54 protein-coding genes and 1 tRNA gene (2 of these 55 cut by a window edge) are annotated in these 56,719 nt (G+C 73.4%); 13 read left to right on the plus strand and 42 right to left on the minus strand.

All coding sequences use genetic code 11. From position 1 onward, the window contains the following. On the plus strand, positions 1–499 hold the 3' portion of the coding sequence (gene pta / locus AUV08_RS01065) for a phosphate acetyltransferase (RefSeq protein WP_061873053.1). 1,577 nt of this gene lie to the left of the window's left edge; 499 of the gene's 2,076 nt are visible here — the last part of the coding sequence; its start codon lies off the left edge, out of view; its stop codon occupies positions 497–499. 20 nt (positions 500–519) lie between these two features. Then, positions 520–1,668 carry an acetate/propionate family kinase gene (locus AUV08_RS01070; RefSeq protein WP_061867612.1) on the plus strand — a complete coding sequence of 383 codons (1,149 nt, stop codon included), beginning with the start codon at positions 520–522 and terminating at the stop codon, positions 1,666–1,668. A gap of 128 nt (positions 1,669–1,796) precedes the next feature. On the opposite strand, the gene AUV08_RS01075 is transcribed toward AUV08_RS01070, so the two are convergent. The 5 genes from AUV08_RS01075 to AUV08_RS01095 all read right to left on the minus strand — a co-directional run bounded on the left by AUV08_RS01075 (position 1,797) and on the right by AUV08_RS01095 (position 8,444). Beyond that, complete coding sequence (locus AUV08_RS01075; RefSeq protein WP_061873054.1) at positions 1,797–3,551, minus strand: ABC transporter ATP-binding protein; 1,755 nt, start codon at positions 3,549–3,551, stop codon at positions 1,797–1,799. Positions 3,552–3,553: 2 nt separating this feature from the next. Further along, on the minus strand, positions 3,554–4,546 hold the full coding sequence (locus tag AUV08_RS01080) for an ABC transporter permease (RefSeq protein ID WP_036341535.1): 993 nt from the start codon (positions 4,544–4,546) through the stop codon (positions 3,554–3,556). Beyond that, entirely contained in the window at positions 4,543–5,547 is a 1,005-nt protein-coding gene (locus AUV08_RS01085; RefSeq protein ID WP_002856116.1) for an ABC transporter permease, read from the minus strand. Before AUV08_RS01085 ends, AUV08_RS01080 begins: the two co-directional genes overlap by 4 nt. Positions 5,548–5,683: 136 nt before the next feature. Further along, on the minus strand, positions 5,684–7,366 hold the full coding sequence (locus AUV08_RS01090) for an ABC transporter substrate-binding protein (RefSeq protein WP_061873055.1): 1,683 nt from the start codon (positions 7,364–7,366) through the stop codon (positions 5,684–5,686). Between the two features lie 154 nt (positions 7,367–7,520). Beyond that, positions 7,521–8,444: a glycerophosphodiester phosphodiesterase gene (locus tag AUV08_RS01095; protein WP_061867609.1), complete on the minus strand. Its 924-nt coding sequence runs from the start codon at positions 8,442–8,444 to the stop codon at positions 7,521–7,523. Between the two features lie 100 nt (positions 8,445–8,544). On the opposite strand from AUV08_RS01095, the gene AUV08_RS01100 reads away from it, so the two are divergent. Then, positions 8,545–9,822 (plus strand): DUF445 domain-containing protein, encoded by a 1,278-nt coding sequence (locus tag AUV08_RS01100; RefSeq protein ID WP_061867608.1) that lies wholly within the window; start codon positions 8,545–8,547, stop codon positions 9,820–9,822. A 128-nt stretch (positions 9,823–9,950) separates the two neighbouring features. Here the strand turns inward: AUV08_RS01100 and AUV08_RS01105 are convergent, their stop codons facing one another. The 3 genes from AUV08_RS01105 to AUV08_RS01115 form a co-directional block, all read right to left on the minus strand. Beyond that, positions 9,951–10,838 carry a hypothetical protein gene (locus AUV08_RS01105; RefSeq protein ID WP_061867607.1) on the minus strand — a complete coding sequence of 296 codons (888 nt, stop codon included), beginning with the start codon at positions 10,836–10,838 and terminating at the stop codon, positions 9,951–9,953. Positions 10,839–10,871: 33 nt separating this feature from the next. Then, complete coding sequence (locus AUV08_RS01110; RefSeq protein ID WP_036383543.1) at positions 10,872–11,597, minus strand: alpha/beta hydrolase; 726 nt, start codon at positions 11,595–11,597, stop codon at positions 10,872–10,874. Between the two features lie 62 nt (positions 11,598–11,659). Then, positions 11,660–11,732: transfer RNA gene (locus AUV08_RS01115), tRNA-Lys, on the minus strand. A 158-nt stretch (positions 11,733–11,890) separates the two neighbouring features. Here AUV08_RS01115 and AUV08_RS01120 point away from each other — a divergent pair. From AUV08_RS01120 to AUV08_RS01130, 3 genes are all read left to right on the plus strand, one after another. After that, the gene (locus AUV08_RS01120) at positions 11,891–12,565 is read left to right on the plus strand and encodes a hypothetical protein (RefSeq protein WP_002856103.1); all 675 of its coding nucleotides are present in this window, start codon (positions 11,891–11,893) and stop codon (positions 12,563–12,565) included. Between the two features lie 139 nt (positions 12,566–12,704). Next, positions 12,705–13,331, plus strand: coding sequence for a hypothetical protein (locus AUV08_RS01125; protein ID WP_036314859.1), 627 nt, complete (start codon positions 12,705–12,707; stop codon positions 13,329–13,331). A gap of 15 nt (positions 13,332–13,346) precedes the next feature. Further along, positions 13,347–14,372, plus strand: coding sequence for an inorganic phosphate transporter (locus AUV08_RS01130; RefSeq protein ID WP_061867605.1), 1,026 nt, complete (start codon positions 13,347–13,349; stop codon positions 14,370–14,372). Between the two features lie 92 nt (positions 14,373–14,464). Here AUV08_RS01130 and pstB read toward each other — a convergent pair whose 3' ends face one another. From pstB to pstS, 4 genes are all read right to left on the minus strand, one after another. Further along, positions 14,465–15,244 carry a phosphate ABC transporter ATP-binding protein PstB gene (gene pstB / locus AUV08_RS01135; RefSeq protein WP_061867604.1) on the minus strand — a complete coding sequence of 260 codons (780 nt, stop codon included), beginning with the start codon at positions 15,242–15,244 and terminating at the stop codon, positions 14,465–14,467. Between the two features lie 86 nt (positions 15,245–15,330). Next, positions 15,331–16,512: a phosphate ABC transporter permease PstA gene (gene pstA, locus AUV08_RS01140; RefSeq protein WP_061867603.1), complete on the minus strand. Its 1,182-nt coding sequence runs from the start codon at positions 16,510–16,512 to the stop codon at positions 15,331–15,333. Between the two features lies 1 nt (position 16,513). After that, complete coding sequence (gene pstC / locus AUV08_RS01145; protein ID WP_061873056.1) at positions 16,514–17,470, minus strand: phosphate ABC transporter permease subunit PstC; 957 nt, start codon at positions 17,468–17,470, stop codon at positions 16,514–16,516. 134 nt (positions 17,471–17,604) lie between these two features. Further along, the gene (pstS, locus tag AUV08_RS01150) at positions 17,605–18,717 is read right to left on the minus strand and encodes a phosphate ABC transporter substrate-binding protein PstS (protein WP_061873057.1); all 1,113 of its coding nucleotides are present in this window, start codon (positions 18,715–18,717) and stop codon (positions 17,605–17,607) included. Positions 18,718–18,943: 226 nt separating this feature from the next. Here pstS and AUV08_RS01155 point away from each other — a divergent pair, with 226 nt between their 5' ends. Next, on the plus strand, positions 18,944–20,113 hold the full coding sequence (locus AUV08_RS01155) for an aromatic acid exporter family protein (RefSeq protein WP_061873058.1): 1,170 nt from the start codon (positions 18,944–18,946) through the stop codon (positions 20,111–20,113). Between the two features lie 89 nt (positions 20,114–20,202). Next, on the plus strand, positions 20,203–21,639 hold the full coding sequence (radA, locus tag AUV08_RS01160; RefSeq protein WP_061873059.1) for a DNA repair protein RadA: 1,437 nt from the start codon (positions 20,203–20,205) through the stop codon (positions 21,637–21,639). Between the two features lie 13 nt (positions 21,640–21,652). Here the strand turns inward: radA and AUV08_RS01165 are convergent, their stop codons facing one another. Beyond that, entirely contained in the window at positions 21,653–22,501 is an 849-nt protein-coding gene (locus tag AUV08_RS01165) for a hypothetical protein (protein WP_061867599.1), read from the minus strand. A 41-nt stretch (positions 22,502–22,542) separates the two neighbouring features. Between AUV08_RS01165 and AUV08_RS01170 the strand changes: the two genes are divergently transcribed. Beyond that, entirely contained in the window at positions 22,543–23,475 is a 933-nt protein-coding gene (locus AUV08_RS01170) for an A/G-specific adenine glycosylase (protein WP_197459312.1), read from the plus strand. Positions 23,476–23,512: 37 nt separating this feature from the next. On the opposite strand, the gene AUV08_RS01175 is transcribed toward AUV08_RS01170, so the two are convergent. From AUV08_RS01175 to AUV08_RS01205, 7 genes are all read right to left on the minus strand, one after another. Beyond that, complete coding sequence (locus tag AUV08_RS01175) at positions 23,513–24,028, minus strand: amino-acid N-acetyltransferase (protein ID WP_061867597.1); 516 nt, start codon at positions 24,026–24,028, stop codon at positions 23,513–23,515. A gap of 96 nt (positions 24,029–24,124) precedes the next feature. Next, positions 24,125–24,307: an Rv0909 family putative TA system antitoxin gene (locus AUV08_RS01180; RefSeq protein WP_061867596.1), complete on the minus strand. Its 183-nt coding sequence runs from the start codon at positions 24,305–24,307 to the stop codon at positions 24,125–24,127. A 326-nt stretch (positions 24,308–24,633) separates the two neighbouring features. Continuing rightward, positions 24,634–27,189, minus strand: coding sequence for an ATP-dependent Clp protease ATP-binding subunit (locus tag AUV08_RS01185; RefSeq protein WP_061867595.1), 2,556 nt, complete (start codon positions 27,187–27,189; stop codon positions 24,634–24,636). Between the two features lie 156 nt (positions 27,190–27,345). Further along, positions 27,346–27,648, minus strand: a complete 303-nt coding sequence (locus AUV08_RS01190) for an Lsr2 family protein (protein WP_036314827.1) — start codon at positions 27,646–27,648, stop codon at positions 27,346–27,348. Positions 27,649–27,812: 164 nt separating this feature from the next. Continuing rightward, complete coding sequence (locus tag AUV08_RS01195; RefSeq protein ID WP_002856071.1) at positions 27,813–28,052, minus strand: hypothetical protein; 240 nt, start codon at positions 28,050–28,052, stop codon at positions 27,813–27,815. Position 28,053: 1 nt separating this feature from the next. Next, positions 28,054–29,568 (minus strand): lysine--tRNA ligase, encoded by a 1,515-nt coding sequence (gene lysS, locus AUV08_RS01200; protein WP_061867594.1) that lies wholly within the window; start codon positions 29,566–29,568, stop codon positions 28,054–28,056. Between the two features lie 32 nt (positions 29,569–29,600). After that, positions 29,601–30,590, minus strand: a complete 990-nt coding sequence (locus AUV08_RS01205) for a D-glycerate dehydrogenase (RefSeq protein ID WP_061873060.1) — start codon at positions 30,588–30,590, stop codon at positions 29,601–29,603. Positions 30,591–30,758: 168 nt separating this feature from the next. Here AUV08_RS01205 and AUV08_RS01210 point away from each other — a divergent pair, with 168 nt between their 5' ends. Both AUV08_RS01210 and AUV08_RS01215 read left to right on the plus strand, forming a co-directional pair. Continuing rightward, positions 30,759–32,633, plus strand: a complete 1,875-nt coding sequence (locus AUV08_RS01210; protein ID WP_061866869.1) for an MDR family MFS transporter — start codon at positions 30,759–30,761, stop codon at positions 32,631–32,633. Next, the gene (locus AUV08_RS01215; RefSeq protein WP_036314817.1) at positions 32,626–33,135 is read left to right on the plus strand and encodes a MarR family winged helix-turn-helix transcriptional regulator; all 510 of its coding nucleotides are present in this window, start codon (positions 32,626–32,628) and stop codon (positions 33,133–33,135) included. The genes AUV08_RS01210 and AUV08_RS01215 overlap by 8 nt, the downstream gene beginning before the upstream one ends. Positions 33,136–33,175: 40 nt before the next feature. Here the strand turns inward: AUV08_RS01215 and AUV08_RS01220 are convergent, their stop codons facing one another. The 10 genes from AUV08_RS01220 to AUV08_RS01265 form a co-directional block, all read right to left on the minus strand. Further along, on the minus strand, positions 33,176–35,239 hold the full coding sequence (locus tag AUV08_RS01220; RefSeq protein WP_061866852.1) for a M13 family metallopeptidase: 2,064 nt from the start codon (positions 35,237–35,239) through the stop codon (positions 33,176–33,178). 151 nt (positions 35,240–35,390) lie between these two features. Then, entirely contained in the window at positions 35,391–35,873 is a 483-nt protein-coding gene (locus AUV08_RS01225) for an SRPBCC family protein (protein ID WP_036314813.1), read from the minus strand. Between the two features lie 47 nt (positions 35,874–35,920). After that, on the minus strand, positions 35,921–36,619 hold the full coding sequence (locus AUV08_RS01230) for a DNA-3-methyladenine glycosylase (protein WP_061866853.1): 699 nt from the start codon (positions 36,617–36,619) through the stop codon (positions 35,921–35,923). Beyond that, a complete protein-coding gene (gene panC / locus AUV08_RS01235; protein WP_061866854.1) occupies positions 36,616–37,647 on the minus strand; it encodes a pantoate--beta-alanine ligase in 1,032 nt (343 codons plus the stop codon). Before panC ends, AUV08_RS01230 begins: the two co-directional genes overlap by 4 nt. Positions 37,648–37,800: 153 nt before the next feature. Continuing rightward, positions 37,801–38,499 carry a DUF3618 domain-containing protein gene (locus AUV08_RS01240; RefSeq protein WP_061866855.1) on the minus strand — a complete coding sequence of 233 codons (699 nt, stop codon included), beginning with the start codon at positions 38,497–38,499 and terminating at the stop codon, positions 37,801–37,803. Next, on the minus strand, positions 38,496–38,963 hold the full coding sequence (locus AUV08_RS01245) for a phage holin family protein (protein ID WP_036314802.1): 468 nt from the start codon (positions 38,961–38,963) through the stop codon (positions 38,496–38,498). Before AUV08_RS01245 ends, AUV08_RS01240 begins: the two co-directional genes overlap by 4 nt. Next, on the minus strand, positions 38,960–39,775 hold the full coding sequence (locus AUV08_RS01250) for a hypothetical protein (protein WP_061866856.1): 816 nt from the start codon (positions 39,773–39,775) through the stop codon (positions 38,960–38,962). Before AUV08_RS01250 ends, AUV08_RS01245 begins: the two co-directional genes overlap by 4 nt. Before the next feature lie 158 nt (positions 39,776–39,933). Continuing rightward, positions 39,934–41,160: a glycerophosphodiester phosphodiesterase gene (locus AUV08_RS01255; protein WP_061866857.1), complete on the minus strand. Its 1,227-nt coding sequence runs from the start codon at positions 41,158–41,160 to the stop codon at positions 39,934–39,936. A 171-nt stretch (positions 41,161–41,331) separates the two neighbouring features. Further along, a complete protein-coding gene (locus tag AUV08_RS01260) occupies positions 41,332–43,497 on the minus strand; it encodes an alpha/beta fold hydrolase (protein ID WP_061866858.1) in 2,166 nt (721 codons plus the stop codon). 95 nt (positions 43,498–43,592) lie between these two features. Next, on the minus strand, positions 43,593–44,042 hold the full coding sequence (locus AUV08_RS01265; RefSeq protein ID WP_061866859.1) for a DUF3806 domain-containing protein: 450 nt from the start codon (positions 44,040–44,042) through the stop codon (positions 43,593–43,595). Between the two features lie 229 nt (positions 44,043–44,271). Between AUV08_RS01265 and AUV08_RS01270 the strand changes: the two genes are divergently transcribed. Continuing rightward, positions 44,272–44,748: a low molecular weight protein-tyrosine-phosphatase gene (locus tag AUV08_RS01270; RefSeq protein WP_061866860.1), complete on the plus strand. Its 477-nt coding sequence runs from the start codon at positions 44,272–44,274 to the stop codon at positions 44,746–44,748. Positions 44,749–44,850: 102 nt separating this feature from the next. On the opposite strand, the gene AUV08_RS01275 is transcribed toward AUV08_RS01270, so the two are convergent. From AUV08_RS01275 to ftsH, 9 genes are read right to left on the minus strand one after another with little or no spacing between them, the layout of a single operon-like run. Continuing rightward, positions 44,851–45,801, minus strand: a complete 951-nt coding sequence (locus AUV08_RS01275) for a Rossmann-like and DUF2520 domain-containing protein (protein ID WP_061866861.1) — start codon at positions 45,799–45,801, stop codon at positions 44,851–44,853. Next, positions 45,798–47,477 carry a PH domain-containing protein gene (locus tag AUV08_RS01280; protein WP_061866862.1) on the minus strand — a complete coding sequence of 560 codons (1,680 nt, stop codon included), beginning with the start codon at positions 47,475–47,477 and terminating at the stop codon, positions 45,798–45,800. Before AUV08_RS01280 ends, AUV08_RS01275 begins: the two co-directional genes overlap by 4 nt. Beyond that, the gene (locus AUV08_RS01285; protein WP_061866863.1) at positions 47,474–47,986 is read right to left on the minus strand and encodes a PH domain-containing protein; all 513 of its coding nucleotides are present in this window, start codon (positions 47,984–47,986) and stop codon (positions 47,474–47,476) included. The genes AUV08_RS01280 and AUV08_RS01285 overlap by 4 nt, the downstream gene beginning before the upstream one ends. Then, positions 47,967–48,500 carry a DUF3180 domain-containing protein gene (locus AUV08_RS01290; RefSeq protein WP_049145361.1) on the minus strand — a complete coding sequence of 178 codons (534 nt, stop codon included), beginning with the start codon at positions 48,498–48,500 and terminating at the stop codon, positions 47,967–47,969. Before AUV08_RS01290 ends, AUV08_RS01285 begins: the two co-directional genes overlap by 20 nt. Then, complete coding sequence (gene folK / locus AUV08_RS01295; protein WP_061866864.1) at positions 48,497–49,141, minus strand: 2-amino-4-hydroxy-6-hydroxymethyldihydropteridine diphosphokinase; 645 nt, start codon at positions 49,139–49,141, stop codon at positions 48,497–48,499. Before folK ends, AUV08_RS01290 begins: the two co-directional genes overlap by 4 nt. Further along, positions 49,138–49,518, minus strand: coding sequence for a dihydroneopterin aldolase (gene folB / locus AUV08_RS01300; RefSeq protein ID WP_061866865.1), 381 nt, complete (start codon positions 49,516–49,518; stop codon positions 49,138–49,140). The genes folK and folB overlap by 4 nt, the downstream gene beginning before the upstream one ends. Then, positions 49,515–50,429: a dihydropteroate synthase gene (gene folP / locus AUV08_RS01305; RefSeq protein ID WP_061866866.1), complete on the minus strand. Its 915-nt coding sequence runs from the start codon at positions 50,427–50,429 to the stop codon at positions 49,515–49,517. The genes folB and folP overlap by 4 nt, the downstream gene beginning before the upstream one ends. Positions 50,430–50,455: 26 nt before the next feature. Further along, the gene (gene folE / locus AUV08_RS01310) at positions 50,456–51,076 is read right to left on the minus strand and encodes a GTP cyclohydrolase I FolE (protein ID WP_020625291.1); all 621 of its coding nucleotides are present in this window, start codon (positions 51,074–51,076) and stop codon (positions 50,456–50,458) included. A gap of 17 nt (positions 51,077–51,093) precedes the next feature. Beyond that, on the minus strand, positions 51,094–53,184 hold the full coding sequence (ftsH, locus tag AUV08_RS01315) for an ATP-dependent zinc metalloprotease FtsH (RefSeq protein ID WP_061866867.1): 2,091 nt from the start codon (positions 53,182–53,184) through the stop codon (positions 51,094–51,096). A 394-nt stretch (positions 53,185–53,578) separates the two neighbouring features. Between ftsH and AUV08_RS01320 the strand changes: the two genes are divergently transcribed. Then, positions 53,579–54,643: a type IV toxin-antitoxin system AbiEi family antitoxin domain-containing protein gene (locus AUV08_RS01320; protein WP_061866868.1), complete on the plus strand. Its 1,065-nt coding sequence runs from the start codon at positions 53,579–53,581 to the stop codon at positions 54,641–54,643. Between the two features lie 40 nt (positions 54,644–54,683). Here AUV08_RS01320 and hpt read toward each other — a convergent pair whose 3' ends face one another. The 3 genes in view from hpt to AUV08_RS01335 are tightly spaced (at most 49 nt apart) and all read right to left on the minus strand, a layout consistent with a single transcriptional unit that may run on beyond the window. Continuing rightward, positions 54,684–55,235, minus strand: a complete 552-nt coding sequence (hpt, locus tag AUV08_RS01325) for a hypoxanthine phosphoribosyltransferase (protein ID WP_020625288.1) — start codon at positions 55,233–55,235, stop codon at positions 54,684–54,686. Positions 55,236–55,284: 49 nt separating this feature from the next. Beyond that, positions 55,285–56,484, minus strand: a complete 1,200-nt coding sequence (tilS, locus tag AUV08_RS01330) for a tRNA lysidine(34) synthetase TilS (RefSeq protein WP_036380815.1) — start codon at positions 56,482–56,484, stop codon at positions 55,285–55,287. Then, positions 56,471–56,719, minus strand: partial view of a zinc-dependent metalloprotease gene (locus AUV08_RS01335; RefSeq protein WP_036380812.1) — the end only. The gene runs 981 nt beyond the window's last position; only the last 249 of its 1,230 coding nucleotides appear in the window; its start codon lies beyond the right edge, outside the window; the stop codon is at positions 56,471–56,473. Before AUV08_RS01335 ends, tilS begins: the two co-directional genes overlap by 14 nt.

Consider the following 56,719-nt stretch of genomic DNA (forward strand, 5'->3'; position numbering starts at 1 on the left):
CCTCGTGTACGGCGACTGCGCCGTGAACCCGGACCCGGACGCGCAGCAGCTCGCGGACATCGCCGTGGCGTCCGCGGCCACCGCCGCCCAGTTCGGGGTGGACCCGCGCGTCGCCATGCTCTCCTACTCCACGGGCGCCTCCGGCTCCGGGCAGTCCGTGGACAAGGTCCGCGCCGCCACGGAGCTCGTGAGGGAGCGCGCCCCCGAGCTGAAGGTGGAGGGCCCGCTGCAGTACGACGCCGCCGTCAACGCCTCCGTCGCGGCCTCGAAGATGCCCGGCTCCGAGGTGGCCGGCCAGGCCACCGTGTTCGTGTTCCCGGACCTGAACACCGGCAACAACACCTACAAGGCCGTCCAGCAGTCCTCCGGGGCGGTCGCCGTCGGGCCCGTGCTGCAAGGCCTGAACAAGCCCGTCAACGACCTCTCCCGCGGCACCACCGTGGAGGACATCGTCAACACCGTCGCCATCACCGCCATCCAGGCCCAGGCCCAGGGCTGACGCCCCGGAAGGAGTCCCCCGTGCTCGTCCTTGTCATCAACTCCGGCTCGTCGTCCCTGAAGTACCAGCTCCGTGAGCTGGCCGACGACGGCACGGACGCCCCGGTGCCCGTCCTCGCCCAGGGCCTGGTGGAGCGCATCGGCGTCCCCGGCTCCGGCGTGCCGGACCACGCCGCCGCCCTCGAGCAGGTGGAGGCCGAGCTGGCCGAGGCGACCGGCGGGCGCACCATCGACGCCGCCGGCCACCGCGTGGTCCACGGCGGCGAGCGGTTCACCGCCCCGGCCCGGGTGACCAACGAGGTGATCCGCGCGATCGAGCGCCTCGCCCCGCTGGCCCCGCTGCACAACCCCGCCGCCGCCCAGGGGCTGCGCGCCATGGCCGAGCGCTGGCCGGACATGCCCCAGGTGGTCGTGTTCGACACCTCGTTCCACCAGACCATGCCCCGCGAGGCCTGGCAGTACGCCCTGCCGGACGAGGTCTACACGGAGCACGGCATCCGCCGCTACGGCTTCCACGGCACGAGCCACGACCTCGTCACCGGCCTCGCCGCGGAGCATCTGGGCATCCCGCGGGGGGAGTTCCGGGCCGTGGTGCTGCACCTGGGCAACGGCGCCTCCGCCACCGCCATCCGCGACGGCGTCTCCGTGGACACCTCCATGGGCTACACCCCGCTGGCCGGCCTGGTGATGGGCACCCGCTCCGGCGACCTGGACCCCTCCGTGGTCACCCACCTCATGCGGAACCACGGCTACGACGCCGAGGAGCTGGACACCCTCATGAACAGGCGCTCCGGCCTGCTGGGCCTGGCCGGGGAGGCGGACATGCGCCAGGTGCTGGAGAACGCCGCCTCCGGGGACGGCCGCGCCCGCAACGCCCTGGACGTGGCCTCCTACCGGCTGGCCAAGTACGTGGGCGGCTACCACGTGGCCGTGGGCGGGGCGCAGGCGATCGTGTTCACCGCCGGGATCGGCGAGAACTCGGCTCCGTTCCGGGCGCGCGTGCTCGACCGGCTCGAGGCGCTCGGGGTGGCCTACGAGGCCGAGGCCAACCGCGCCCGCGTGGCCGGGCCCCACACGATCTCCGCGCCGGAGTCGGCGATCCCGGTGCTCGTGGTCCCCACGGACGAGGAGCAGGCGATCGCCCGCTTGACGTGGGAGCTCGCCCGCTGAGCACCGCGCCCGACCGTCCGACCGACGCCCAGCGACATCACCGCCGGTCCGCCCGGCGGTGATGTCGCTGCGGCTCGGTCGACACGAACGGGGCGCTTCTGCACCCGACCGTCCGGCCCGGTCAGCGCTCAGACGTGCGTCCCGTTCGCCTCGACGGCGATGCCCAGCTCGTTGCCCGGGATCGAGGCGAGCAGGCGGCGGGTGTACGGGTGCCGGGGGTTGGTGAAGACCTCCTCCGAGCTGGCCGCCTCCACCACCTCGCCGTCCTTCATCACGCACACGTAGTCCGAGATGAGGCGCACCACCGCGAGGTCGTGCGAGATGAACAGGTAGCTCAGCCCCAGCTCCTCCTGCAGGCGCCGCAGCAGCGTGAGGATCTGGTCCTGCACCAGCACGTCCAGCGCGGACACGGGCTCGTCGCACACGATCAGCTCCGGGTTCAGCGCGAGCGCGCGGGCGATCGCCACGCGCTGACGCTGGCCGCCGGAGAGCTCGGCCGGGTACCGGCGGTGGAAATGCGAGGGCAGGGCCACCTGCTCCATGAGCTCCAGCACGCGGGCCCGGCGCTCCTTCGCGGTGCCGCGCCGGTACGTCTGCAGCGGCTCCTCGATGATGCGGCCCACCGTGAACGAGGGGTTCAGGGAGGAGAACGGGTCCTGGAACACGGCCTGCACCCGCTGGCGGAAGTCCTTGAGGTCCTCGCCCTTGAGGCTGAGCACGTCCTTGTCCTCGAAGCTGATTCGCCCCGACGTCGGCTCGATCAGCTTCAACAGCATGCGCGCCGTCGTCGTCTTGCCGGAGCCGGACTCGCCGACGATCGAGACGGTCTTGCCGCGCGGGATCTTCAGGGAGACGTCCTTCACGGCGATGAAGTCCTCGTGCCCGCGTACGGGATAGACCTTGGTGAGGTCGCGGATCTCCACCAGCGGGGTGAGGTCCTGCTTCGCCAGGGCCACCGTGGTCAGGGCCGCGGTGTCGTCCTCGGCCAGGGCGACGGGCGCGGGATCGAAGGCCTCGGGCAGCAGGCGGGCCGCCGCCACCGACGGCGCGGCCGCCACGAGCGAGCGGGTGTAGGCGTGCTGCGGGTCCTCGAGGATGGCCCGCGCGTCGCCGGACTCCACCACGCGTCCGCGGTGCATCACCACGAGCTGCTGCGCCCGCTCGGCCGCGAGGCCGAGGTCATGGGTGATCAGCAGCACGGAACTGCCGAGCTCGCGGGTCATCTCGTCGATCTGGTCCAGGATCACCTGCTGCACCGTCACGTCCAGGGCGGAGGTCGGCTCGTCCGCGATCAGCAGCTGCGGCCGGCACGCCAGGCCGATGGCGATCAGCACGCGCTGGCGCAGACCGCCCGAGAGCTCGTGCGGGTACTGCTTGGCCCGCCGCGCCGGCTCGGGGATGCCGGCGCGCTCCATCACCTCGACGACGGCGGCCCCCACGTCCTTCTTCGTCGCCATGCCGTGGGTCAGCAGGGTCTCCCCGATCTGCTGACCCACCCGGGTCACGGGGTTGAGGTTGGACATCGGGTCCTGCGGCACCAGACCGATCCGGCGGCCGCGGATGCCGCGCATCCGCGACTCGGGCAGGCCCACGAGCTCCGCGCCCGCGAAGCGGACGGAGCCTGCCGTGACCCGGCCGTTGCCGGGCAGCAGGCCGATCGCGGCCATCGCGGTGGTGGACTTGCCCGAGCCGGACTCGCCCACGATCGCCAGCGTGCCCCCGGCCGGGAGCGTGAGGGACGCGCCCTCCACGGCCTGTACGGTGCCCTGCTGGGTGGTGAACTCCACGTCCAGGTCGCGGATCTCCAGCAGCGGGGCGCCGGCCGCGGGGACCGCGGGTGTCGCGCCGGGGCCGGGCGCGCCGTCGTCGTGCTTGGGGTCCATGGTCAGCGCCTCCGGGAGGTCGGGTCGAGGGCCTCGCGCAGGGACTCGCCCAGCAGGGTGAAGCCGAGCGCGGTGATGGCGATGCACAGGCCGGGCAGGAACGCGAGCCACGGGTTGATGCCCAGCTCGGCCTGCGCGTAGGTGAGCATGCGGCCCCACTCGGCGGTCTCGGGGCGGCCGCCGCCGAGGCCGAGGAAGGACAGGGCGGCCGCGTCGATCACGGCCGTGGCCAGCGTGAGCGTGGCCTGCACGATCACGGGGCCCAGCGAGTTCGGCAGCACGTGGGACATCGTGATCCGCCCGCGCGAGAGGCCGAGGGTCTGCGCCGCGAGCACGTAGTCCGACCCCTTCTGCGTGAGCATCGAGGAACGCAGCAGCCGCGCGAACACGGGCACCTGCGCCACCCCGATCGCGATCATCACCGCGAACGGGGTCTGCCCGAGGATCGCCGCGATGGACACCGCCAGCAGCAGGTTCGGCACCGAGAGCAGGATGTCCACGACGCGCATCACCACGGAGTCCACCCAGCCGCCGAACGTGCCGGCCAGCAGGCCGAGCAGCATGCCGCCGGCCAGGCCGAACGCCGTCGAGACGACGCCGATGAGCAGCGAGGCCTGCGCGCCCCAGATCAGCTTGGAGAGCACGTCCCCGCCGAAGCGGTCCAGGCCCAGCGGGTAGCCGGCCACCTCACCGGGGCCGGGCACGTGGGTGGGGCGGATCTCGCGCATGCCCGGTGTGGCCGTGCCCGCGTACGGGGCCAGCACCGGGGCGAGGACGGCCACGAGCACGAAGAGCAGCACGATCACGGCGCCGGCGATCGCCGCCGGGTTGCGGCGCAGCCGCTGGAACGCGGCGCCCCACACGGAGGTGCCGCGGGTGTCCGCGGCGGCCTCGGTGGTCGCCTGGGTGGCCCCGGCCTCGACGGGCGCCAGCGCGTGCTCGACGGCGTGCTCGGTGGGTCCGCCGCCGGGGCTGGGGGGCAGGTTCACGCTCATGAGACACGCACCCTCGGGTCGATGAGGCCGTAGGAGACGTCCACGACCAGGTTGATCAGCGAGTAGAGCAAGGCGATGAAGATGATGAAGCCCTGCAGCACCGGGAAGTCGAGCTGGAAGATCGCCTGCGCGAGGAACCGGCCGATCCCGTTGAACGCGAACACCGTCTCGGTGAGCACCGCCCCGGAGATCAGCAGGCCCAGCTGCAGGCCGAGCGTGGTGCTCACCGGCAGCAGGGCGTTGCGCATGATGAACCGGTCCCGGATCAGGCGCGGGGCCAGGCCCTTGGCGCGGGCCGTGCGCACGAAGTCCGCGTCCTGCACGTCCAGCACGGAGGCGCGGGTGATGCGCGCGATGATCGCCAGCGGGATGGTGCCCAGCGCGATGCCGGGCAGCACCAGGTGGGTCAGCGCATTCAGGGCCGCGTCCCACTCGGCGGTGATGATGCCGTCCCACACGTAAAAGTTCGTGTAGTGGGTGGCGTCGATCCGCGGGTCCTGTCGGCCGTCCGTCGGCAGCCAGCCCAGCTTCACCGCGAACACCCACTTGAGGATGAACGCCAGGAAGAACACGGGCACCACCACGCCGATCAGGGACAGCACGACGGCGACGTCGTCCTGCCACCGGCCCACATGGCGGGCGGCCCAGTAGCCGAGCGGGATGCCGATGACCACCGCGAACACGATCGCGAAGATCGAGAGCTCCAGCGTGGCCGGGAAACGGTCCGCGAACTCCTCGACCACAGACCGATTCGTCATGATCGAGGTGCCGAAGTCGCCGCGCAGCAGCCGCCCCATGTAGGTGACGTACTGCTCGAGCAGCGGCTTGTCGAAGCCGTACGCCGCGTTCACCCGGGCCACGGCCTCGGGGGTGGCGCGATCGCCGAGCAGGGCGGTGGCGGGGCCGCCGGGCAGGCTGCGGACCCACACGAACAGCAGGACGGACAGTCCGAACAGGGTGGGGATCAGCAGCAGCAGGCGCTTGCCGATGAGTCTGAGCACGAGGGGCCTCCATGCCGGCGCGGGGGCCGGGCCGGTCGGTGCGAGGGACGGGCGGTGGCGGGCGGGCCGGCGACGACGGCGCCGGGGCGCGGCGCCGTCGTCGCCGGTGGGGCGGGTCGTCCCCGGCCCGCCGGGCTCACTCGGTCAGGTCGATCTCGTTGAAGACCTCGTCGTTGACCGGGCTCGCCGGGTAGGAGGCCACGCGCTTGTCGAAGGCCAGCGACGGGGCCGGGTGGGCGAGCGGGACCGCCGGGACGATCTCGGAGATCTGCTCGTTGATCTCCTGGTACTTCGGCGTCTGCTCCTCGAGCGTCGGGATCTGGCGGGCCTCCTCGAGGGCGGAGAACAGCTCCTCGTCGGTGAAGCCGAACTCGGGCTTCTCCTGGCCGAAGAACACGCCCACGAAGTTGTCCGTGTCGTTGTAGTCACCGGTCCAGCCGAGCAGGTGGATGCCGTGGTCCGCGGAGCCCTGCACCTGGTCGAGGTAGTCCGGGCTCCACTTGGCCGGCTTCGCGTTCACCGTGATGCCCACCTCGGCCAGCTGGCTCGAGAGGTTGGAGAACGCCTGCTCGGGGGTCGGCATGTACGGGCGCGAGACGCCCGTGGGGTAGTTGAAGTCGATCGTGAAGCCGTCCGGGTAGCCGGCCTCGGCGAGCAGCGCCTTGGCCTTGGCGGGGTCGTGCTCGTACGTGGTGACGTCCTCGCTGTACCCGTTCACGGACTTCGGGATGAACTGGGTCGCGGGCTCCGTGCCCTCGGGAAGGGTCTGCGCGATCAGGGCGTCCTTGTCGATCGCGTAGGCGATCGCCTGGCGCACCCGGACGTCCTGGAGCTCCTCCTTCTCCTGGTTCAGGCCCAGGTAGAGGATGGTGAACGGGTCGCGGGCCACCACGTTGAAGCCGGCCTCGGACAGGGCCGCGGTGTCTGCAGGGGCCACGAGGTCGTAGCCGTCGATGTCCCCGGCCTCGAGCGCCTGACGGCGGGCCACCGGGTCGTCGATCACGCGGAAGGTGATGTCCGTGACGTCGCCGCCCTCGCCCCAGTAGTCCTCGTTGGCGGTGAGCTTGACGTCCTCGCCCACGCTCCAGGACTCGAACTTGTAGGGGCCGGTGCCGGTGGGGTGTGCCCGGGCGTACTCGGACATCTGGGGCGACTCGGCGGTGCCGCCGACCTCGTCCGCCTTGTACTCCTCGAGCGCCTTCGGCGACTGCATGGCGAAGGCCGGCAGGGACAGGGAGGAGATGAAGCCCGCGAACGGCTGCGCGAGCGTGATCGTGGCCTCGTGCTCGCCGGTGGCCTCGCACTCCTGGTAGACGGCGTCCTCGGGCTTGTCCGCGAAGCCGCGGAACAGCTTGCCGTAGTAGTACGAGAGGGTCTCCGACTGCTGGATGCCCGTGAAGTTGTACCAGCGGTCGAAGTTGGCGCACACGGCCTCCCCGTTGAACGGCTCGCCGTCGTGGAACGTCACGCCCTCCTTCAGCTGGAACGTGTGGGTCAGGCCGTCCTCCGAGGACTCCCAGGACTCGGCGAGCAGCGGCGCGGGGTCCGCGGTGCCCGGCTTCGTGCCCACGAGTCCCTCGAAGATCTGACGGGAGACCCGGAAGGTCTCGCCGTCGGAGGCGAAGGCCGGGTCCAGGGTCTTCGGGTCAGAGGAGGCCGCGAAGAGGAACGAGCCGTCCACTTGGGCGGCGTCGCCCCCGCCCGAGCCGCCGGAGCCGCCGCCGTCGCGCTGGCTCTGTGCGCAGCCGGTGACGAGCAGGGCTCCGGCCGCGGTGAGCGCGGCGGCGGACAGGAGTCGGTGACGCAGACGGGTGGCCATGGGGGCTCCTCCGGGAGAGGTCTCAGCCGAGACGCGGGTGCGAGGGGACCGCGCCGTCGGGTGTGACCTGGAGCACGGTCCTGGACGTGACTATAGCCACAAGCGCGGGCGGGGACGCAACGCAGGCCACGTCTGCGCGTGCGGCGCGGCGCCCTCAGGCCCCGGTGGGCATCCGCTCCCGACGCGCGGCGGCCCGCTCGCGGACCCAGCGCAGCACGTCCTCCGGACGGTTGGTGGTGAGCTCCTGCACCCCCTGGGCGAGGAGGAAATCGGCGTCCTCGCGCTCGTCGACGGTCCACACCCGCAGCCGCCGCCCCGCCGCCAGCCACGCCTTCACGTCCGCCAGGTGCTCCCGCACGTAGGCCACGGAGGGCCCCGCCATCCCGGCCCGGCCGCGCCAGACGAGCGCCTCGGACCCCGCCAGCGACTGACGCGCCGCCGCACGCACCGCCGCCCGGCTCAGCGGCCCCTGCGCGAGCCGGGTCGGCAGCTCCGTCGGCATGAGGTCCATCAGGGGGCAGAGGGGGTCCGTGCCGGCCAGCGGAGCCACGTGGCGCAGCGCGTCCGGATGGAAGCTCATGAGGGACACCTGCACCTGACCCACCCGGCCGGTCTCCGGGTCCCAGCCGGCCTGCAGCAGCTCCCGCAGCACCCGCTCCTCGAGCTCATGCCCGAACGGGGAGGGGTGCTTGAGCTCCACGGCCAGGCGCAGCGGCCGGTCCGCGGCCGTCGCGATCGCCAGGAGGTCGGTCAGGGTGAGCACCTGCTCCCCCGCGCCGTCGTACACGGCGGGCGGCGCCGTCGTCGTGGCGGGCTCGGCCCCCGGACGCCGGGCGTGCCACGAGACGACGTCGAGACCGCGCAGACGATCCAGCGTGTGGTCCGCGACGGCGCCGCGCCCGTCCGAGGTGCGGTCCACGGTGGGGTCATGCCAGCAGACGACCTCGCGGTCCCGCGTGAGCTGGACGTCGCATTCGAGACCGTCCGCGCCCACGGCGAGGGCGTGGAGCATGGCGGCGCGGGTGTGCTCGGGGAAGGCGGCGGAGGCACCGCGGTGGGCGATCACGAGAGCGGGCACGCCGCCAGGCTAGGGAGCGCGTGTGCCGGCCACGTCACCGCAGGGTGCCCGGCTGGTTAACTGGTGGGGACCATTCGGTGCACGCGATCAGGAGCCTCCCGTGTCCTTCTCCCCCGACCCCGCCCAGCAGCTGCTCAGCGCCGGCGCCCTCGAACGCGCGGCGGGCCTGCGGCGCATGAAGGCCGTCGCCCTGGGGCTGCTCATCCTGCTGGCCGTGGTGTTCGTGGTCGCGTTCCCGTTGCAGGACACCCACCCGGTGTGGGGCTACGTGCGCGCCGCCGCGGAGGGCGGCATGGTCGGCGCACTGGCGGACTGGTTCGCGGTCACGGCGCTGTTCCGCCACCCGATGGGGGTGCCCGTGCCGCACACCGCCCTGATCCCGCGGAAGAAGGACCAGCTCGGCGCCGCGCTGACCGAGTTCGTGCAGGAGAACTTCCTGGACTCGGAGGTCGCCCACGAGAAGGTCGACGGACTGAAGGTGGCCGAGGCCGCCGGCGGCTGGCTGCGACGTGAGGAGAACGCGGCCCGCACCGCCCGGGAGATCGCCACGGCGGCCCGGGGCGCCATGGCCGCGGCCGACGACGACGCCGTCCAGGAGCTGCTGCGCCAGCTGATGGAACGCCACATGGTGGCCCCGGACTGGTCCCCCACGCTCGCGGGCGTGCTGGAGGACGTGGTGGCCGGACGGCACCACGAGCGCGTGGTGGACCTCGTGGTCGCCCACACCGGGGACTGGGTGGCCGCCCACCCCGAGCTGTTCGTCGAGACGGTGCGCCGTCGCTCCCCCGAGTGGAGCCCGGACCTCGTGGACCGCCTCCTCGCCGAGCGACTGCACGCCGAGACCCTCAAGTATCTCGCCGGCATCCGCCGCGACCGGGAGCACGAGGCCCGCCGCGCCGTCGACGACTGGCTCGACCGCCTCGCCGACGAGATGCGGAACGAGCCGGCCACCCGCGCCTCGGTGGAGCGGTTCAAGCGGAACCTGTTCGCGGACGAACGGCTGCGTGCGTGGGCCGGGCGGGCCTGGGTCTCCCTGCGGGACTCGCTCCTGGACGCGCTCGAGGACCCGTCCTCCGACCTGCATCGCGCGCTCGTGGCCGCCCTGCGCGACCTCGGCGCCCGCCTGCAGGAGGACCCCGAGCTGCGCGACCGCGTGGACGGCCACGCCCGCCGCGCCGCGGCGTATGCGCTGAGCTCCTACGGCCCGGCGCTCACCGGGGTGATCGAGGAGACGGTCGCCCGCTGGGACGGCGAGCAGACCGCGCGCACCCTCGAGCTGTTCGTGGGCAAGGACCTGCAGTTCATCCGCATCAACGGCTCGGTCGTCGGCGCGCTCGCGGGCCTGGCGATCCACGGGGTGGCCACGCTGTTCCTCTGAGCCGCGGCTCCCGCCCCGCACTTTCGAACGTGGAATGGGGCGAATGGGCGCTTTCGAACGTGAGATTGGGCCTCTCTCACGTTCGAAAGCGCGGGGGCGGGGGCGACGGACGCGCGGGGGCGGGGCCGTCAGGCGGCGGGCTTGCCCTTCTTCTGCCTGTCGTCCTTCTCGTCCTTGCCGCCGGGCAGGGCGCGACGGATCGCACCGAAGACGCCGCCGTCGTCCTTGGTGCCATCGGCGCGCCCCTGTGCGGCGCCCTCGCGGATCTCGCCGGGGATCACCATCGGCAGGGGGCTGAAGAGCTCCGCGGCGTTCTCCATCACGGCCTTGCCCATGGCGCGGTTGCCCACGCCGCCGATCACGGCGCCCACGCCGAACGGCACGGCGCGGCCCACGAAGCCGGCACCCTGCCGCAGGCGCATCTTGCGCATGAACGTCCTCTTGAGGCGATCCACCACGAACGCGCTGATGCCGGTGCCCGATGCGGTGCCCGCGAGCGCGTTGAGGCTGGACTGCGGGTCGTAGGGACGGCCGGCCTTGGCGGCGGCCTCGCGGAGCAGCTCCTTGGCGTCGTCGCCGAGCATGAGGCCCATGACGAGGGCCTGGGCGCGCTGCGGGTCCTGCGTGGTGATGCCGTGCAGCTCGGCGAGGGACTGCGCGTAGAGGGCGGTGGCCTCCATGAAGCCGGCGACCGCGGCACCGGACAGGCCGAGCGCGGCCACGGTGCCGATGCCCGGGACGATCGCGGTGCCGCCCACGGCGGCACCGGCCCCCGTGACGGTGGTCAGGTACTGCTGCCCGAGCCGCTCGGCGAGACGCTCCGGGCTCTCCCCCGGGTGCTTCGCCGCCATGCGCTGGATGTTCTTCAGGACCAGGGGGCGCTGGACCGCCAACACCGTGGAGAGGGCCTTCTCGAAGCCCTCCGTGGGCTCGCCGTTCTCATCGAGTGCCGACTTCAGCCCGAAGTCCTTCACCTTCCCGGACGCGTACCGGCCGATCGTCGAGTTCTTTGCCATGCGCGCCACAGTATCGGCGCGCGACCCCCGCGGTCAGGACCCGGGCGTCGCCGCGCGCAGGGAGTGCTCGAGGAAGATGCGCACGTCACGGACCTCGTCGGGGCCGGTCCCGTGCAAGATCCCGGGGTAGGTGCGCACGGTCAGGCGGGTGTGCTCCTCGGCCCACGCGCGGGTGTGGGCGACGGCGTCCGGATGGATCACGGGATCCTCGGCGTCCCGGCCCCAGAAGAACGGGCGCGGGCCCGGTCCCTCGGCCGGGGAGTCGAGCATGGCCAGCAGCTCGTTGTCGACGGCGAAGCCGCTCAGGCCCACACCGCAGGTGAACGCCTCGGGGCGCAGACGCAGGACCGTCGTCGCCATGGCCATGCCCTGGGAGAAGCCGAGCACCGAGACCGTGCGGAAGCCGGCCGCCACGACCTCCTCGGCGGAGAGCACGTCGAACACGCGGTGGGCGGCGGCGAGCACCTGGGCGAAGTCGGACTGCAGCAGCAGGTCGAGCAGGAACCAGCCGTGCGCGCCGGGGTCGCCCGGGCCCTCGGAGGCCGTCTCGTCGATCTCGAAGCCGCCGCGCACCGCCAGGCCGGTGCACCGCTCCGGGAGCATCGGGAAGTGGCGGCGCGCCGCGCGGACCTCGTTGGAGCCGTAGCCGTGGAACACGAGCACCAGGTCCGTGCCCGCGCGCTCCGCCGGCGGGCGCGACCACACCACGCTGTGGCCGGAACTGATCGTCTCGGTGACTGGTGCGGGCGTGGGGCTCATGGCTCCATCCTAGGGAGAGGCCCCTGACCGGGCGTCATGCCTGGTCAGGGGCCGCTCTCCGGTGGGCCCTGCGGGGATCGAACCCGCGACCGGCGGATTAAAAGTCCGATGCTCTGCCAGCTGAGCTAAAGGCCCCCACCCGCGGCCGACGACGACGGCGTGCGGCCGACGACGGCGACCCTCGCGGGTGCCCTCCGATGGTAGCCCAGGCGTCCGGGGCACTACCGTGGACGGGGCCGCCGCCTCCGGCGACCACATCCCCACCCCGATGCGCCCTCGAAGGGAGCCCGCCCATGGCACGTCACCGCCTGCCCGCCGGCCGCGGCGCCAGCTCGAGCGCCTCGGGCGTGCTGCGCCCCCACCGGCCCCGCCTCTCGGAACCGCAGGAGCTCACGCACTTCGCCGGCGGCGAAGACCCGCAGGAGGTGGCCGCGGCGGCCTCGCGCCTGGCCCACGCCCTCGTGGCCGGCGGCCGCGCGGAGGAGGACCCGGCCGTCGTCGAGCGGCTGGTCGGGCTGGTCCGCGAGCTCGGCGTCGAGACGCTCGCCGAGCTGTGGGCAGACGCCCCGCCCGTCTCGCTCGCCGGCGCCCTGTGGCGCCTGTACGCGCTGCAGGAGGCGACGACCCGCGACGGCGAGCGCTGGGCCGCCTGGTACCGCGCGGGGCACGCCGCCTACGCCTCGCGCGTCGTGGCGGGCGCCGTCGAGCCGCCGGGGCCGGCCGAGCTGCGCCGCCTCACGGACACGATCCTCACGGGCGCCTACCGCTCCGAGATCGACGTCGCGTTCGAGCGCGCCGCCGCCTACGCCCGCGTCGTGGCCCTGGGCCAGGTCGAGCACGCCGAGGGCTCCGAGGCCGCCGCCCCGGACCGCGCCGCCGCCCTCACCCGCCGGGCCGCGCGCCTGGTCAGCACCGCCGACGCCCTGGAGGCGGCGGGTCGAGCGTTTCGGGACGGATCGCTAGACTGAAGGGGACGGCGCCGGGCCGCTGGTAACCCCGGGCTCCAACACATAGCCGCTGCGAGCGGCCTTCCGCCGAGAGGCGTTCCCGGCCCGGCGTCGTCGTCGACCCCTTCGCCACCCGTCGACGAGAGAGCGACCGCTGCCCATGTCCCCCCGCATGCCCTGGCTCGTCACGCGCGACACCCCGGCGCTGCGCCACATGGCGGACCTCGCCGAGGCCCTGCACCGGTCCGTGCATCTGGTGGCCCAGGTCGCGGGGACCCGCGGACCCGAGGCGGACCGTGCCGCCCGTGAGCTCGAGGAGCTCGACTCGTCCTCGAGCGCCACCCTCATGGCCTTCCTCACCGCGCTGCGCAGCGCCTACGTGACTCCGCTGCCCCGTCAGGACCTCTACCGGCTGGCCAGCGGCGTGCACGCGACCACCCGGCGCGTCGTGTCGGCGGGCGTGCTGATCCAGCGGGCCGACCTCGAGGAGCTGCCGACGCACGCCCTCGACGTCCTCGAGACCGTGGGTCGTCAGGCCGAGCTGCTCGCCCGCGGCGCCGCCGAGATGCGCGACCTCGACGCCCTGGAGGCCACGTGGATGCAGCTGCTGCGCGCCTCCCGCCGCACGGAGCGGATCATGGTCGAGTGGCTCGCCGACCTCGGCATGGACCTGCTGCAGCGCGACTACAACCGCCAGCGCGAGGTCGCCTGGGCGCTGCACGCGGCGCTCGAGGCCCTCTCCCGCGTGAACATGGACCTGGGCATGGTGCTCGTCCGTGAGTCCTGAGCCGGTGGAGGCGCCGTGACCGCGGGGCTCGCCGTCGTCCTCGTGCTGCTGTGCGCCGTCGGCGCGCTGATGGGGTTCCGCGACGCCCCCAACGCCGCGGCGCTGCCTGTCCGGTACCGGGCGCTGACACCGCGCGGGGCCCTCCTCCTGACCGGGGCGGTCAACACCGTGGGCGCGCTGCTGGGCATCGGGTTCATCACGCTGAGCGTGCACTACTTCACCTCGCCCGCGGTGCGCAGCGAGATCGGCCCCCTGGCCGTGGGCGTGTCCTGCGTGGTGACCCTCGTGTGGGGTCTGCTGCTGTGGTGGCGGCGCCTGCCCGGCTCCAGCACGCACGCGCTGATCTCCGCGCTGGCGGGCAGCCACCTCGCCGTGCGCCTGAGTCTGGACATCGACGTCGCCCTCACCATCTTCGACCTCGTCCGCGCCGAGGTGCTGCTCAGCCTGCTGCTCTCGCCCCTGATCGCGTGGGCGCTCGCCCGCCTGCTCACCGCCCCCGCCATGCGGCTCGCCACCCGGGGCACCACGGTCAACGTCCAGCACCGGGCCCGCGTCGCGTTGGGCATCTCCGCCAGCGCCATGGCCATGGGCCACGGCCTGCAGGCCGGTCAGCGCATGGGGGTGCTGTGGGCCGCCGTGCTGGTGGGGTCCGGGTCCGTCCTGGCGCCGGACGCCCTGACGGCCGAGTTCGTGGGGGGCGCGTTCCTGTTCGCCCTCGCGGTCGGGCTCGGCACGCTGGGCGGCGCCTGGCGGATCGCCTGGACCCTCACCGAGCGTCTCGTGCGCCTCGACCCCCTGCGGGCGTCCGTGGCCGCCGTCATCCCCGCGGGCCTGCTGTTCGTCGGATCCCTGGTGTTCCACCTGCCCCTGTCCTCCACCCACACGGCGACGGCGGCCATCGTGGGCGCCGGCCAGACGCAGACCTACGCGTCCGTGCGCTGGCCCACCGTGCTGCGCGTGGTCGGCTGGTGGGTGCTCACGCCGGTGGCCTGCGCCCTTCTCGGCCTCCTCGGCACGCTGGCCCTCGTCCCGCTGGCCTGAGGCCGCGCCCGACGACGACGCCCGGCCCCGCAGACGCCGCGACCCCGCCCGGCGTGCGGCCGGACGGGGTCGGGGACGGAGCGCGGGACGGCTCAGCCGAAGCGGCCGGAGACGTAGTCCTCGGTCTGCTGGCTCGAGGGGTTGTTGAAGATGACGTCGGTGTCGTCGTACTCGATCAGCTTGCCGGGCTTGCCGACGCCCTGGATGTTGAAGAACGCGGTCTTGTCCGCCACGCGCGCGGCCTGCTGCATGTTGTGCGTGACGATGATGACCGTGTACTCCTCCTTGAGCTCGTTGATCAGGTCCTCGACGGCGAGGGTGGAGATCGGGTCGAGCGCGGAGCAGGGCTCGTCCATGAGGATCACGTCGGGCTGCACCGCGATGGAGCGGGCGATGCACAGACGCTGCTGCTGACCGCCGGAGAGGCCGGAGCCGGGCTTGTCGAGGCGGTCCTTGACCTCGTTCCACAGGTTGGCGCCGCTCAGGGACTTCTCCACGAGCTCGTCCGCACGGGACTTGTTCAGGCGGGTGCCGTTGAGCTTGTAGCCGGCCAGCACGTTGTCCCGGATGGACATCGTGGGGAACGGGTTCGGGCGCTGGAAGACCATGCCGATCTGGGAACGGACGCGGACCGGGTCCACACCGGGCCCGTAGATGTCCTCGCCGTCGAGCAGGAGCTGGCCGTCCACGGTGGCGCCGGGGAGCACCTCGTGCATGCGGTTGATGCTGCGCAGGAAGGTGGTCTTGCCGCAGCCGGAGGGGCCGATGAAGGCGGTGACGGAGCGGGGGGCGATGTCGATGTTGACGCCCTCGACGGCCTTGAACTTGCCGTAGAAGACATCGACGTCGATGGCCTGGATGCGCTTGGACATGAGTGGTTCTGTTCCTTCGTGGAAGTCTCTGGGGGGGTGCGACGGGGCCGGGGCCGGCCGCCCGGGGGATTCTGGGCGGCCGGACCTCACCGGCCCTTCTTGGGGGCGAACGCCTTGGCGATGAACCGTGCCGCCAGGTTGAGCAGCATGACGATGGTCACGAGCAGCAGGGCGGCTGCCCAGGCGCGGGCGGTCGAGGGGTCCGCCGCCGTGGGCGAGGTCGGGGCGACCAGCTGGCGGTAGATGTACACCGGCAGCGCGGTCATCCAGTTGTCGAACGGGTTCCAGTTGATGCTGGTGGCGAAGCCGGCCGTCACGAGGATCGGCGCAGTCTCGCCGGCCACGCGGGCGATGGCCAGGGTGACGCCGGAGGCGATGCCGGAGATCGCGGTGGGCAGGACCACCTTGGCGATGGTCTGCCACTTGCGCACGCCGAGGGCGTAGGAGCCCTCGCGCAGCTCGTTGGGCACCACACGGAGCATCTCCTCCGTGGATCGGACGACCACGGGGATCATCAGCACGGAGAGGGCGATCGCGGCCGTGAGACCCATCTGCACGGACTGCAGTGCGGTGGACTTGCTGCCGGTGACCAGGGTCAGGACCCACGTGATCGCGGCGTAGGCGAAGAGGCCGGCCACGATCGAAGGGATGCCGGTCATGACGTCCACGAAGAACACGATGGCCCGGGAGAACCAGCCGCCGCGGCTGTACTCCACCAGGTAGATGGACGTGAGCATGCCGATCGGCACGGAGATCAGGGTCGCGATGATCGTGATCACGACGGTGCCGATCAGGGCGTGGCCGAAACCGCCCGCGAGCCCGCCGGCGGGCTTGCCGTCCTCCACCCACGCCGAGTCGTCGATGCCGGTGATGCCCTTCATGTCGTACGCCATGATCTGCGGGTTGGCGATCAGGGTCGGCAGACCGGCGGAGAGGACCGACCACAGCACGGAGACCAGCGGCACCAGGGCCACGAGGAACGCCAGCCACACGAGGTTGCGACACAGGCCGTCTGCGGCGCGGCGCCGGTTCTCCATCACGCGGGTGGCCACGTAGAGCCCCGCGATGTAGAGGATGGCGGCGATGATCATGAAACCGACCACGTTGAAGGCGCCGCTGAGCAGCACGGTCAGGCCGGCGGCGACGACGGCCGCGGCAGCTGCGACGGCCATCCAGGTCCAGCCGGGCTTCTGACCCTCGGTCAGGGAATGACGCCGCGGCGTCACGCTGTCCTCGGTGGCCCGGGGAGAAGTCGAGACAGTGCTCATGTCAGTTGGCTCCCGAGAATTCCTTGTGCTTGTTCACGATCGCGCGGGCGATCATGTTCACCGCCAGGGTGATGATGAAGAGCATGAGACCGGCAGCGATCAGCTCGTGCAGGCGCATGTTGAACGCCTCGGGGAAGTTGAGCGCGATCTCCGACGGGATCGTCTGGTTCCTGCCGGACTCCACGAGCGACCAGGAGAAGACACCGCCGGAGAGCACCATGGTGACCGCCATGGTCTCGCCGAGCGCGCGGCCGAGGCCGAGCATGATCGAGGAGATGATGCCGGCCCGGGCGAACGGGAACACGGTCATCTTGATCATCTCCCAGCGCGTGGCGCCGAGGCCGAGCGCGGCCTCCTCGTGGAGCTTCGGGGTCTGGGTGAAGATCTCACGGCAGAGCGCGGTGATGATCGGCAGGACCATCACGGCCAGCACGACGCCCGAGGTCAGCAGGGTGCGGCCCGTGGTGGTGGCCGAGCCGCCGAAGAACGGGATGAAGCCCAGGTTCTCGTTGAGCCAGCCGTAGATCGGCACCATCAGCGGAGCGAGCGTCAGCCAGCCCCACACGCCGTAGACCACGGAGGGGATCGCGGCCAGCAGATCGATCACGAAGCCCACCGACTGCGCGATGCGCGGGGGCGCATAGTGCGAGATGAACAGGGCGACACCGATCGCGACCGGGGTGGCGATGAGCAGAGCGATGATCGACACCATCACGGTGCCGGCCATGAGCGGCCACACGTACTGGAAGAAGGAGTCCGCAGACACGAGCTCCGCGCCCGGCTGCAGGGCAGGCCATGCCTCCATCAGGAGGAAGACCGCCACGAAGGCGAGCACGAGCAGGATCAGGACGGCGGCCGCCAGGGCCCCGCCGGAGAGGAGCTTGTCTCCGGCGGCTCCGCGGCGGGGGCCGCGCAGGCTGGACGGCTTCGGTGCCGCCTCGTTGGTGGTTGAGGACACAGTGCCTTCCCTCGGCTCGACGTGCATGGTGATGGACGGGCCGCGACGAACGAGCGCCCTGACGCGGCTTCAGCCGCCGGGCCCGTGGGGCCCGGCGGCCGAAGCGACGGTGGGTCAGCCGACAAGAAGCGACATCAGCCCTTGACCGAGATGGCCTCGATGCGCTCCATGGCCTTCTTGCGGGTGTCCTCGGCGATCGGGGCGTTGCCCGCGGACTCCTCGGCGGTCTTCTGACCGTCCTCGGACACGACGTACTCGGCGAAGGCCTTGACCTGGTCCACGGTCTCCTGCGACTCGTACTGGTTGCAGTAGATGTGGTAGGAGACCAGCACGACGGGGTACACGCCGGACTCGTCGGTGGCGCGGTCGAGCTCGATCGAGCCGTCCTCCTTGGCCTCGGACTTCTCGACGGTGGCGGCCGCGGCCTCGGCGGAGTACTTCACGTACTCCTCGCCGACCTTCACGGACACGGTGCCCAGCTCGCCCACGGCGGAGGCGTCGGCGTAGGTGATAGCGCCCTCGGTCTGGGAGGCCAGGCCCACGACACCCTTGGTGCCCTGGGCGGACTCGGCGGTGATGTCGGACGGCCAGGTCTCGACCTCGTCGTAGGACCAGGCATCACCGGCGGCCTCGGTGAGGTAGGCGGTGAAGTTCTCGGTGGTGCCCGAGTCGTCGGAACGGTGCACGACGGTGATCGGGGTGTCGGGCAGCTCGACGCCCTCGTTCTGCGCGGCGATGGCCTCGTCGTTCCAGTTCTTGATCTCGCCGGAGAACACCTTGGCGATGGTCTCGGCGTCCATCTTGACCTCATCGACGCCCGGCAGGTTGTAGGCCACGGCGATCGGGGAGATGTAGGCCGGCACGTGGAACGCGCCCTCGTCGCCGCAGTTCTCCTTGGCGGACTCAGCCTCCTCCTCCTTGAGGGCGGCGTCGGAGCCGGCGAAGGAGGTGGCACCGGCGAGGAACTTCTCACGGCCGGCACCGGAGCCGTCCGGGGAGTACTGCACGGTCAGGTTCGGAGCGATCTCGGTGACACCCTGGGTCCAGGCGGTCATGGCCGCCTCCTGCGAGGAGGCGCCGGCGCCGACCAGGTTGCCCTGGACCTCGGAGGTGGTGCCCTGCTCGCCGCCGGCGGAGCCGGAGGCATCGGAGCCGCCGTTGCCGCTGTCCGCGGAGGAGCAGGCGGTCAGGGCGATGGCGGCCACGGACAGGAGGGCGGCGGAGCGGCCGAAGCGGAGAGCCTTCACGAAGAGCCTCTTTCAATCGGATGACGACGGTGAGGGCAGAGCGTCCGGCTGGCCCGGTTCTGCACCGCACTCGACCGTACGGTCCAGAGGTGAATCGAGTGCTCGGCCGGGGTGAACAGATGGTGAACGGGAGCGGCATTCGCGGGATTCGGCTGTGCGGTGGGTCACAATACCTGGTTGAGCCCCGTACGGCGGGGGGTCCGCGGCGTCGGACTAGGCTGGCCGCATGACGGACCGCTTCGCCACCGCCACGGGCACGGTGCCGATGGTCGACCCCCAGACCCGCGGGGAGCGCCTCGGCCGCTTCCTGCGTCGGCGCGCCCGTGCGGGTTGGTCCCGCGTCCGCTCCTCCGTGGGCCAGGCCGCCCTCGTCGCGGTCTGCGCGGTGGGCGCCTATTGGTTCGCGGAGACCATCCTGGGCCACCAGCAGCCCCTGTTCGCCTCCACCGCCCTGCTGATCGCCCTCGGCTTCCAACGGGAGCCGAAGCTGCGCAAGGTGGCCGAGGTCGCCGTCGGCTGCACCGTCGGCATCCTGATCGGGGACCTGCTCATGGTCGGGCTCGGCCGCGGCCTGTGGCAGGCCTCGGTGGTCGTGTTCGTGTCCGTGATGGTGGCCCGGTTCCTGGACTCCGGCGCCACGTTCACGATGCAGATGTCCCTGCAGTCCGTCCTCGTGGTCCTCCTGCCCATCGGCGCGGGAGGGCCGTTCGTCCGCAGCCAGGACGCGATCGTGGGCGGCGTCCTGGCCCTGCTCGTCACGTTCCTCTCACCCCAGGACGTGCGCCGTCCCGCGGTGCGTCAGCTGGGTGGGCTCTACAACTCGATCGCCACGGTGCTGCGCGACCTCTCCCGGGCCCTGCGGGAGGACGACTCCCGCACCGCCTGGATGGCGCTCGTGGCCAGCCGCGGCACGCACACCACGCTGGAGGCGCTGCGCAAGGAGCTGCGCGTCACGCATGAGCAGACCCTCTTCAACCCGCTGCACCGCTCCTCGCGCTCCTTCGTGGACGACGCGGTGAACGCGGCGGACCGCTCGGACCTGGCGGTGCGCTCCCTGCGGATCGTGGCCCGGCGGGTGGTCTCGGTCCTGGACGAGGGCGTGTTCGACGACGACGACCGCGAGCGCCTGGCAGCCTGGTTCGACGACGCCGCGGACGCCGTCGAGATCCTGCACCGCTCCCTCGTGGAGCCGCAGGCCGAGGGCCGCCATCGCTCGCTGTCCGTGGCGCGGGACGCCCTGGGGGCGTCCGCGTCCGCGTTGGACCCGCACCAGCTGGGCGGCGGATCCGTGCACGGCGAGGCGCTCGTGATGCTGCTGCGGCCCATGATGGTGGACCTCATCGAGGCCACGGGCGCCGAGCATGACGAGGCGCGCGGCTACCTGCCCCGCGTCTGAGCCCGACGGCGGAGCGCGGCCCCGGCGGTCGACAGCGGGGCCGTGCGCGGGCCGGTTAACGCGTCCGCCCCGGCTCCTAGAGTGGGCGCATGGCCACCAAGACCGCCCCGAAGCGCGCCCCCGGATACCGCTGCACCGAGTGCGGCTGGACCACCGTGAAGTGGGTCGGCCGCTGCGGGGAGTGCCAGTCGTGGGGCACGGTCGAGGAGATCGGGCTGACGTCGACCACCGGTCGCACGCGCGCGGCCACGGTCGCGGAGGTCGCGCCGCGCATCGCGGACGTGGACGCCACGCTGGCCTCGTTCCGCTCCACGGGGGTGCGTGAGCTGGACCGCGTGCTCGGCGGCGGCCTCGTGCCGGGCGCGGTGATCCTGCTGGCCGGCGAGCCGGGCATCGGCAAGTCCACGCTGCTGCTGGACGTGGCCGCCCAGACGGCGCGCGGCGCGGGCGGCGGCGGTCCGCGCTCGGTGCTGTACCTGACGGGCGAGGAGTCGGCGGCGCAGGTGCGCTCCCGCGCAGACCGGATCGGGGCGATCGCGGAGACCCTGCGTCTGACGGCGGAGACGGACCTGGGCCGGGCGCTGGGGCAGATCGAGCGGACTGACCCGGAGCTGGTGATCGTGGACTCCGTGCAGACCCTGCAGTCCACCGAGGTGGACGGGATCGCCGGGGGCGTCAGCCAGGTGCGCGAGGTGGCGGCCAGCCTCATCCGCACGGCCAAGGAGAAGGGGATCACCACGGTCCTGGTGGGCCACGTGACGAAGGACGGGACCATCGCCGGCCCGCGGCTGCTCGAGCACCTCGTGGACGTGGTCTGCCAGTTCGAGGGGGACCGCCACTCACGGCTGCGCCTGGTGCGTGCGGTGAAGAACCGCTTCGGGCCCACGGACGAGGTCGGCTGCTTCGACCTGCGGGAGGACGGCATCGAGTCCCTGGACGACCCCTCCGGTCTGTTCCTCTCGGGCGTCTCGGAGCCGGTCGAGGGCACGTGCGTGACGGTGACGCTCGAGGGCCGGCGCCCGCTCGTGGCCGAGGTGCAGTCCCTGCTCACCCCGTCCGCCGGCGGCAGCCCGCGCCGCACCGTCTCCGGCGTGGACGCGGCGCGCGTGAACATGCTCCTGGCCGTGCTCCAGCGCCGGGCCCGTTTCGCCCTCGCCCAGGACGACTGCTACGTGGCCACCGTGGGCGGCGTGCGACTCTCGGAGCCCGCCTCGGACCTGGCCGTGGCCGTCGCCGTGGCCTCGGCGAAGCTCTCGGCCCCCGTCCCGCAGGGGATGATCGCGGTCGGCGAGCTCGGGCTTGCCGGGGAGGTGCGCCCCGTGCCCGGCATCGGGCGACGGGTGCGTGAGGCTGCGCGGCTGGGCTTCACCCGCGCGCTGGTCCCCCGCTCCCCCGAGCCGCTCGGGGAGGTCCCGGCGGGCTTCACGGTGGCGGAGGTCGGCTCGATCGGCGAGGCCCTCGCCACGATCCCCACGTGGACCGGCGGCGGCCCGGCCGCGCGTCCGGAGGTCGGCCCCGGCCGCTGACGACGCGCCCGGCTCAGCGGGACGGCGACGGCGACGGGTCGGTGGTCGTGGCCGGTGCCGCGGACGGCGAAGCCGACGCCGATGCTGAGGCGGACGCCGAGGCTGAGGCCGACGCCGGAGCTGAGGCGGACGCCGACGGGGAGGCACTGCCGCTCGAGGAGGGGGTGGCCGAGGAGCCGCCGTCCTGGGCCCCCGGGGCGAGCTCCTCGAGGATCTTCAGCGCGACGGGGCGGGAGGTGACGTCGCCGAGGCTGACCGTCAGCAGATGGGGCCCGGGCTCCGCGAGAGCGCCGAGGCGGCCGCAGTCCTGGCTCGAGGCGCGGCCGGACCAGCGGTACACGGCGGTGAGCTCCTCGTGCGGGTACAGCACCCGCTGGGCCTCCGCGGGGTCCGCCTGGCAGATGCGGGTGGAGAAGACGTCGTCGCCCTCGGCCGTGCGGATCGTGAACTCCTGCCGGGCCGTGCCCACATCCGTGCGGCACGGGGTCGAGGAGAGGTTCGTGATGCCCAGGCGCAGCTCGGCCTCCTCGCCCCGCTGGTACTCGGACCGGTCCGCGGCGGCGGCGATCCGCAGGTCCGAGGGCTGGCACTCGGCGGCGTCCTCGAGGGCCACGGTGGGCGAGGCGGAGCTGGACTCGGCGTCCGTGGCCGGGGCGGGCGACGGGGAGTGCACCGGCGTCGGGGCGGCGGAGGGGTCGGCGTCCTCGGAGGAGAAGGCGCCGATCCCGGCGCGGACGAGCGCCACGACGGCCCACCCCACCAGGAGCAGGAGCACGAGGGCGAGCAGGGCGGCCACGAGCCGCCGACGGCGGTAGACGGCGGGGGACGGCTTCGACCCGGGGGAAGTCGGACGAGACGGCATGCGATCCAGGGTAGGCGGCAGCGCGCCCTACAGTGGACGCCATGCCCGCGCCCGCCCCCCTCGTCCCGCCCACGGTGGACGTGCCGCGCCTGCACGACGCGGTGCTGGGGTGGTTCGCCGTCCACGCCCGGGACCTGCCCTGGCGCAGCCCGGACTGCTCCCCGTGGGGTGTGCTCGTCTCGGAGATCATGCTCCAGCAGACGCCGGTCGTGAGGGTGCTGCCCCGCTGGCGGGAGTGGCTGGAGCGCTGGCCCACCCCCGCGGACCTGGCCGCCGCCCCCACCGCAGACGTGCTCACGGCCTGGGACCGGCTCGGCTACCCGCGCCGGGCCCTGCGCCTCCAGGAGGCCGCCCGGGCCGTCGTCGAGCGCCACGACGGCCGGGTGCCGGCCGACCCCGCCGCCCTGCGCGCCCTGCCCGGCATCGGCGAGTACACGGCCGCGGCGGTCGCGAGCTTCGCGTTCGGCGTCCCCGAGACCGTCGTGGACACCAACGTGCGCCGGGTGATCGCGCGCGCGGTCGCGGGTGAGGCCCTGCCCGGCAGGTCGCTGACCCGCGCCGAGATGCGCCGCGCCCAGGCCCTCATGCCCGAGGACCCCGCCCGCGCCAACGCGTGGAACGCGGCCGTCATGGAGCTCGGGGCCCTCGTCTGCACCGCCCGCTCCCCCGCCTGCGACCGCTGCCCCCTGGCGGAGACGTGCGCGTGGGTCGCGGCGGGCTCCCCGCCGCCGGTGGAGGTGCCGCGCGGCCAGGCCTGGGCCGGCACGGACCGTCAGGTGCGCGGGGCCGTGATGGCCGCCGTCCGCGAGCACGGTCGCGTGGCCGAGGCGGAGGTGCCCGCCGTCGTCGTCGCCGGGGGGCGGCTCGGGTCGCACCGCCCCGAGGACGCGCAGTGGGCGCGGTGCGTGGCCGGGCTCGTGTCGGACGGGCTGCTGGCCCGGGACGACGACGGCGGCCTCACCTTCCCGGCCTGACCTCGCCGGGGCACGGGGCGGCCCGCGGTGCGGCGGCTCAGAGGCGGCGGATCATCCGCGTGTTGCCGAGCGTGTTCGGCTTGACCCGGGCGAGGTCCAGGAACTCGGCGACGCCCTCGTCCGTGGAGCGCAGCAGTTCCGCGTAGACCTCCGGGTCCACGGCGGACTGGTCCGCCATCACCTCGAAACCGTGCCGGCGGAAGAACTCGACCTCGAAGGTCAGGCAGAAGACCCGCTCGACGCCCACGGCCCGCGCACGGTCCAGCAGCTCCTCGATGATCAGGTGCCCGACGCCGGTCCCCCGGTGGGCCTGCGAGACGGCGAGGGTGCGGACCTCGGCGATGTCCTGCCACATCACGTGGAGGGCGCCGAAGCCGGCCAGGGTCCCGTCCGCCTCCTCGGCGACCACGAACTCCTGGATGGCCTCGTAGTAGGCCACAGCCTCCTTCTGGAGCAGCACGCGCTCCCGCGCCAGCGGCTCCACGAGCGCCTGGATGACCGGGACGTCCTGGGTCCGCGCCGAGCGGAGGGTGAGGGGGCGGTCGGCAGGCATGGGGTCCAGTCTAGGCACGGACATCCCGACCCCGGACAGACGGGAGCCCCCGTCCCGGCGGACCGGGCGGGGGTTCCCGCGGCGTCGACGGCAGGCTCAGGCCTGCTGCTCGCCCTCGTCCCCGGACAGGAACTTCTCCTGCGCGCCGTCGACACCCTTGTTCACGGTGTCGCCGTGCTCGCCGAGCTTGTCGCCGTGCTTCTCCTGAGCGTTGTCCACGGCCTCGTCGATCTTGTCCGAGTGCTGGTTTGCGAGGTTGTTCAGGTCACCGATACCCATGGGCGGCCTCCTTCTTCTCGGGGCTGTTCCGCAGCCGTCCCGGCGAGCGCCGGGTCGAGGCGGAGACAGGACCACCGTCGAGCGGTCACAGACCACAGTGGCACCGATCCCGCCGCGAGGGAACCCCTCTCGTGCCTGCGGGGAGGCGGGCCGGTTCAGCGGTCCGTGGAGAGGCCGTCCTTGATGCCAGCGGCGGTGTCGCGGACCTCGGCCTCGGCGTCCCCGCGGGGGCACGACGACGGCCCGCCGCGCCCTCCCCGAGGGGAGGGGCGACGGGCCGTGGGCACCGGACACGCGGTCCGGCGTCGTGGGTCAGGCCCCGCAGGTCACACGGAGCGGTCGGCGTCCACCGGATCGCCGGCACCGGACTCGAGCTCGGCCAGCTCCGCGCCCTCCAGGGCCTCCCGGCCGCCGGAGAACGCGAACGTCAGCTCGGCGCCCTCCCCCTCGCCCGTGGCGTCCACGGTGATGAGGGAGCCGGCCGGGATCTCGCCGAAGAGGATCTTCTCCGAGAGCTGGTCCTCCACCATCTGCTGGATGGTGCGGCGCAGCGGGCGGGCGCCCATGGCCGGATCGTAGCCGCGGTCCGCGAGCAGGTCCTTGGCGGACTGGGTGAGCTCGATGGACAGGTCCTGCTCCGCCAGGCGCTTGCCGAGGCGGGAGATGAACAGGTCCACGATCTGCACGATCTCGTGCTTCTGCAGCTGCGGGAACACGATCACGTCGTCCACACGGTTGAGGAACTCGGGGCGGAAGTGCTGGCGCAGCTCCTCCTTGACCTTGCCCTTCATCCGCTCGTACCCGGTGGTGGTGTCCGTGGCCGACTGGAAGCCGGTCATGACGCCCTTGGAGATGTCCCGGGTGCCGAGGTTCGTGGTCATGATGATCACGGTGTTCTTGAAGTCCACCACACGGCCCTGCGAGTCGGTCAGGCGACCGTCCTCGAGGATCTGCAGCAGGGAGTTGAAGAGGTCCTGATGGGCCTTCTCCACCTCGTCGAACAGCACCACGGAGAACGGACGGCGGCGGACCTTCTCGGTGAGCTGGCCGCCCTCCTCGTAGCCCACGTAGCCGGGAGGGGCACCGAACAGACGCGAGACGGTGTGCTTCTCCTGGAACTCGGACATGTCCAGCGTGATGAGCGCGTCCTCGTCCCCGAAGAGGAACTCCGCGAGGGACTTGGCCAGCTCCGTCTTGCCGACGCCGGTGGGGCCGGCGAAGATGAACGACCCCGAGGGGCGGTTCGGGTCCTTCAGGCCCGCGCGGGTGCGGCGGATGGCGCGGGACAGGGACTTGATCGCCTCGTCCTGGCCGATCACGCGGCGGTGGAGCTCCTCCTCCATGTTGCGCAGGCGGTCCGTCTCCTCCTCGGTGAGCTTGAACACCGGGATGCCGGTGGACTTGGAGAGCACCTCGGCGATGAGGTCCTCGTCCACCGTGGCGACGTCGGCGTCCGCACCGGTGCGCCACGCCTGCTCCTTCTCGCGGCGCTCGTCCTCGAGCTGCTGCTCCTGGTCGCGCAGGCGGGCGGCGCCCTCGAAGTCCTGGCCGTCGATGGCGGCCTCCTTCTGGGTGCGCGCCTCCGCGATGCGGGACTCGTAGGCCTTGATCTCCGGCGGCACGGTCATGCGACGGATGCGCAGACGCGCGCCGGCCTCGTCGATCAGGTCGATGGCCTTGTCCGGCAGGTGCCGGTCGGAGACGTAGCGGTCCGCCAGGCCGGCGGCGGCCTTGAGCGCACCGTCCGTGATGGAGACCTTGTGGTGTGCCTCGTAGCGGTCCCGCAGGCCACGCAGGATCTCCGTGGCGTCCTCGACGGACGGCTCGGCGACCTGGATCGGCTGGAAGCGGCGCTCGAGCGCGGCGTCCTTCTCGATGTGCTTGCGGTACTCGTCCGGCGTGGTGGCGCCGATGGTCTGCAGCTCACCGCGGGCCAGCATCGGCTTGAGGATGCTGGCGGCGTCGATCGCGCCCTCGGCCGCACCCGCCCCGACGAGGGTGTGGATCTCGTCGATGAACAGGATGATGTCCCCGCGCGTGCGGATCTCCTTGAGCACCTTCTTCAGGCGCTCCTCGAAGTCGCCGCGGTAGCGGGAGCCGGCCACGAGGGAGCCGAGGTCCAGCGAGTAGAGCTGCTTGTCCCTGAGCGTCTCCGGGACGTCGCCGCGGTCGATCGCCTGGGCCAGGCCCTCGACGACGGCGGTCTTGCCGACGCCGGGCTCGCCGATGAGCACGGGGTTGTTCTTGGTGCGGCGGGAGAGCACCTGCATGACGCGCTCCATCTCGCCCGCACGCCCGATGACGGGATCCAGCTTGCCGTCGTGCGCGGCCGCGGTGAGGTTGCGTCCGAACTGGTCCAGCACCACGGAGCCGGCGTTCTGGCCGGCCTCGCCGCCCTGGCCCACCCCGGCGCCGGCGGTCTCCTTGCCACCCTGGGCGCCGCCCTGGTAGCCGGAGAGCAGCTGGATGACCGTCTGACGGACGCGGTTCAGGTCCGCGCCGAGCTGCACGAGCACCTGGGCGGCCACGCCCTCGCCCTCGCGGATCAGGCCGAGCAGGATGTGCTCGGTGCCGATGTAGTTGTGGCCGAGCTGCAGCGCCTCGCGCAGGGACAGCTCGAGCACCTTCTTGGCGCGCGGCGTGAAGGGGATGTGGCCGGGCGGGTTCTGCTGGCCCTGGCCGATGTCCTCCTGCACCTTCTCTCGCACGGCGCCCAGGGAGATGTCCATGGACTCCAGTGCCTTGGCTGCGACGCCCTCACCCTCGTGGATCAGACCGAGCAGGATGTGCTCGGTACCGATGTAGCTGTGGTTGAGCATGCGCGCCTCTTCCTGGGCGAGCACGACCACCCGCCGGGCGCGGTCGGTGAATCTCTCGAACATGGGCACACTCCTTGCGTACGGTCGTGGTCGACACTACGCACCCGGACCGCGTGCCGCGCGGCTGTTCGCCAGCGGGAGAAGCGGCCCGGCCGTCGTCGGGAGGGGCCGGAACGAGCCCCGGGGACGCCGATTCCTCGACGCACCCGGGCGGGGCGCTCACTTGCGCTTCGCGTTGCGGTAGGCCTCCACCACGTCGCGGTGCAGACGGCCCCGGCTCGAGACCTCGTAGCCGTTCTCGGCCGCCCACTTGCGGATCTGGGCGGCCTCGACCTTGGGCGACGGCGGCGCCACGGCGCGGCCCTTCTTCATGTAGGGCTTCAGGAACTCACGGAGTTCCGCGGCGTGCTCCTTCGACAGGTCGATCTCGTAATTGCGACCGTCCAATGCGAAGTTCACGGTCTCATCTGCAGGCGAACCGTCAAGATCATCCACGAGGACCACTTCTACCTTCTGTGCCAACGGTGATTCCCACTTTCTTCTCTCGTGCGCGTGTCCCTGGGTTCCGGTCTTCGCTCTCGGGCTTCTTTCCCGCGTGCTCACGATTCCGGCCGTGCACTTGTGGTGATTCAAGAATACCGCAACAAAGCCGGGCAGAAGGATTCTTCAACGCCGGGGAAGGAATCTCACCGGGCGCGGTCCTCCGGATCGGCCTCCGGCCCTCCCTCGGCTCGGCGTCGGGCCGCCCACTCACGGGCCTCGGCCTCCTCGCGGGCCGCCCGCGCGTCCGCGCCCGAGAGCCGGCGGGCCTGACTCTCGCGCTCACCCGTGTCCGAACGCAGCAGGGAGCGCATCACCAGCCAGAAGATGAGCCCGAGGCCGATCGAGGGGGCGAGGACGGAGAAGTAGTCCCAGAAGTCGGCCATGTCAGGCCTCCGGCTTGAGCAGCGGGAAGAGGATGGTCTCGCGGATGCCGGCGTCCGTGAACAGCATCACCAGGCGGTCGATGCCCAGGCCGATGCCGCCCATGGGCGGGGCGCCGTACTCGAGGGCGCGCAGGAAGTCCTCGTCCAGCTGCATGGCCTCGTCGTCGCCGGCGGCCGCCATCGCCGACTGGGCGGTCAGGCGCTCGCGCTGGATGACGGGGTCGATCAGCTCGGAGAACGCGGTGCCGCGCTCCATGCCGCCGATGATCAGGTCCCACGCCTCGATGACCCGGTCCTCCGAGCGGTGCGGGCGCGCGAGCGGCTGGGCGGCCGGCGGGTAGTCGTACACGAACGTGGGGTTCATCAGGGTGGGCTCCACGATCTCACCGAACAGCTCGATCACGAGCTTCTCCGCGTCCCACGCGGGGTCCACCTTGACCTCGTGCTCCGCGGCGATCGCCCGCAGCGTCTCGGCGTCCGTGTCCGGGGTGATCTCGCGGCCCACGGCCTCGGACAGCCCCGGGTACACGGCGACCCAGGCCCACTCGCCGTCGAGGTCGATGACGCCCTTCGCGGTCTCGAGCCGACGCCCGGCGCCCACCGCGTCCGCGGCGTTGAGGATGATCTCCTGCATGCGCTCGGCCATGACGTGCATGTCCGCCCACGCCTCATAGGACTCGAGGGTGGTGAACTCGGGCGAGTGGGTCGAGTCCACGCCCTCGTTGCGGAACACGCGGCCGATCTCGAACACGCGGTCGATGCCGCCGACGACGGCGCGCTTGAGGTACAGCTCGGTGGCGATGCGCAGGGTCATCGGCTGGTCGAACGCGTTGAGGTGCGTCTCGAAGGGACGTGCGAGGGCGCCGCCGTGGACCAGCTGGAGCATCGGGGTCTCCACCTCCACGTAGCCGTGGCCCTCGAGGGTGCGCCGCACCGCCGAGGTGACCTTGGCCCGGGTGTAGACCATGCGGCGGGCCTCCTCGCGCACGATCAGGTCCGCGTAGCGCTGGCGGACGCGGGTCTCCTCGTTCAGGTCCGCGTGCAGCACGGGCAGGGGGCGCAGCGCCTTGGAGGCCATCTCCCACGCCGAGGCCATGATGGACAGCTCGCCGCGGCGCGAGACGATCACCTCGCCGGTGACGGAGAGGAAGTCGCCCAGGTCCACGACCTTCTTCCACTCGGCCAGGGACTCCTCACCGACGGCGGCCAGGGACACCATGACCTGGAGGCGGACGGCCTCCCCGTCCGCACCGGACTCCTGCAGGGTGGCGAAGCAGAGCTTGCCGGTGTTGCGGAGGAAGACGACGCGCCCGGTCACCGACACGGTCTCGCCCGAGGCCCAGTCAGGCTCGTGGCCGTCGAACCGCTCACGCACCTCGGCCAGCGCGTGGGTGCGCGGCACCTGCACGGGGTAGGCCTCGCGGCCCGAGGCGAGCAGCTGCTCACGCTTGGCGGCGCGGACGGCCTGCTGATCGTGGTGGTCGACGGCGGCGGAGGCGGAGTTCTCGGTGGTCACGGTTCCCGAGTCTACCGACGGCGCCCCGCCGGTCAGCCGCGCACCTCGGGGTTGACGAGGGCCGGGACCTCCGCGCCCGTGGCCATGGCGATCGCGTTGCGCGCGGCCAGCTCGGCCATCGCGGCGCGGGTGTCCCGGGTGGCGGAGCCCAGATGCGGCAGGAGCATCACGTTCTCCAGCTCGGCCAGGCCCGGGGCGAGGGCGGGCTCGTCCTCGTAGACGTCCAGACCGGCGCCGAAGAGCCGCCCCTCGCGCAGGGCGGTGACGAGGGCCGCCTCGTCCACCACGGGGCCGCGGGCCGTGTTGACGAGGACGGCGTCGTCCTTCATCTTCGCGATCACGTCTGCATCCACGAGGTGGTGGGTGTCGTCCGTCAGGGGCACGTGGAGGGACAGGACGTCCGCGACCTCGACGAGCTCCTCCCAGCGGACCTGACGGACGCGGCCGGCGAGGTCGCCGAGCTCCGCGGCCGCGACCTCCCGGTGCGCGGGCGGCCGCGGCGCGAACACGACGTCCATGCCGAAGACGAGCGCACGCTCGGCCACCGCCTTGCCGATCCGCCCGAAACCGGCCAGGCCCAGGGTCGCGCCGCGCACGTCCCGGCCCACGAGCAGGTCCGGCGCCCAGCCGTGGAAGCGCCCCTCGCGCACCATCCGCTCGCCCTCGTGGACGCGGCGGGTCACCCCGAGGATCAGGAGCATCGCGATGTCCGCGGTGGCGTCCGTGAGCACGTCCGGGGTGTTGCCGACGGCGATCCCCCGCCGCGTCGCGGCGGCCACGTCCACGTTGTTGTAGCCGACCGCGTAGTTGGCGATGCCCCTGATCCGCGCGTCGGCGAGCACGTCGGCGGTGAACTTCTGGTCCAGGGCCGCGACGACGACGTCGTAGTCCCCCGAGGCCACCAGCCGCGCGAGCGCGGCGTCCCCTCCGACGTCGGCGCCGTCCACCACCTCTCCGGCCTCGCGCAGCATCCCGAGCCCGGGCTCAGGGAGGCGGGTCATGAGCAGGAAACGGGGGGTCACGGCGGGGCCTCACTCTCGGATCGGGGCGGGGAGGACGGGGCGTCGTCCGGCGTGACCAGGCTAACCGCGGACGGCGGGTGCGGCCCGGTCCGACGCCCCTTATGATTGACTCTCGTCAATCATTGACTCATGTCAATCACCGCGCCGCCCCTCCCGCCGAAGGACCCCATGACCCCAACCTCCCCCGCCCCCGAGGCCGTCGCGCCGGCCGGCGCCCCCTCGCTCGAGCGCGCCGCCGCCGACGCCGCGCGCCACCGCTCCGTGCTCCAGGCCCTGACCGGCCTCCTGCTGGGCATGTTCGTCTCGATGATCGCCAACACGGTGGTCTCGACCTCGATGCCGGTGATCATCCACGACATCGGCGGCGACCAGACCGCCTACACCTGGGTCATCACCTCGGCCCTGCTCGCCACGGCCATCGCCACCCCGATCTGGGGCAAGCTGGCCGACCTCGTCAACCGCAAGGTCCTCTTCCAGGTCGCCCTGGCGATCTTCGTCGCCGCCTCCGCGGCGGCCGGGTTCACCCACGATCCGACCTTCCTGATCGCGTGCCGCGCGGTCCAGGGACTGGGCGGCGGCGGCCTGGTGGCCCTCAGCCAGGTGATCATGGCGGACATCATCAGCCCGCGTGAGCGCGGCCGCTACATGGGCCTGTTCGGCGCCGTGATGGCCGTGGCCACGGTGGGCGGCCCGCTCGCCGGCGGCGTGATCACCGACCTGTGGGGCTGGCGCTGGAACTTCTTCGTGGCGGTGCCCTTCGCCGTCGTCGCCCTGGTGATGGTGCAGCGCACCCTCCACCTCCCGCAACGCGAGCGCCAGAAGGTGTCCATCGACTACCTCGGCATCGTGTTCCTGACCGCGGCCACTGCGCTGCTGCTGATCTGGGTCACCAGCGCCGGCCGCGACTTCGACTGGGCCAGCACCACCACCGCGTGGATGCTCGGCGGCGTCGCCGTCGCCACCGTCCTGTTCGTCGTGACCGAGCTGCGCGTCGCCGAGCCGCTCATCCCGCTCACCCTCTTCCGCGACCGCACCTTCACCCTCGCGACGATCGCCTCGATCGCCACGGGCCTGGCCATGTTCGGCTCCTCCGTCTACCTGGCCCAGTACATGCAGCTGGCCCGCGGCGCGACGCCGACCCAGGCCGGCCTCATGACCATCCCGATGATCCTCGGCCTGCTCGTGTCCTCCACGGTGATCGGCGGCCTCATCACCCGCACCGGCGTGTGGAAGCGCTGGCTCGTGATCGGCGCCGTCCTGCTGATCGCCGGCACCGCCCTGCTCGGCACCCTGCACTACGACACCTCCTTCTGGCTGGTGTCCCTCTACATGTTCCTGCTCGGCGCCGGCGTCGGCATGACCATGCAGAACCTCGTGCTCGTGGTGCAGAACACCACGGACCCGCGGCAGATGGGCGTCGCCAGCTCCGGCGTCACCTTCTTCCGCACCCTGGGCGGCAGCATCGGCGTCGCCGTGATGGGCGCCGTGGTGTCCAACGTGGTCCCGGACCGCATCGAGGAGCGCCGCGCGGACCTCGCCGCGGCCCTGCGCAGCCTGGGCCCGGACGCCGCCGAGTGGTCCGAGAGCCTGCAGTCCAGCACCCTGCCACGCGTGGCGGAGATGCCCGACGGCCTGCGCTCGATCTTCGAGGACGTCTACGCCACCGGCATCTCCCACGCGTTCCTCGTGGGCGTGCCCCTCGCAATCGTCGCGCTGATCGCGATCCTGTTCCTGCCGAACATCCCGCTGGGTCGCATGACCACCTCCGAGCGCCTCCACGCCACCCGCGCCGACCTGGCCACCCACTCCACGGCCGAGGCCATGCAGACGCTGCCCGCGACCGGTCCGATCCCCGTGGTGACCGCGGCGCAGGGGCAGCATCCCGCCGAGGACCCGGAGGAGTCCCGGGCGGTGGCGGCCGAGCGCCCGGCGACGGCGTCGCCGGTGGCCGGCCGGCCCGTCGTCCCCGCGGCGCTGGCCGTGGCGGGGACGGCCCTGCTGGCGGCCGTCGTCACCGCGCTGGTCCGGGCCCGCCGTGGCTGACGGCGCCCCGGACCCGGGCAGAGGCGGCGACGACGCGGGCTTCGAGGCCGCCGTCCAGGGGCTCGAGCAGGCGTTCTCGCGTCTGGTCCTGCAGCACCGCCAGGTGATGGTCCGCTACGCGGCGGCCCTCAGCCCGGCCCTGTCCGTCGGGGCGATGAAGGCGTTCATGATGCTGGCCAACGAGGGGACCATGACGCCCTCGGCCGTGGCCGAGGGCCTGCTGGTGGACCGCGCCCAGGTCTCCCGCATGGTCCGCGACCTCGAGGCCGCCGGGCTGATCACCCGAGAGCCGGACCCGCGGGACCGCCGCTCCGCCCTCCTGAGCGCCAGCCCCGAGGGGCTCGCCCGCCTCGACGCGGTGCGCGGCGGCCCGGCGGGTCGCGGGCTGCGCGACGACCTGGCGCGCTGGGACCGCGAGGACATCCGGACGCTGACGCGCCTGCTGGACCGGCTGGCCGCCGAGCGCCAGACCCGGATGCAGGACCCGGCCGAGTCCGAGTGAGCCGCCGACCGGAGCCGCGAGGCCCGGCCGGCGGGTGGGATCACCAGATGGTGACCCGCTCCTCCGGGGCCAGCCACATGGGGTCCCCCTCGCGCGTGCCGAACGCCTCGTGGAAGGCGTCGATGTTCTTGACCACCTGGTTGCAGCGGAACTCGTTGGGCGAGTGCGGGTCCGAGGCGATGCGGGTGACCATGGCCTCCGGTCGCGTGAGCTGACGCCACACGGTGGCCCAGGCGGTGAAGAACTCGCGGTCCCCCGCCGCGGCGTCGAGGGAGGCGCCGTCGCCCTCGTCCCGCCAGATCTCCAAGGCGCGGTGGGCGATGCCCAGGCCGCCGAGGTCGCCGATGTTCTCCCCCAGGGTGAACTCGCCGTTGACGCGGTGGTCCGGGGCCTCGGCCGGGGAGAGCGCGTTGTACTGGGCCACCAGCCGGGAGGTGCGCTCGGTGAACGCCGCGCGGTCCTCCTCGGTCCACCAGTCCTCGAGCCGACCGGCGCCGTCGTACCGCGAGCCCTGGTCGTCGAAGCCGTGGCCGATCTCGTGGCCGATCACGGCGCCGATCGCCCCCAGGTTCGCGGCCATCGAGGCCTCGGGGTCGAAGAACGGGGGCTGCAAAATGGCGGCCGGGAAGACGATCGCGTTCTCGAGCGGGGAGTAGTACGCGTTCACCGTCTGCGGCGTGATGTGCCACTCCTCCGGGTCCGGCCCGTCCGCGATCTTGCGCAGGTCCCGCTCCCACTCGAGCTCCGAGGATGAGCGGGCGTTGCCCAGCAGGTCGCCGGCGTGGACCTCGAGGGCGGAGTAGTCCAGCCACTTCGAGGGGTAGCCCACCATGGGGCGGAACATCGCCAGCTTCTCGAGCGCCCGCTGACGGGTCTCCTCGCCCATCCACTCGAGCTCCTCGATGGACCGGCGATAGGCCTCCTGGAGCAGGCCCACGAGCTCGTCCATCGCGGCCACGTGGCCCTGCGGGAAATGGCGGGCCACGTAGAGCTGCGCCACGTCCTCGCCGGCCGCCCCGTTGACGAACGCGACCGCGCGCTTCCAGCGGGGGCGGACCTCCTCGGTGCCGGCCAGGCGGCGGCCGTAGAAGGAGAAGTTCTCCTGCACGAACGCGTCCGGCAGGAAGCCGGCGAAGGAGCGCAGCACCTGCAGGATCAGCCAGTGACGCCAGTCCTCGAGGTCGGCGGCCTCGGGTCCCTCGAGCAGCCCCTGCACACCGGAGAGGAAGTCCGGCTGCCACACCACGACCTCCGCGGCGCGCTCGCCGGCGGCGTCCACGCCCTCGAGCCACGCGTCGGCCAGGGGGAAGAGCTCCGTCAGCCGGTCGTGGGTCATGGGGTTGTAGCGGGCCACGGCGTCCCGGCTGCGGACCAGGTCCCAGTGCAGGGCGGCGATGCGCTTCTCCAGCTCCACCACCCGGACGCCCAGCGCGGCGGCCTCGTCCCGGTCCGCGCCGATCCCGGCCAGCGTCAGCAGGCGGCCGGTGTGCTCGGTGTACTGCGCGAGGATCTCGGCGTAGGCCTCGTCCCGGTAGTAGGACTCGTCCGGCAGGCCCAGGCCGCCCTGGAGCAGGTGCAGGAGCATGCGGTCCGGGTTCCCGGCGTCGTTGAGTGCGCCGGTGTTGATGAGGCCGGAGACGCCCTGACGCTGCAGTCGCCCGGAGAGGGTGAGCAGCTCCGCAGGGGTGGTCACGGTGGCCACCGCCGCCAGGTCCGAGGCGATCGGCTCGAGGCCGCGGGCCTCCACGGTCTCGTCGTCCATGAAGGAGGCGTACAGCGCGGCGATCCGGCGCTTGAGCTCCGGATGCTCCATGCCCTCCGTGTCCTCCGCATCCAGCGGCGCGAGCGGGGCGTCCCGGTGCGCGCCGGCCGCGGCCGTGGCCTGCACGCGCGCCTGGGCGGGGTCGAAGCCCGCCCCGACCTCGCGCACGGCGTCCTCGCACAGGTGCCGGACGGCGAGCTCGGCCGCGTCCCGCAGCTCGAGGAACGCGCCGTAGGCGCCCTGGTCCGCGGGGATCTCGTGGGTGTCCAACCACCCGGTGTTGACGTGGCGGTACAGGTCCTCGCGCGGCGACGGGACTTCGGGCTCGGCGGTGGCGGTCACGGCGGATCCTCCTGGACGTGGGGGGTGGGACGGTCTCGCACGGCACTCTAGCCGTGACACCGGACACGACGACGGGCACGCACCCTGGTCGGGTGCGTGCCCGTCGTCGTGGGGACGGCCGGCCCGGGGGCCGCCGTCGGGAGGCGGGGGCTCAGCCGACCTCGGCGGCCAGCTTCGCGAGCGACTCCTCCATCTGCTCCTCGGAGACCATCGGGAAGAGGTTCTTCTCCAGCAGCTCCGGGTCGGTCACGTCGGTCCAGTCGTAGGTGAGGGACACGTCCGTGCTGCCGGAGCCGTTGTCCTCGAGCCGGTAGACCCACTGCCAGCCCTTGGGCTCGGTGCCGGCGGGGGCGGTCTTCCAGCCGACCAGCTTGTTCGGGTCGTAGGCGACCACGTGGTTGTCCGTCTGGTAGTCGCCACCCATGTGCTCCGCGTGCATGTTCATGGTGAACACGTCGCCGACCTTCTGGATGCGCTGGGTCTTGTCGTCCGACTGCACCATGCCCGAGCCGTCGAACTTCGCGTGGTTCGCGGGCAGGGTCAGGAAGTCGAACACGTCCTTGGCGGACGCGTCGATGGTCCGGGTGACGGTCTGCTGGGTCTCGCCGTGGGCGGTCTTGTTCATCTCGGTCATGGGATCAACCTAGGCACGGGGCCGGGGCGGCCGACAAGGTCTGGGGGTCAGTCCGGCACATTGCGCCCACGCCGGAACGCGGACACGCTGCGGTGGCCGGCAACGCTGAACCGCCACGGGAAGCGCACGGAGCCGCCCTCCCCCGAGACGCCGACGCGCGGGCCCGTCACGACCTCGATCGGCGGCTCGGCCGGATCGCGGGGCGCGGGCGGGGCCAGGAGGAAGCGGGCGGGTGCGGCCGGCGCGGCGAGGCGGGCCGGGGTGCCGCCGTCGTCGGACACCTCCGGCGGCGCGGCGACGATCTCCACGGGCGCGTGGCCCATCTCCAGGGTGATGCCGAGGCCCTGGCCGAGGTTGCCCGGCCCGGAGAGCAGCTTGAGGCCGGTGTCCCGGCCACGGCGGGCCACCGCGAGGTCCCCTCCCGCGAGCACCTCGGCCGCACGCAGCAGCACACCGCCGGCCTCCCCCTCGGGGTGGCCCACCAGGTTCAGGCAGCGGTGGATGCCGTAGTTCAGGTACACGTACGTGCGCCGCGGCGGCCCGAACAGCGCGGCATTGCGCTCGGTGCGACCGCGGAACGAGTGGGCACCGGGGTCCGCGCCCGCGTTCCCGTACGCCTCGGTCTCGGTCAGCCGCACGGTGACGGCGCCGTCCGGGGCGACGACGGTCAGCCGGCACCCCAGCAGCGTCGCGGCGAGCGCGGGCGAGGGGCCGTCGAAGGCGGCGGCGAGACGCTCCGGGGTCACGGCAGCGGCCCCACGGCGGGCAGCACCATGGTGTCGATCAACCGGACGGGCGGCACGTGCGCGGCCACGAGGGCGAGGGCCTCGCGGCGCAGCGGCTGGCACAGCAGCTCCGGACCGAGCTCGGCGAAGGTGTCCCGGTCCACCACCACGAGGTGGTCCAGCTCGACGCCCGGCTCGTCCTCGACCATCCGGCGCGCGGCCTGGACGTCGACGGGCTCACCGGCCGCCGCGGCGTCGGCCAGGGAGCGCAGGGCGCGGCTGAGGACGAGCGCGTGCTCCAGGCCCGCGGCGTCCAGGCGGGTGTTGCGGCTGGAGAGCGCGAGGCCCTCGGGCGAGCGGACGATGGGCACAGCGCGGACGTCGACGTCGATGTCCAGGTCCGTGGCCAGGCGGCGCAGGACGGTGAGCTGCTGCGCGTCCTTCTGGCCGAAGTAGCTGCGCAGGACCGGCACCGCCGGGCGCACGATGTTCCACAGCTTCGCCACGACGGTGGCCACGCCGTCGAAGTGGCCCGGGCGGGAGGCGCCCTCGAGGACCTCCCCCATGCGGCCGGCGGAGACGGTGACGATCGGCGCGTCCGGGTAGCCCGGGTACATCTCCTGCACGTCCGGGGCGAACACGACATCGGCGCCCGCCGCCGCCAGCAGGTCCAGGTCCGCGTCGAGGGTGCGCGGGTAGTGCTCCAGGTCGGCCGGATCGCCGAACTGGAGCGGGTTCACGAAGATGCTGACCGCGACGACGTCGTTCTCGGCGCGGGCCCGCCGCACCAGGGCCGCGTGGCCGCCGTGGAGGGCGCCCATCGTGGGGATCAGGCCGACGGTGACGGGCTCGGCGTCGCCGTCGTCCGTGGCGTGGGCGACGAGCTCACGGAGAGCGGAGCGCATCTCGGCGACGGTCCGGGCCAGACGCGGGCGCGCGGAGACGCCGTCGGCCTCGGCCGTCACGGGAGCGGGGAGGGCGTCCTCGAGGGTCAGGCCGGTGCCGGCGGGGACGGGGCGCTGGTCGGGGACGCGGTCGAGAGGGGTCACCCTCCGAGTCTAGGCACGGGGCCTCGGGGAGGACTTCCGCCTCACCACGCGCATCTGGTCCAAGGCCTGAGCCGCGGGCCGGATTCGGCCCCAAACGCGCGACGCCGGCTAGTCCCGTCAACGGGACCGGCCGGCGTCGTGCTCGGGTCGGGCTCAGGCGTCCTTCGCGGTGTCCTTCACCTGGCGGGCGGCGTCCTGGGACTCCGCCTTGAGGTCCTGCGCCGTGTCCGTGCCCTGCTCCTTGAGGTGGGAAGCGGCCTCGGCAGCCGACTCCTTCACGCTCCCGGCGGCCTCGCGGGCGGCGGGCTCGAGGTCCTCGCGCAGCTGCTGGGCGGCCTGCTTGGCCTCGTCCACCAGCGGGGCGGCCTGCTCCTTGAGGCCCTCCGCGGCGCGCTGCTCCACGCGTGAGGCGGGGATCAGCGAGCTGAGCAGCAGGCCGGCGCCGAAGGCGATCAGCCCGGCGGCCAGCGGGTTGCCCGCGGTGCGGCCGCGCAGCTGAGCCGGGGCCTGGTGCAGGGCGTGCTGGGCGTCGTCGGCCCACTCGGACACCCGGTCGCCGGCGTCGCCCAGGCGGTCCTGGGCCTGGCCGGCCGCGTCATACGCGGAGGCCCGGGCGTCGTCGACCACCGCGTGGGCGCGATCGCCCAGCGAGGGCTCGTGGCGGTGCTGCTCCGGGGAGCCCATGATGTTCTCCTTCGCGTGGATGAAGCCGTCCTTGATGCGGTTGGTCTGCCGGGACACGGCCTTCGTGGGGCTCACCTTCTCGGCGAGGGCGTCCACGTCCTGGCCGAGCTCGCGGCGCGTGCGCTCGATGTCGGCGCGGATCTCGTCGGGGTTGTTGCTCGTGGTCATCGCGTCTCCTTCGCGGGGTTCAGGGTCTCGGGGATCTCCTGAAGCGTCTCCTGGGTCTGCGGCAGACCCTTGATCTTCTCGATGTCCTTCTTGCCCTGTACGGCCAGCACGGCCGCGACGACGCCCCACAGCACGGCCACGATCAACGCGGCCCAGCCGATCGGCAGGAATACGTCGAGCAGGTGCATCAGGGCCAGGGACAGGAACATCAGCAGGAAGAAGCCGCCGACGGCGGCGCCGGCCAGCAGGCCTGCCCCCTTGCCGGCCTTCTTCGCGGACTCGGTGGCCTCGGCCTTGGCCAGGGCGATCTCCTGGCTGACCAGCGTCGACAGCTTGGCCGACAGGCTCTGGAACATCTCGCCGAGGCTCTCGTGCTCGGCACGGAACTCCGCCTGCGTGGGCGGCGGGGTGTGCGCGCCGGAGTGCGGCGTCGCGTCGCGGAACGGTTCGTGGGCGGTGCTCATGCGTCACCCCCGGGCCGGGTCTGGTCGAACGGCCGCTCGGCGGTCAGGCCCTGCTGGACCGGCGCCTGCGTGCCATACGGGGTGTCCCCGACGCCGGCCGCGCGGCGGGGCCCGGCGCCGTCCGCGACGCGGCCGTCGGCCTGGGAGAGCGAATCGCTCGAGTAGGCCGGGGCCTGCGAGTCCAGGTGGTGCGGGGTCACGTCCGCGTGCACCGCGTCCGGACGGGCCGTGTGACGGCGCGGCGCGGTGGAGGCGGCGGAGTCGGGCTGGGCGGCGTCGCGGATGCCGCGCGTCAGTCGACCGGCCACCAGCCCGGCGCCCAGGGCGAGGGCCAGGAACGTGCCCGGACGGCGAGCGGCGAAGCCGCGCACGTCCTGCAGCAGGTCCTGCGGGGAAGCGGTCTCCAGGCGCTGCGTCAGGGCCTCGGCACGGTCCGCCACCGAGGCGACGCCCTGGCGCACCAGGTCGGTCTGCGGCTGCTCACCGGAGACCACGCGGTGCAGGTCGTCGGTGTAGCTGCGCACCTGGCCCGCGAACCGCTCCTGCTGGGTCTGCACCTGCGCGCCGACCTGCTCCTGGGCGGAGCCGACCAGCGACTGCACCTGGTCAGCGGCCTCGTCCTTCACCTGGCCGGCCTCGTGCTTGGCGGTGGCCGCGAGGTCCTGGGCCTTGTCCTTGGCGTCCTGGGCCACGGCCTTCGCCTGGCCCTGGGCCTCGCCCGCGGCCTGCTGGGCCTTGTCCTTCGCCTGGTCCTTGGCGTCACGGCCCTCGGCTGAGGAGCCGTGGGCGTTCTTCGGCGTGTTCGTCGTCATGCTGTGCCTTCCTTCGTCCGGGTCGGCGGCCCCTCATGGCCAGCCCTTCTGGCCGTCCACGTCACCGGGTCCACCGGTCCTGAGGGCCAAGGTAAGCACCGCGACGGACGTGCCGGAAGACCTCGGGTCCGCCGGGATCGTCTCCGGTCGGGACGGGGTCAGCGCACCTTCAGGCCCCGCTGGGCGGTCTTGCCGACGCCCCGGCCCGGGTGCTCCTTCTTGCCCTGCATCCAGGTGTCCACGGCCTGCACGCCGAGGTCGGGGTGGTCGGTGAAGAAGCCGTCGATGCCGGCGTCGAGGAACGGCTGGATCATGCCGACCATGTCGCCCCGCGCGTTCGGGTCCGTGGAGGAGCGGAACTCCGTGTAGAGGAACTGGTTCTCGGCGCGGAAGGTGTACGGCACCACCTCGAGGCCCGCGCGGTGGGCGAGGGAGACGAACGCGGTCTCCTCGCCCATCGAGCCGTCCTTCTCCTTGGTGATGATCTGCGCGAAGGCCGGGCCGAGCGTGTCGACGCCGTCCGCGCGGACCTCGCGCATGCCCGCGGCGGTCTCGTAGAAGTCGTAGTCGCGGAGCCCGTCGCCGGCGGCCACGGAGTCATAGGGCGCGCCGGTGACGCTGGAGAGGAACACCGTCTCGGCCTTGAGGCCGAGGTTCTCGTTGAGATCGCGCAGGTTGGCGAGCTCGAAGGACTGCACGGTGGCGGGGGCGTTGCGCTTGTTCAGGCCGTGCTCGTCGAGCAGCTCGACGACGCGCTCCTCCATGGACAGGCCGATGGAGTCGAAGTAGGTGGGGTGCTTGATCTCGGGGATGACGCCGATCTCGCGGCCGTGCCGGGCCGAGAGGCGCTCCCGCAGCTCGAGCACCTCCTCGAAGGTGGGCACCTGGTACCGGCCGTCGTAGGACGCGGACTCGGGGCGGACCTGCGGCAGGCGCTCCTTGGCGCGCAGGGTCTTGAGCTCGGCGAGGGTGAAGTCCTCGGTGAACCAGCCGGTGAGGGCCACGCCGTCGACGACCTTGGTGGTCCTGCGGTCCGCGAACTCGGGTCGCTGGGCGACGTCCGTGGTGCCGTCGATCAGGTTCTCGTGGCGGACCACGAGCACGCCGTCCTTGGTGGAGACCAGGTCCGGCTCGATCACATCCGCGCCCTGGGCGGCGGCCAGCTCGTAGGCGGCCAGGGTGTGCTCGGGGCGGTAGCCGGAGGCACCACGATGACCCACGACGTCGGGACGCACCACGGGCTTGCCCGTGACGGACTGCGCGGCGGCCGGGGTCTCCGTTGCGGCGGGGGCGGCGACGGCCGGGGCGGCCAGCGGGGCGCTGACGGCGACGGCGGCGGCGAGGGCCACGAGGCCGCGGGCGGCGTGACGACGGACGGAGGTCATGGAACGGTCCTTTCCGGGAGGGGGATGACCGCTCCAGTGGGCCAGATCCGGGTGTCGGCCGGGTGGCCCCCCTCCGGCCACAGCCGGCCCGTCCGGTGAACAGCCGGTGACGGGCGGCTGATCGGAGAGGTTCAGCCGCCCGTCACGATGCGCGGCACCGGGCCCGGCGACTCAGCCCGCCGTCGACGACGGCCGCGTCAGTCCCAGCGTCTCCGGGGCCGTCGGGGCGCTGTCGCCGAGGACGTGCTCGCCCAGGAAGCCGAGGACGACCTCGTACCAGACCTTCGCGTGCTGCGGGGCGAGGATCCAGTGGTTCTCGTGGGGGAAGTAGAGGAACCGGTGGTCGGTGGTGCCGTCCGCGGCGGCCGGCCGCCCGGACTTCGCCAGCAGGTCCGACCACAGGCGCAGCCCCTCGCCGATCGGCACGCGGTAGTCCTTATCGCCGTGGATGACGAGCATCGGGGAGACGATCTCGCCCACGAACCGGTGCGGAGAGTTCTCCTGCTGCATCTGCTCGTCCATCTCGCGGGCCCAGTAGAACGCGGCGTCCGTCGTCGGGCCGAAGCCGTCCAGCGCCCACAGCGAGGCGTGCGTGACCACGCACCGGAACCGGTCGGTGTGCCCGGCCACCCAGTTCGCCATGTAGCCGCCGAACGAGCCGCCCATGGCGGCGGTGCGGTCGCCGTCGACGTCCTCACGCGCCACGACGGCGTCCGTGAGCGCCATCAGGTCCGTGTAGGGCGCCTGGCCCCAGCGGCCCCAGCCGCGTTCGATGAAGTCCTGGCCGTAGCCCGTGGACAGCGCCGGGTCCGGCAGCAGCACCGCGTAGCCGCGCGCCGCCATGATCCACGGGGTCCAGCGCCAGCTCCACGCGTTCCACGAGCCCAGGGGCCCGCCGTGGATCCACAGCAGCAGCGGGTGACCGCCGGCCGGCGCCTCCCCCTCGGGGAGCACGAGCCAGCCGCGCACGTGCGTGCCGTCCTCGGCGACGGTCTCCACGTCCTCGAGGGTGCCCGGGATCGCGGGGCGCTCCACGGGGTTCGGCAGGCGCGTGGTCTCGCCCGTGGCCAGGTCGATCCGCGCCACCTCCGGCGGGAACAGGTAGGAGGAGCGGACGCCGTAGGCCGTGGCCCCGTCCGGGGAGAGCACGATGTCGGTCCACGCCTCGTCCTCCCGGGTCACCTGCGCGACGGCGCCGGTGACCACCTCGATGCGGAACACCGGGCGGCGACCCTCCGAGTCCGCGAGCGCGATCACCGCGGAGTCGTCCGGCAGCCACGCGACGACGTCGGCCCAGCGGTCCCAGCCGTGGGCCAGGGGCGTGGTCTGGCCCGTGGCCGTGTCCATCACGTACAGGCGCGGGTGCACGGCGGAATGCGGGGTGGAGTCGGGGGTGCGGACGACGACGGCGCGCGTGCCGTCATGGCTGACGGGGCCGACGGCCACGTCCTCACCGGGGACGTCGTGCAGGACGCGGTGCTCGCCCGTGGCCAGGTCCACGCGCACCACCGTGCCCTCGCGCACGTTGCCGCGGGCCTCGGCGGTGGCGGCCGTGGTGAGCAGGAACGAGCCGTCCGGGGCCACCTGTGCGCCGATCCCGAACGCGTGGGAACGCGGGAATCCGGAGACGTGGCGCAGGTGGTGCGCGACGTCGTCGGCCTCGGGAGCCAGGCCGGAGGCGGCGGGGCCGGGCTCGGCGACGTCGGCGTCGGTGGCGGGCTCGCCCTGCGGGTCCGGGCCGGGCTCGAGGACGAAGAGCTCGGGGCGGGCGGGGCCGAGGTCGTGGTCCCAGAAGCGGATGGGGTAGCCGGTGTGCAGGATGGCGTCCACGCCGGCGTCCCTGCGGGTCTGCGCGAGGGCCGCGTGCTCGGCCTCGGTGGTCGCACCGAGCAGCCGGTCCGCCGTGACGACCACGCGGTCCGCCGCGGAGGCGCACGTGACCGCGGCGACGCCGCCCGGGCGGGAGAGCACCACGCGCGCCTCGCCGCCCCGGGCCGGCAGGGCCCACAGGGCGTTGCGCTTCTCGGCCTCGGCGTCGGCGGGGTCGGGACGGGCGGAGGTGAAGAAGAGGGTGCCGTCCGCGGCGAACTGCGCGCCGGCCTCGCCCTCGCGGGAGCGGGTCAGGCGGTGGGCGGGGCGCTCGCCCGCGGGGTCGACCTCCCAGAGGGCGGTGGCGTAGCCGGTGCCCTTCGCGTCCCGGGTGGCGACGGTGGTCACCAGGCGGGCGCCGTCCGGGCTGAGGGTGAGACCGGCGACGCGCGGCAGGGCGGTGAAGGCGTCGAGGTCGTGGAAGGGGGTGGCGGGGGTGTTGTCCGGGGTGTCCGGGGTGGAGGTCATGCGTTCGTTTCTATCGGCCTGCACGTGATCCGGGCAACACGGAGGGCGGCGGGGTGGTGGCCTCGACGGCGGGCCGCCCCGGTGCCCGCCGCGCCTCAGGCGCCGGGCAGCGCGCCGGCGTCGGCCCGGATCTGCTGGAGCTGCTCGCCGAGCCAGTCGACGTACCCGCCCATCCACTCCCCCGTGGCCTGGTCGTTCCAGCTCTGGCCGACCACCGGCTGCGGGAAGACGACGGCGTCCGAGAGGGTGTCCCGCAGCGCGAGGGCGGGCCCCTCCTCGTCCGCGACCGTCACCCACTGCATGCCGTGGCGCGCGCCCAGGTGCTCGCCGAGCAGCACCGCGACGACGTCCAGCAGCACCGCCAGCTCCTCGGGGTCCAGCTCGTCGGCCTCCGCCTGCGAGCGGGCCAGCACGGCGTCGTAGTACGCGGCGACCGCGTCCAGGTCCAGGTGGTCCACGCCCTCCTGCGCGGCGAAGTCGCGACGGACGCGCACCCACTCCCGCTCGGGCTCGGTCAGGGGGCTCATCTCGGGCTGGTCGGTCATGGCCTCCATCCTGCCAGGCGCGTCGGGCGCCGCCGTCGCCGGAACGGGCGGCGCCGGCCGCGCTTTCGTTCGAGAAACGGCGAGGAACCGGGGGGACACACCGCCGGAGGCCTGCGATCCCCCAGCGGGAGCACTCGTGGACGCGCCCGATGTCGTGCCGCCAGCGACGAGGCGAGCGTGCGGGCCGTCGTCGTCCGCCGCCCCCGACCGGACTTGAGACACTGGCCCCATGCGCATCATGACCGTCTGCCTGGGGAACATCTGCCGCTCGCCCGCCGCCGAGGCCGTGCTGAACCGCAAGCTCGCGGAGGCCGGTCTCGACGACGTCGAGGTCACCTCCGCCGGCACGTCCGACGAGCACGTGGGCGCCCGGCCGCATCACCTCACCCGCGAGGTCGGCGGCGAACTGGGCTACGAGTTCCCGACGGTGGGGGTGCAGCTGTCCGCCGACCTCGTGGACGACGCCGACCTGATCCTCGTGATGGACGAGGCCAACCTCGCCGACGCGCGGCGGCTCGCGACCACGGACGAGCAGCGGGACCGGATCCACCTGATGGGCGAGTTCGCGTCGGATGCGGACAGCGCCGGGGTGCGCGAGGTCCCCGATCCGTACGGGTATCCGCGGCCGCAGTTCGAGGAGATGTACCGGCAGATCGAGGACGCAGCAGACGGCGTCGTCGCCGCGATCCGCGACGGCCGCCTCTGACGGCCGGGGCGCGGCCCCGGACCCGCCGTTTCCCGAACGAAAACGGTCCGGGACCCGCCGTTTCCCGAACGAAAGCGGGGGGCGGGGGCGGCGGGGGGTCGGTCAGTCGTCGTGGGGGTCGTCGGAGTCGTCGAGGACCTCTCGCAGCCGCGCCGCCGTGTCCGCGCGCAGGGTGCCGCGGGTCTCGGCGCGGTCGGTCGTCGCGCGGGCGAGGGTCTCCCACACGGCCCGCACGTCCGGGGGCAGTCCCCCGGCCTCGAGCTCCCCGAGGGTCTCACGGTGGGTCCGCAGCGTGTCGACGTCACCGCGGGCCACGGGGCCGGTGAGGGCGCCGTCGCCGTCCGTGAGCGCGTTCTCCAGCGCGGCGGTCATCAGTGAGCGCAGCACCCGCTCCGGGTCGGCCACCCCGATCGTCTCCAGGATCTGGCGGGCCTGCGCCGTCAGCGTCACCAGGTGGTTCGACCCGTGGGACAGCGCCAGGTGGTAGGCCGCCCGGTCGGCCTCCTTCACGACCACGGGCTCGCCGCCCATCTCCACCACGAGCGCCTGGGCCACGGGCAGCACCACGGGGTCCGCGGTCACGCCGAACACGCAGTCCTGCAGCCGGGCGACGTCGAGGCTCAGCCCCGTGAACGTCATGGCCGGGTGGATCGCCAGGGGGATCGCCCCGTGCGCGCGCACCGGCTCCATCACCCCCACCCCGTAGCGGCCGGAGGTGTGCACGAGCAGGTGGCCGGTCTGCACGTGGCCCGCGGCGGCCAGGCCGGCCACGAGCTCGCCCAGCGCGTCGTCCGGGACGGCGAAGACGACCATCTCGGAGCGGCGCAGGATCTCGGGGATCTCCAGGACGGGCACGCCCGGCAGGAGCATCTCCGCGCGGTCCCGCGAGGCCTCGGAGACGGCGTGCACGCCCGTGATCGTGTGGCCCGCAGCCCGCAGCGCCGAGCCCAGCACGGCCCCCACTCGACCCGCGCTCACCACGCCGACGCCCAGCCGCCCGGGCCGCTGCGCCGGGTCATGCGGGTCCAGGCTCAGGTCGAGTCCGCCGGTCATCGCTCCTCCTCGCCGCGCACGGCGGGGACGTCTGCCCCGCTCTCCTCCCCGACGACGACGCCGCCGCCGACGCCGGCCCGCGCCAGTTCGCGGCGGCCCACCTCGGTGGCCGCGACCTCGCGCGTGCGCTGCTCGAAGCGGGCCAGCTCCTCCGGGCGCATCCACTGGTCGCGGTCGGCGAGGCGACGTGAGACGGCCGCGTGCCGTGCCTCCCGGGCGTACAGGTCCACGGCCACGTCCTCGTCGAGGTCGCGGACCACGGCGTTCGCCCCCGCGACCCACACGCGCACCGTGGCCAGGCCCAGGCGCCGCTGCACCGGCCCCTGCACCAGCTCGGCCGCCTGCACGCGCTCGTGCTGGAGGGTCTGCAGCCGGCGGTTCAACCAGCCGCTGCGCACCACCAGCAGGGACCGCGTCGTCGTGAAGCCGATCCGCCGCCAGGCGAACCAGTTGAACCACCACCTGCCGCGCCGCGGCACGTGCTGGAAGCCCCCCTCCGTGCCGGAGCCGTGCACGCCCAGGTGCATGAGCCCCGCGGGGGTCAGCCCCTGCGCGGCGCGCGGATCATCCTCCAGGCCCGGGTCCGGGGCCACGACCGTGAGGACGCGGAGCACGTCCTCCCACGGACCGACGGGCAGCGCCACGTCCCGGGTGCCGTCGGACTCCTGCAGGTAGCCGGCCACCGCCATGGTCACCCGATACCAGCCGAAGGGCCGCCAGAACAGAGGCTGGGAGACGGTCACCCCCTGCACCCGCCCCGGCGGGACGGTCTGGTGGGTGGTCTCGGTGAGCCCGTGCCGCAGTCGCAGCCCGTCGGTGGAGCGGCGCACCTGGAAGCCCCAGCCGGCGTTCAACCGGGACCACGCGACGCCGGCCACGGAGAACAGGGCGGGCAGGGACGCAGCCGCGCCGATCCCGGTCAGGGTCTCCCCCTCGTCCAGCACCGCCTCGGGCAGCAGCGCGACCACGAGGGCGAGGCCGGCCAGCCAGATCAGGGACCCGGCCAGCACCCCCAGCACGCCTCCGGAGAGCAGGACGGAGCCGAGGAGCCGCCCCGCGGGCACCTGCAGCATGAGTTCGCCGGCGTCCGCGGCGTCGGCGTCGGGGAGGCCGGGCTCGGCCGCCCGCTCCGGCGCGGACGCGTCCGCCCCGGCTCCCCCGAGCATCCCCGACGCGCGGTCCAGGATCTCCCGGCGCACCGCTTCGGCCTCGGCGCGGCGCAGGAAGGACAGCTCGAGCGCGGACTCGCCGCCGTCGGCCGCCTCGACCTTCACTGTGGCCAGCCCGAGCAGCCGGGCCACGAGGGGGTGCTGCAGGTCCACCGCCTGGATGCGGTCGTAGCGCATCTGCCGGCGGCTGCGGAAGAGCCAGCCCTGGCGCAGCTCGATCCGGTCCTCCCCGCAGCGGAACCGGGTGAACCACCAGGAGAAGAAGAACACGAGGCTGATCAGCAGGGTGACCCCCAGCAGGATGCCGCCGGCCACGAGCAGGCTGCCGTCGCCGCCGCCCGGGGCGTCCTCCCCGCTGAGCCGGCCCGCCGCGAAGTCCTCCACCGCGTTGCGGCCCGCGAAGAACAGGATCAGCAGCAGGAAGGTCCAGCCCCGCACCCAGGGCGAGGCGGGGTGGACGCGGACCCAGCCGGCGTCGTCGGCGGGGGGCGGGGCGGCCGCGCTCACAGGCCCGCCAGCCGCGCCTGGCCGCGCGCCATGAGGACTTCGCGCAGCTCCTCGGCCCTCTCGCGGGGCACGCCCTCCAGGGTGACGTCCCCGCCCGCGGCGGCGGTCTTCAGGGTGAGGGTCTGCAGCCCGACCCGGCGCAGCAGCGGACCGTCCGACACGTCCACGTACTGCAGGCGGCCGTACGGCACCGCGTGCACGCTGCGGAACAGGATGCCCTCGCGCCACAGGACGTCGTCCTCGCGCTCGGCCCAGCCCATCGCGCGCACGCGCCGCGGGATCAGGATCAGGTCCACGATCCAGGACACGACGACGACGGCCGGCAGCCCCCACGCGACCCACGCGGCCATCCCCGCCCACGGGCCGGTGAGCTTGAGGATCAGCGGCACGGAGAACGCGGCGAGCCAGATCAGGTGGCCGATGGACGTGGCGATGAGATTCACCGTGGTCAGCCGCGGCGAGGCCGGCGTGAAGGCCACGCCGCTCAGGTCAATGCCGGGCACGGGCATACCCTCCTTCGGTCTCGGGACGGGCCGGTCGGCCGCGGCCCGGGGACCCATCCTGCCCACGGCCGCCCTCGGGCGCATCCTCCTCAGGGGGGATCCGGCACCACCGTTCGACGATCAGCCCCACCACCAGCAGGACGAGACCGCCGACGGCCTGCAGGGCGGCCTCCCGCACGGTCGGTGCCTCCACGCCGGCCCGCAGCAGCACCTGCACCGCCACCCCGGCGTGCCACCCGCCGAGGGCCGCTCCCGCGAAGCCGGAGGCCTGGCCGAGCACGAGGGTGCGGGCCGCGGCGAGCGGGTCCATCCGCGCGGCGGCGGGCTTCTCCCGGTCGCGGCGCACCCGCCAGCCCAGCGCGAGGCACAGCACGGAGACCGCGGCCACGGTGATCAGGCCGCCGCGGCCCACCACGGGCGCCGGCCAGCCCAGGGACGGCGCGGCGAGCCCGGCCAGCCAGCCGAGCACGGCGGCCACCAGCACCACGAGCAGGGTCCACCCGGAGCGCAGCGCGATCACGTGGCCTCCCTCCCGAGGGCGTCCGGGCGTGCCGGGCGGAGCGGGGCGACGTCGTCGGTGCCGGCCAGCAGCCGGTGCCGCTCGGGCTCCTGACGGCGCACCCCGGGGGCGTCCGCGGCGACGGCGGCGAGGTCGGCGACGGGCGTGCCGGCGAGCGTGGCGTCCGCGTCGAGCCACAGCCACGGCAGCAGCACGAAGGCCCGCTCGGCCGCGCGGGGGTGCGGCAGGGTGAGGTCCGGGTGGTCGCTGCGCACGTCTCCGTAGGCGATCACGTCCACGTCCAGGGTGCGCGCGCCCCAGCGGACCTCACGCCGCCGATGGTGGTCCTGCTCGAGCCGGTGCGCCACCGCGAGCAGCTCCCACGGCGCGAGGTCCGTGCGCAGCGTGACCACCTGGTTGAGGTAGTCGGGCTGGCCCGGCGGCCCGCCCACGGGTGTGGTGACGGCCCGGGGCGAGGCCCGGACGTCCGTGATGTGCGGCAGCGCGGACAGGGCGGCGACGGCGGCGTCGAGCGTCTGCGCCGGCTCGCGCAGGTTGGCGCCGAGGGCCAGCACGGCCGCGACGGGCGCGTCCGGGCGGGCGCCCAGCTCGGGGACGGGCGCGGGGCCCTCGGCCGGGTGCGACCAGTCGACGGTGCTCACGCGAGGTCCTCCCGGGTGCGGTGCACGGTGACGGCGGCGTCCGCGAAGTCGTGCGGGATGGGCGCCTGCGGCTTGTGCACGGTGACCTCGACGGCGGCCACCACGGGCTGCTCGGCGAGGACGGCGCGGGCGATCCGGTCGGCGAGGGTCTCGATCAGGTCCACCGGCTCCCCGGTGACCAGGCGGACCACCGTGTCCGCGACCTCGGCGTAGTTGGCGGTGCGCGCGAGGTCGTCGCCGGCCGCGGCGGGGCCGGCGTCGAGGTGGAGGACGACGTCCGTGACGAACGGCTGCCCGTCCCGGCGCTCGTGGTCGAAGACCCCGTGGTGCCCGACGGCGGACAGCCCGGCCAGGCGGATGCGGTCCCGGGCGCTCACGGCAGCACGTCCTCGGAGACGGGCTCACCCGGGGCATGCGCCCCGACCCAGGCCGCGGCGGCGCGGACGGCGTCGGCGCTGGCGCGCACGTCGTGCACGCGCACGCCCCACGCGCCCTGGGCGGCGGCGAGGGCGGAGATGGCCGCGGTGGCGGCGTCGCGCGCGGCGGGCGGGGCCGGGGTGCCGTCGTCGTCCGCCAGCAGCGTGCCCAGGAACCGCTTGCGCGAGGCGGCGACGAGCACCGGGTGGCCCATGGCGCGGAGCCACTCGAGGCCGCGCAGCAGCTCCCAGTTCTGCTCGCCGGCCTTCGCGAAGCCCAGGCCCGGGTCGACGATCAGCTGCGCGGGCTCGACGCCCGCGGCGAGGAAGCGGCCGGCCACGTCCCGCAGCTCGCACACGACGTCCGGGACGGTGTCCTCGTAGACGGCCAGCCCGTCCATGGTCTGCGGGTTCCCGCGGTTGTGCATGAGGATGTACGGCGCGCCCGACGTGGCGATCAGCGCCGGCATATCCGGCTCGTGGGCGAGGCCGGAGACGTCGTTGACGATCACCGGCCCCAGCGCCAGGGCAGCCCGGGCGGTGGCGGTGTGGCGCGTGTCCACGGAGACGACGACGTCCTCGGCCAGCAGCGCCTCGATCACAGGGAGGATGCGCTCCTGCTCCTCGGCCGGCGGCACGGCGTGGGCCCCGGGGCGGGTGGACTCCCCGCCCACGTCCACGATGTCCGCGCCGTCCGCGACCATGCGCCGGGCGTGCTCGACGGCCGCGCGGACGGTGGCGTGCTCCCCGCCGTCCGAGAACGAGTCAGGGGTGACATTGAGGATGCCCATGACCAGGGTCCGATCCGCGAGCAGCCGCCCCAGCAGGGCGCGGTTCGCCTCCCGCGCCGCCGCGTCGATGCTCTCGTCCACGTGTCCTCCTCCGCCGTCGGTGGTCCTCAGCCGTGCATGATGAGGCTCATCGCCTCCGAGCGCGTGGACGGATCCCGCAGCTGGCCGCGCACCGCCGAGGTGACGGTCTTCGCGCCCGGCTTGCGCACGCCGCGCATGGACATGCACATGTGCTCGGCCTCCACCACCACGATCGCCCCGCGCGGGGCCAGGTGCTCCATGAGCGCCTCCACCACCTGCGTGGTCAGCCGCTCCTGCACCTGCGGACGCCGCGCGTACAGCTCCACGAGACGGGCCAGCTTGGACAGCCCCGTCACGCGGCCCTCGGCGGAGGGTATGTAGCCGATGTGCGCGGTGCCGTGGAACGGCACCAGGTGGTGCTCGCAGGTCGAGTAGAACGGGATGTCCTTCACCAGCACGAGCTCCTCGTGCGCGATGTCGAACGTGGTGCCGAGCACCTGGTCCGGGCTCTGGTGCAGGCCCGCGAAGAACTCCGCGTACGCCTTGGCCACCCGCGCCGGGGTGTCCGCCAGGCCCTCGCGGTCCGGGTCCTCACCGATCGCCAGCAGGATCTCCCGCACCGCCGCCTCGATGCGCGGCCGGTCCACCGCGGTCGAGTCCGGGTCGAACGTGCCGGGGACGGCGTCGTCGGGGGTGTGGGCTGTCATGCGGGCCTCCTGCGCGGTCAAAAGGTCGGTCCCTCGCCGGGGCCCGGCGTGTTGCTCGGACCGCCGTGCGGCGGCAGGCCGGGGCCGGCCGCGTCCCCGCCCAGCGACGACGGCGGCGCACCCTCCGGACGCACCGGCACCGTGGTGCCCTCGACGCCGACGGGGGTCTGCTCCCCGCCGTCGTGGCGCGAGCGGCGCTCGGAGGGGGAGAGGACCGGCGGGATGTCCTGCGGGAGCCGGTCGTCCGAGGCCAGCCACACGCCGCGCTCGGGCCGCTTGCGCACGTCCGCGAAGATGGCGGCGATGGCCTCCTGGGTCAGCGTCTCCTTCTCCAGCAGCTCGTAGGCCAGCCGGTCCAGGACGTCCCGGTTCTCCGTGAGCACCCAGTGGGCCTCGGCGTGGGCCTGGTCCAGCAGGGTGCGGACCTCGGCGTCCACCAGGTACGCGAGCTCCTCGGAGTACTCACGGGAGGAGCCGCCGGCGGCGCCGCCCACGAAGGGCTCGGAGCTGCCGCCGCCGAGCTTGACCGCGCCCACCTTGGCGGACATGCCGTACTCGGTGACCATCTTGCGGGCCGTGTCCGTGGCCTTCTGGATGTCGTTCGCGGCGCCCGTGGACGGGTCCTTGAACACGATCTCCTCCGCCACGCGCCCGCCCATCGCGTACGCGAGCTGGTCCAGGAGCTCGTTGCGGGTGACGGAGTACTTGTCGTCCTCCGGGACCACCATCGTGTAGCCCAGGGCGCGGCCGCGGGGCAGGATCGTGATCTTGGTGACCGGGGCGGAGTTGCGCAGCCCGGCCGCCACGAGCGCGTGGCCGCCCTCGTGGTAGGCGGTGACCTTGCGCTCGTGCTCGTTCATCAGGCGGGTGCGCTTCTGCGGGCCGGCCATCACGCGGTCCACGGCCTCGTCCAGGGCGTGGTTGTCGATCACGTTGTTGTTCGAGCGCGCCGTGAGCAGCGCGGCCTCGTTGATCACGTTGGCCAGGTCCGCACCCGTGTAGCCGGGGGTGCGCTTGGCCAGGGCGCGCAGGTCCACGTCCAGGGCGATCGGCTTGCCCTGCGCGTGCACCTCGAGGATCCTGGCGCGGCCCTCGAGGTCCGGGGCGTCCACGGGGATCTGGCGGTCGAAGCGGCCCGGGCGCAGCAGCGCCGGGTCCAGGACGTCCGGGCGGTTGGTCGCGGCGATCATGATGACGTTCGTGGAGGCGTCGAAGCCGTCCATCTCCACGAGCATCTGGTTCAGGGTCTGCTCGCGCTCGTCGTTGCCGCCGCCGATGCCTGCGCCGCGGTGCCGGCCGACGGCGTCGATCTCGTCCACGAAGATGATGGCGGGGGCGTTGGACTTGGCCTGCTCGAAGAGGTCGCGCACGCGCGAGGCGCCGACACCCACGAACATCTCCACGAAGTCCGAGCCGGAGATCGAGTAGAACGGCACGCCGGCCTCACCGGCCACGGCCTTGGCCAGGAGGGTCTTGCCCGTGCCGGGCGGGCCGTAGAGCAGCACGCCCTTGGGGATCTTGGCGCCCACCGCGCGGAAGCGGTCCGGCACGGTGAGGAACTCCTTGATCTCCTGGAGCTCCTCCACGGCCTCGTCCGCGCCCGCGACGTCCTTGAACAGCACGTCCGGGTTGTCCTTGTTGATCAGCTTGGCGCGGGACTTGCCGAACTGCATGACCTTGCCGCCGCCGCCCTGCATGCGGGACATCAGGAACCAGAACAGCAGTGCGATGAGCAGGAACGGGACCATGAAGCCGAGTAGCGAGAGGAACCAGTTGCTCCGCACCGGCTCGTCCGTGTAGCCGTCCAGGGCCGAGTCGTCCACCGCGGTGACCACGTCCGTGGCGCGCGCGCTGGCGAAGTAGAAGTAGACCTCCTTGCCGAGGTCCCGGTCGTCCTGCTTGTAGGGCTCACGCAGGGTGAGGTCCACGCGCTGGTCCCCGTCCACCACGCGGGCCTGCGCGGCCTTGTCGTCCTTCAGCAGGGCCATGCCCACGTTGGTGTCCACCACGGTGCGGCCGCTCTGTGACGTGGTCAGCGGGATCGCGACGGCGAGGACCAGCAGGCCCAGCAGGATCCAGACGTAGGGCTTGTTGAACAGCTTCTTCACGGTCCGAGTGTCTCCTGGTCTGCCGCGGGGGCCGGGCTGCCCGGGGCGGCCGCCGTGCGGCCGGGGCCGGCGCAGGGCCGACGTCGCGCCCGGGTCAAGCCCCCACGGTACCGGCCCGGCCCGGGTGTCCGCTGACTGTTCGCGTCAGGTGGACAGGGCGCGGGCGGTCGGCCGGCGGCGACGTCGGCCAGCGCCGTCTTGACGCCCACCGGGAATGCGAGAGGTCGGAATGGCGCGTGGATGGCGCCTCGGAGCGACCGCTCGCGTGACAGGTCGCCGGCGCTGCGGTCGCGCCCCTGTGTCCCCTCCTGCACAGACCCCCGTGCACCCGCATTCCTCCCCAGGCCGGCGGCGGCTCAGGACGCCGCCCGCCCCACCGCGCCAGGCTGGCACCATGCGTCACCCCGCCCCGCTTCCCGCGGCCTTGCTTCACGGCCCCTTCACCGCCGCGCAGGCGAGGGCCGCCGGCATCGACCGCAACCGGCTGCGTCGCTCCGACGTCGAACGCCTCGCCCGGGGCCTCTACCGCCGGCGTGAGGCCACCCCGGCCGCCGTCGAACGCCCCGTGGCCGGCTCCTCCCCCTACCGGTGGAGCACCCCGCTCTCGGCCGCCCAACGCGAGCTGCTGCTGCGGCTCGCCCGGCACCGCGCCACCACGGTGGTGTCGCACCAGACCGCAGCCCGCGCCCGGGAGATCTGGCTGCCGGAGCGACTGGACGCGGAGGACGGCGTCCACGTGAGCCGCCCGCGGGACCGTGGCCGCCTCGCCCTCCCCGGCGTCACCTCCCACCGGACGGCACTCCCGCCCGCGGACGTGGAGGGCGTGCGGATCGGCGGCCTGGCCTGGTACGTCACCGCCCCGCCCCGTCTCTGGGTCGACCTCTCGGCCCTGCTCGACGACGACGAGCTCGTCATCCTCGGCGACCATCTCGTCCGCCGGGCGCAGCTGTCCGGCGGCCCGGACGCCGCCGAGCGGACCCGGGCGGCCCTGGCCCAGGCGGCCGAAGCGAGCCCGTCCGCGCACAACCGACGACGACGGCTCCGCACCGCCGCCACACTGGTCCGGGTGGGGGCGCACTCGCCGAAGGAGACGCGGCTCCGGCTCGCGCTGAGGGCCGCCGGGCTCCCCGAGCCCGCACTGCAGCTCGAGGTCTGGGACCCGGAGTTCTCCCTGCACCACCCCGCGACGGCGGACCTGGGCTATCGGCAGGCGAGAGTGGCCCTGCACTACGACGGCGGCCACCACGGTGCGGATCGCCAGATCGATCGCGACGTGCAGCGCAACGCGGCCTTCGAGCGACGGGGCTACCGGAACATCACCGTGTCCTCCTCCGACGCTCGCCGCGGATTCACGCGCGTGTTCGTGGAGGTGCGCCGTCACCTCGGGGACGCCGGCGACCTGTCACGCAAGGAGTCGGAATGGGGCGTGAATGGCACCTCAGAGCGACCGCTCACGTGACAGGTCGCTGCTGCGGCGGCCACGCCGGGCCGGGCCCCGGTCAGCTGTACACGTGCGGGGCGAGCGTGCCCACGAAGTCCAGGTTGCGGTACTTCTCCGCGTAGTCCAGGCCGTAGCCCACCACGAACTCGTTGGGGATGTCCCGCCCGACGTACTTCACGTCGATGTCCACCTTCATGGCCTCCGGCTTGCGCAGCAGGGTGCAGATCTCGACCGAGGCCGGGCCGCGGGACTCCAGGTTGGCCTTGAGCCAGGACAGGGTCAGGCCGGAGTCGATGATGTCCTCGACGATCAGCACGTGCCGGCCCGTGAGGTCCGCGTCGAGGTCCTTGAGGATGCGGACCACGCCGGAGGACTTGGTGCCGGAGCCGTAGGAGGAGACCGCCATGAAGTCCAGCTCCACGTGGGAGTGCAGGGCGCGGGTGAGGTCGGCGACCACCATCACCGCGCCCTTGAGCACGGCGACGATGAGCAGGTCCTTGTCCGCGTAGTCGCGGTCGATCTGGCGGGCCAGGTCCGTGATCGTGTCCTGCACGTCCTCGCGGGACATGAGGACGTGGCTGAGGTCGTTCTGGACATCCTGTGCGTCCATGCGCCGCTCCTGGTGAGTGCTCGTGCGGGAATGCCGGGCCGGGCCGCAGTCAGGGACCGGGCAGGCAGGGGATGAGGTCCAGTCTGGCACACGCCCGATGCACGGCCACCCCGCCGGGCAGCTCCACCGGACCGGCCGACGTGCCCCCCGCGCGGGCGCCCGTCACGAGGGCGTCCACCGCGAGGATCCGTTCGCGGGGCGGGGCCTGCCCTCCCGCGGCGCGGGCGGCGCGCGCGATCACGCGGTGGCGCACGGCGGCGGGCAGCGCGGCCAGGGCGTCCAGGTCCAGGGAGACGACGCGCGGGTCCCCGGCGGGCGGGTCGACGCGCAGCCGGGTGACCTCGTCGCCGGCCCATGCGTCGAGGGCCGCGGCGTCCTCGGCCGCGATGGCCGCGGTGCGCACCAGCCCGACCCGCACGCCGGGGCCGAGGCCGGCGTCGGGGTCCTCGAGCGCGGGCAGCACGCGGGTGCGGACCCGCGAGCGCAGCAGCGCGGGATCGCGGTTGTGCGGGTCCTCGAACCAGGTCAGCCCGGCCCAGCGGCAGATCGCCTCGGTGTCCGCGCGGGCCAGGCCCAGCAGGGGTCGGACGACGGCGGCCCCGCCCGGCAGCGTCCCACGCGCCGGGATCCCCGCGAGGGACCGCGTGCCGGACCCGCGCGCGAGCCCGAGGAGGACCTGTTCGGCCTGGTCGTCGGCGGTGTGGGCGGTGAGGACGACGGCGGCGCCCGCCCCCGGGGCGGCGGCGCCCTGCCCCGCGTCTCGGGCGGCGGCGGCGAGGGCCACCCGGCGGGCACGCCGGGCGTCGGCCTCCGGGCCGTCGCCGGTGCGGGCCACCTCGACCCGCGTGACGGTGACCGGGGTCAGGCCGAGGATGCGGGCGACGTCGGCGGCGGCCGCCGCCACCGCGTCGCTGCCCGACTGCAGCCCGTGGTCCACCACGGCCGCGCCGATCGGGCCGAGCCGCGCACCGTCCCGGGTGCCCACGAGGACGGCGCAGGCCACGGCGAGCGCGAGGGAGTCGGCGCCGCCGGAGAGGGCGACGAGCCCGCGGGGGCGATTCCCCGCCCGGCCCGGCCCGGCATCCGCGCGACAGGACCCGTCGCCCGCGAGGGCCTCCCGCACCGCCGCGACGGCCCGGTGCAGGGGCTCGGGCCAGCGGGTGCGCGGCGGCCATGCGCCGACCGCGGGCAGGCCGCCGGCCCCGCCCGCCGGCGTCGGCCCCGGGTCCCGCGCCTCAGGCCTGGGCACGGATGCGCGCCACCCACGTCTCGGGGGCGTGGAGCTCGGCCTCGCTCGGCAGCAGCTCGGGGGCGTCCCAGACCACGTTGAACCCGGCCATGCCGAGCTCGGCCACGGCGGCGGCCACGAACCTCTGACCGTCGCGGTACTGGGCCATCTTGGCGTCCATGCCCAGCAGGCGGCGGAGCATGCGGTCCAGGGGCGACCGGCGGTCGCCGCGCTCGTCGAAGCGACGGCGGATGGT

Origin of the sequence: Micrococcus sp. CH7, assembly GCF_001595485.1 — a bacterium.
GTDB lineage: Bacteria > Actinomycetota > Actinomycetes > Actinomycetales > Micrococcaceae > Micrococcus > Micrococcus luteus.

Coding starts and splice junctions, on each gene's coding strand:
- AUV08_RS01125 (WP_036314859.1), top strand. CDS start 12,705: ATGTCCCCCCGCATGCCCTGGCTCGTCACGCGCGACACCCCGGCGCTG.
- AUV08_RS01210 (WP_061866869.1), top strand. CDS start 30,759: ATGACCCCAACCTCCCCCGCCCCCGAGGCCGTCGCGCCGGCCGGCGCC.
- AUV08_RS01110 (WP_036383543.1), bottom strand. CDS start 11,597: ATGAGCCCCACGCCCGCACCAGTCACCGAGACGATCAGTTCCGGCCAC.
- AUV08_RS01185 (WP_061867595.1), bottom strand. CDS start 27,189: ATGTTCGAGAGATTCACCGACCGCGCCCGGCGGGTGGTCGTGCTCGCC.
- AUV08_RS01270 (WP_061866860.1), top strand. CDS start 44,272: ATGCGCATCATGACCGTCTGCCTGGGGAACATCTGCCGCTCGCCCGCC.
- pstB (WP_061867604.1), bottom strand. CDS start 15,244: ATGTCCAAGCGCATCCAGGCCATCGACGTCGATGTCTTCTACGGCAAG.
- AUV08_RS01285 (WP_061866863.1), bottom strand. CDS start 47,986: ATGCCCGTGCCCGGCATTGACCTGAGCGGCGTGGCCTTCACGCCGGCC.
- AUV08_RS01225 (WP_036314813.1), bottom strand. CDS start 35,873: ATGACCGAGATGAACAAGACCGCCCACGGCGAGACCCAGCAGACCGTC.
- AUV08_RS01075 (WP_061873054.1), bottom strand. CDS start 3,551: ATGGACCCCAAGCACGACGACGGCGCGCCCGGCCCCGGCGCGACACCC.
- AUV08_RS01155 (WP_061873058.1), top strand. CDS start 18,944: ATGACGGACCGCTTCGCCACCGCCACGGGCACGGTGCCGATGGTCGAC.
- AUV08_RS01275 (WP_061866861.1), bottom strand. CDS start 45,801: ATGACCGGCGGACTCGACCTGAGCCTGGACCCGCATGACCCGGCGCAG.
- radA (WP_061873059.1), top strand. CDS start 20,203: ATGGCCACCAAGACCGCCCCGAAGCGCGCCCCCGGATACCGCTGCACC.
- AUV08_RS01195 (WP_002856071.1), bottom strand. CDS start 28,052: ATGGCCGACTTCTGGGACTACTTCTCCGTCCTCGCCCCCTCGATCGGC.
- AUV08_RS01175 (WP_061867597.1), bottom strand. CDS start 24,028: ATGCCTGCCGACCGCCCCCTCACCCTCCGCTCGGCGCGGACCCAGGAC.
- AUV08_RS01090 (WP_061873055.1), bottom strand. CDS start 7,366: ATGGCCACCCGTCTGCGTCACCGACTCCTGTCCGCCGCCGCGCTCACC.
- pstA (WP_061867603.1), bottom strand. CDS start 16,512: ATGAGCACTGTCTCGACTTCTCCCCGGGCCACCGAGGACAGCGTGACG.
- AUV08_RS01260 (WP_061866858.1), bottom strand. CDS start 43,497: ATGACCTCCACCCCGGACACCCCGGACAACACCCCCGCCACCCCCTTC.
- AUV08_RS01250 (WP_061866856.1), bottom strand. CDS start 39,775: ATGACGACGAACACGCCGAAGAACGCCCACGGCTCCTCAGCCGAGGGC.
- AUV08_RS01105 (WP_061867607.1), bottom strand. CDS start 10,838: ATGGCAAAGAACTCGACGATCGGCCGGTACGCGTCCGGGAAGGTGAAG.
- AUV08_RS01240 (WP_061866855.1), bottom strand. CDS start 38,499: ATGACCACGAGCAACAACCCCGACGAGATCCGCGCCGACATCGAGCGC.
- hpt (WP_020625288.1), bottom strand. CDS start 55,235: ATGGACGCACAGGATGTCCAGAACGACCTCAGCCACGTCCTCATGTCC.
- AUV08_RS01170 (WP_197459312.1), top strand. CDS start 22,543: ATGCCCGCGCCCGCCCCCCTCGTCCCGCCCACGGTGGACGTGCCGCGC.
- AUV08_RS01165 (WP_061867599.1), bottom strand. CDS start 22,501: ATGCCGTCTCGTCCGACTTCCCCCGGGTCGAAGCCGTCCCCCGCCGTC.
- AUV08_RS01245 (WP_036314802.1), bottom strand. CDS start 38,963: ATGAGCACCGCCCACGAACCGTTCCGCGACGCGACGCCGCACTCCGGC.
- AUV08_RS01320 (WP_061866868.1), top strand. CDS start 53,579: ATGCGTCACCCCGCCCCGCTTCCCGCGGCCTTGCTTCACGGCCCCTTC.
- AUV08_RS01080 (WP_036341535.1), bottom strand. CDS start 4,546: ATGAGCGTGAACCTGCCCCCCAGCCCCGGCGGCGGACCCACCGAGCAC.
- AUV08_RS01180 (WP_061867596.1), bottom strand. CDS start 24,307: ATGGGTATCGGTGACCTGAACAACCTCGCAAACCAGCACTCGGACAAG.
- AUV08_RS01120 (WP_002856103.1), top strand. CDS start 11,891: ATGGCACGTCACCGCCTGCCCGCCGGCCGCGGCGCCAGCTCGAGCGCC.
- AUV08_RS01255 (WP_061866857.1), bottom strand. CDS start 41,160: ATGACCTCCGTCCGTCGTCACGCCGCCCGCGGCCTCGTGGCCCTCGCC.
- AUV08_RS01265 (WP_061866859.1), bottom strand. CDS start 44,042: ATGACCGACCAGCCCGAGATGAGCCCCCTGACCGAGCCCGAGCGGGAG.
- folE (WP_020625291.1), bottom strand. CDS start 51,076: ATGACAGCCCACACCCCCGACGACGCCGTCCCCGGCACGTTCGACCCG.